This window comes from Methylocystis iwaonis, assembly GCF_027925385.1.
Lineage (GTDB): Bacteria > Pseudomonadota > Alphaproteobacteria > Rhizobiales > Beijerinckiaceae > Methylocystis > Methylocystis iwaonis.
This window is the reverse complement of the sequence record NZ_AP027142.1, coordinates 2,670,499-2,728,169: the sequence shown is the minus strand read 5'-3', so window position 1 is coordinate 2,728,169 and position 57,671 is coordinate 2,670,499. Positions and strand designations below refer to the sequence as shown.

At 62.0% G+C, this 57,671-nt stretch carries 47 protein-coding genes (2 of these 47 only partly in view); 32 read left to right on the top strand and 15 right to left on the bottom strand.

Annotated features, from left to right (window positions below; translation table 11 throughout):
- The 6 genes from fhcD to QMG84_RS13150 all read left to right on the top strand — a co-directional run.
- Window positions 1–311: the final stretch of a formylmethanofuran--tetrahydromethanopterin N-formyltransferase gene (gene fhcD, locus QMG84_RS13175; RefSeq protein WP_281928429.1), read on the top strand. It extends 598 nt beyond the left edge of the window; only the last 311 of its 909 coding nucleotides appear in the window; the start codon falls outside the window, past its left edge; the stop codon is at window positions 309–311.
- Entirely contained in the window at window positions 308–1,117 is an 810-nt protein-coding gene (locus QMG84_RS13170; protein ID WP_281928427.1) for a formylmethanofuran dehydrogenase subunit C, read from the top strand. The genes fhcD and QMG84_RS13170 overlap by 4 nt, the downstream gene beginning before the upstream one ends.
- A gap of 68 nt (window positions 1,118–1,185) precedes the next feature.
- Window positions 1,186–1,401, top strand: a complete 216-nt coding sequence (locus QMG84_RS13165; protein WP_281928426.1) for a hypothetical protein — start codon at window positions 1,186–1,188, stop codon at window positions 1,399–1,401.
- Between the two features lie 110 nt (window positions 1,402–1,511).
- Window positions 1,512–4,589 carry a bifunctional proline dehydrogenase/L-glutamate gamma-semialdehyde dehydrogenase PutA gene (gene putA, locus QMG84_RS13160; protein ID WP_281928424.1) on the top strand — a complete coding sequence of 1,026 codons (3,078 nt, stop codon included), beginning with the start codon at window positions 1,512–1,514 and terminating at the stop codon, window positions 4,587–4,589.
- Between the two features lie 180 nt (window positions 4,590–4,769).
- A complete protein-coding gene (locus QMG84_RS13155) occupies window positions 4,770–5,285 on the top strand; it encodes an Hsp20/alpha crystallin family protein (protein WP_281928423.1) in 516 nt (171 codons plus the stop codon).
- Between the two features lie 696 nt (window positions 5,286–5,981).
- Window positions 5,982–9,974 carry a Pls/PosA family non-ribosomal peptide synthetase gene (locus tag QMG84_RS13150; protein ID WP_281928422.1) on the top strand — a complete coding sequence of 1,331 codons (3,993 nt, stop codon included), beginning with the start codon at window positions 5,982–5,984 and terminating at the stop codon, window positions 9,972–9,974.
- Between the two features lie 22 nt (window positions 9,975–9,996).
- On the opposite strand, the gene QMG84_RS13145 is transcribed toward QMG84_RS13150, so the two are convergent.
- Window positions 9,997–10,602, bottom strand: a complete 606-nt coding sequence (locus QMG84_RS13145; protein WP_281928420.1) for a hypothetical protein — start codon at window positions 10,600–10,602, stop codon at window positions 9,997–9,999.
- 655 nt (window positions 10,603–11,257) lie between these two features.
- On the opposite strand from QMG84_RS13145, the gene QMG84_RS13140 reads away from it, so the two are divergent.
- The 7 genes from QMG84_RS13140 to QMG84_RS13110 all read left to right on the top strand — a co-directional run bounded on the left by QMG84_RS13140 (window position 11,258) and on the right by QMG84_RS13110 (window position 18,084).
- Window positions 11,258–12,928 (top strand): sensor domain-containing protein, encoded by a 1,671-nt coding sequence (locus QMG84_RS13140; RefSeq protein ID WP_281928418.1) that lies wholly within the window; start codon window positions 11,258–11,260, stop codon window positions 12,926–12,928.
- 331 nt (window positions 12,929–13,259) lie between these two features.
- Window positions 13,260–13,502 carry a hypothetical protein gene (locus QMG84_RS13135; protein WP_202073652.1) on the top strand — a complete coding sequence of 81 codons (243 nt, stop codon included), beginning with the start codon at window positions 13,260–13,262 and terminating at the stop codon, window positions 13,500–13,502.
- Between the two features lie 100 nt (window positions 13,503–13,602).
- Window positions 13,603–14,406, top strand: coding sequence for a cytochrome c oxidase subunit II (locus QMG84_RS13130; protein ID WP_281928415.1), 804 nt, complete (start codon window positions 13,603–13,605; stop codon window positions 14,404–14,406).
- Window positions 14,407–14,432: 26 nt separating this feature from the next.
- Complete coding sequence (locus tag QMG84_RS13125; RefSeq protein WP_281928414.1) at window positions 14,433–16,196, top strand: cytochrome c oxidase subunit I; 1,764 nt, start codon at window positions 14,433–14,435, stop codon at window positions 16,194–16,196.
- Window positions 16,193–16,897, top strand: a complete 705-nt coding sequence (locus QMG84_RS13120) for a cytochrome c oxidase subunit 3 (RefSeq protein ID WP_281928413.1) — start codon at window positions 16,193–16,195, stop codon at window positions 16,895–16,897. Before QMG84_RS13125 ends, QMG84_RS13120 begins: the two co-directional genes overlap by 4 nt.
- Window positions 16,898–16,912: 15 nt before the next feature.
- Window positions 16,913–17,638: a heme-copper oxidase subunit III family protein gene (locus QMG84_RS13115; protein WP_202073656.1), complete on the top strand. Its 726-nt coding sequence runs from the start codon at window positions 16,913–16,915 to the stop codon at window positions 17,636–17,638.
- A gap of 53 nt (window positions 17,639–17,691) precedes the next feature.
- The gene (locus tag QMG84_RS13110) at window positions 17,692–18,084 is read left to right on the top strand and encodes a cytochrome C oxidase subunit IV family protein (protein WP_281932002.1); all 393 of its coding nucleotides are present in this window, start codon (window positions 17,692–17,694) and stop codon (window positions 18,082–18,084) included.
- A gap of 59 nt (window positions 18,085–18,143) precedes the next feature.
- Here the strand turns inward: QMG84_RS13110 and QMG84_RS13105 are convergent, their stop codons facing one another.
- The 4 genes from QMG84_RS13105 to QMG84_RS13090 form a co-directional block, all read right to left on the bottom strand.
- Window positions 18,144–18,566 (bottom strand): universal stress protein, encoded by a 423-nt coding sequence (locus QMG84_RS13105; protein ID WP_281928411.1) that lies wholly within the window; start codon window positions 18,564–18,566, stop codon window positions 18,144–18,146.
- Between the two features lie 187 nt (window positions 18,567–18,753).
- On the bottom strand, window positions 18,754–19,671 hold the full coding sequence (locus tag QMG84_RS13100) for an efflux RND transporter periplasmic adaptor subunit (RefSeq protein ID WP_281928410.1): 918 nt from the start codon (window positions 19,669–19,671) through the stop codon (window positions 18,754–18,756).
- Window positions 19,668–19,877, bottom strand: a complete 210-nt coding sequence (locus QMG84_RS13095) for a DUF1656 domain-containing protein (protein WP_281928409.1) — start codon at window positions 19,875–19,877, stop codon at window positions 19,668–19,670. The genes QMG84_RS13100 and QMG84_RS13095 overlap by 4 nt, the downstream gene beginning before the upstream one ends.
- Window positions 19,874–21,871 carry an FUSC family protein gene (locus QMG84_RS13090; RefSeq protein ID WP_281928407.1) on the bottom strand — a complete coding sequence of 666 codons (1,998 nt, stop codon included), beginning with the start codon at window positions 21,869–21,871 and terminating at the stop codon, window positions 19,874–19,876. The genes QMG84_RS13095 and QMG84_RS13090 overlap by 4 nt, the downstream gene beginning before the upstream one ends.
- Window positions 21,872–21,981: 110 nt before the next feature.
- Between QMG84_RS13090 and QMG84_RS13085 the strand changes: the two genes are divergently transcribed.
- Together QMG84_RS13085 and QMG84_RS13080 are read left to right on the top strand one after the other, a co-directional pair.
- A complete protein-coding gene (locus tag QMG84_RS13085) occupies window positions 21,982–22,638 on the top strand; it encodes a TetR/AcrR family transcriptional regulator (RefSeq protein WP_281928406.1) in 657 nt (218 codons plus the stop codon).
- Window positions 22,639–22,715: 77 nt separating this feature from the next.
- Window positions 22,716–24,092, top strand: coding sequence for a TolC family outer membrane protein (locus QMG84_RS13080; protein ID WP_281928405.1), 1,377 nt, complete (start codon window positions 22,716–22,718; stop codon window positions 24,090–24,092).
- Window positions 24,093–24,319: 227 nt separating this feature from the next.
- Here QMG84_RS13080 and QMG84_RS13075 read toward each other — a convergent pair whose 3' ends face one another.
- Window positions 24,320–25,810: a S10 family peptidase gene (locus tag QMG84_RS13075; RefSeq protein ID WP_281928404.1), complete on the bottom strand. Its 1,491-nt coding sequence runs from the start codon at window positions 25,808–25,810 to the stop codon at window positions 24,320–24,322.
- A gap of 774 nt (window positions 25,811–26,584) precedes the next feature.
- Here QMG84_RS13075 and QMG84_RS13070 point away from each other — a divergent pair.
- Window positions 26,585–27,334: a WecB/TagA/CpsF family glycosyltransferase gene (locus QMG84_RS13070; RefSeq protein ID WP_281928402.1), complete on the top strand. Its 750-nt coding sequence runs from the start codon at window positions 26,585–26,587 to the stop codon at window positions 27,332–27,334.
- Here the strand turns inward: QMG84_RS13070 and QMG84_RS13065 are convergent.
- On the bottom strand, window positions 27,309–28,193 hold the full coding sequence (locus QMG84_RS13065; protein WP_281928401.1) for a glycosyltransferase family 2 protein: 885 nt from the start codon (window positions 28,191–28,193) through the stop codon (window positions 27,309–27,311). The genes QMG84_RS13070 and QMG84_RS13065 overlap by 26 nt on opposite strands.
- Before the next feature lie 101 nt (window positions 28,194–28,294).
- On the opposite strand from QMG84_RS13065, the gene QMG84_RS13060 reads away from it, so the two are divergent.
- Window positions 28,295–29,416, top strand: coding sequence for a glycosyltransferase family 4 protein (locus QMG84_RS13060; RefSeq protein ID WP_281928399.1), 1,122 nt, complete (start codon window positions 28,295–28,297; stop codon window positions 29,414–29,416).
- 60 nt (window positions 29,417–29,476) lie between these two features.
- On the opposite strand, the gene QMG84_RS13055 is transcribed toward QMG84_RS13060, so the two are convergent.
- Complete coding sequence (locus tag QMG84_RS13055) at window positions 29,477–30,478, bottom strand: glycoside hydrolase family 5 protein (RefSeq protein WP_281928398.1); 1,002 nt, start codon at window positions 30,476–30,478, stop codon at window positions 29,477–29,479.
- A gap of 519 nt (window positions 30,479–30,997) precedes the next feature.
- Here QMG84_RS13055 and QMG84_RS13050 point away from each other — a divergent pair.
- The 10 genes from QMG84_RS13050 to QMG84_RS13005 all read left to right on the top strand — a co-directional run bounded on the left by QMG84_RS13050 (window position 30,998) and on the right by QMG84_RS13005 (window position 44,463).
- Complete coding sequence (locus tag QMG84_RS13050) at window positions 30,998–32,524, top strand: lipopolysaccharide biosynthesis protein (RefSeq protein ID WP_281928396.1); 1,527 nt, start codon at window positions 30,998–31,000, stop codon at window positions 32,522–32,524.
- A gap of 101 nt (window positions 32,525–32,625) precedes the next feature.
- On the top strand, window positions 32,626–34,794 hold the full coding sequence (locus QMG84_RS13045; protein ID WP_281928394.1) for a GumC family protein: 2,169 nt from the start codon (window positions 32,626–32,628) through the stop codon (window positions 34,792–34,794).
- On the top strand, window positions 34,791–36,029 hold the full coding sequence (locus tag QMG84_RS13040) for a surface polysaccharide polymerase (protein WP_281928393.1): 1,239 nt from the start codon (window positions 34,791–34,793) through the stop codon (window positions 36,027–36,029). Before QMG84_RS13045 ends, QMG84_RS13040 begins: the two co-directional genes overlap by 4 nt.
- Window positions 36,026–37,801 (top strand): alpha/beta fold hydrolase, encoded by a 1,776-nt coding sequence (locus QMG84_RS13035; protein WP_281928392.1) that lies wholly within the window; start codon window positions 36,026–36,028, stop codon window positions 37,799–37,801. The genes QMG84_RS13040 and QMG84_RS13035 overlap by 4 nt, the downstream gene beginning before the upstream one ends.
- A 71-nt stretch (window positions 37,802–37,872) precedes the next feature.
- A complete protein-coding gene (locus tag QMG84_RS13030; RefSeq protein WP_202073671.1) occupies window positions 37,873–38,124 on the top strand; it encodes an acyl carrier protein in 252 nt (83 codons plus the stop codon).
- The gene (locus QMG84_RS13025; RefSeq protein WP_281928389.1) at window positions 38,121–39,275 is read left to right on the top strand and encodes an acyl-CoA dehydrogenase family protein; all 1,155 of its coding nucleotides are present in this window, start codon (window positions 38,121–38,123) and stop codon (window positions 39,273–39,275) included. Before QMG84_RS13030 ends, QMG84_RS13025 begins: the two co-directional genes overlap by 4 nt.
- Complete coding sequence (locus QMG84_RS13020) at window positions 39,276–40,187, top strand: amino acid--[acyl-carrier-protein] ligase (protein WP_281928387.1); 912 nt, start codon at window positions 39,276–39,278, stop codon at window positions 40,185–40,187. It begins immediately after the preceding gene.
- Entirely contained in the window at window positions 40,147–41,160 is a 1,014-nt protein-coding gene (locus QMG84_RS13015; protein WP_281928385.1) for a DUF1839 family protein, read from the top strand. The genes QMG84_RS13020 and QMG84_RS13015 overlap by 41 nt, the downstream gene beginning before the upstream one ends.
- A 3-nt stretch (window positions 41,161–41,163) precedes the next feature.
- Entirely contained in the window at window positions 41,164–43,635 is a 2,472-nt protein-coding gene (locus tag QMG84_RS13010; RefSeq protein WP_281928383.1) for a glycoside hydrolase family 2 protein, read from the top strand.
- A gap of 180 nt (window positions 43,636–43,815) precedes the next feature.
- Window positions 43,816–44,463 carry a dienelactone hydrolase family protein gene (locus tag QMG84_RS13005; protein ID WP_281928381.1) on the top strand — a complete coding sequence of 216 codons (648 nt, stop codon included), beginning with the start codon at window positions 43,816–43,818 and terminating at the stop codon, window positions 44,461–44,463.
- A 239-nt stretch (window positions 44,464–44,702) separates the two neighbouring features.
- Here QMG84_RS13005 and QMG84_RS13000 read toward each other — a convergent pair whose 3' ends face one another.
- Together QMG84_RS13000 and QMG84_RS12995 are read right to left on the bottom strand one after the other, a co-directional pair.
- The gene (locus tag QMG84_RS13000; protein ID WP_281928379.1) at window positions 44,703–45,122 is read right to left on the bottom strand and encodes a DUF3775 domain-containing protein; all 420 of its coding nucleotides are present in this window, start codon (window positions 45,120–45,122) and stop codon (window positions 44,703–44,705) included.
- A 35-nt stretch (window positions 45,123–45,157) separates the two neighbouring features.
- Complete coding sequence (locus tag QMG84_RS12995) at window positions 45,158–45,577, bottom strand: CBS domain-containing protein (protein WP_281928378.1); 420 nt, start codon at window positions 45,575–45,577, stop codon at window positions 45,158–45,160.
- Between the two features lie 204 nt (window positions 45,578–45,781).
- Here QMG84_RS12995 and QMG84_RS12990 point away from each other — a divergent pair, with 204 nt between their 5' ends.
- Complete coding sequence (locus QMG84_RS12990; protein ID WP_281928377.1) at window positions 45,782–46,540, top strand: MOSC domain-containing protein; 759 nt, start codon at window positions 45,782–45,784, stop codon at window positions 46,538–46,540.
- 250 nt (window positions 46,541–46,790) lie between these two features.
- Here the strand turns inward: QMG84_RS12990 and QMG84_RS12985 are convergent, their stop codons facing one another.
- From QMG84_RS12985 to htpG, 3 genes are all read right to left on the bottom strand, one after another.
- A complete protein-coding gene (locus tag QMG84_RS12985; protein ID WP_281928375.1) occupies window positions 46,791–47,744 on the bottom strand; it encodes a DUF4167 domain-containing protein in 954 nt (317 codons plus the stop codon).
- A 540-nt stretch (window positions 47,745–48,284) separates the two neighbouring features.
- Window positions 48,285–49,184, bottom strand: a complete 900-nt coding sequence (gene prmC / locus QMG84_RS12980; RefSeq protein ID WP_281928373.1) for a peptide chain release factor N(5)-glutamine methyltransferase — start codon at window positions 49,182–49,184, stop codon at window positions 48,285–48,287.
- 8 nt (window positions 49,185–49,192) lie between these two features.
- Window positions 49,193–51,091: a molecular chaperone HtpG gene (htpG, locus tag QMG84_RS12975; RefSeq protein WP_281928371.1), complete on the bottom strand. Its 1,899-nt coding sequence runs from the start codon at window positions 51,089–51,091 to the stop codon at window positions 49,193–49,195.
- A 441-nt stretch (window positions 51,092–51,532) separates the two neighbouring features.
- On the opposite strand from htpG, the gene QMG84_RS12970 reads away from it, so the two are divergent.
- Entirely contained in the window at window positions 51,533–51,952 is a 420-nt protein-coding gene (locus QMG84_RS12970) for a DUF2794 domain-containing protein (RefSeq protein WP_202073681.1), read from the top strand.
- A gap of 60 nt (window positions 51,953–52,012) precedes the next feature.
- On the opposite strand, the gene QMG84_RS12965 is transcribed toward QMG84_RS12970, so the two are convergent.
- Window positions 52,013–52,783 carry a Bax inhibitor-1/YccA family protein gene (locus QMG84_RS12965; protein ID WP_281928369.1) on the bottom strand — a complete coding sequence of 257 codons (771 nt, stop codon included), beginning with the start codon at window positions 52,781–52,783 and terminating at the stop codon, window positions 52,013–52,015.
- Between the two features lie 585 nt (window positions 52,784–53,368).
- Here QMG84_RS12965 and QMG84_RS12960 point away from each other — a divergent pair.
- Window positions 53,369–54,148 (top strand): hypothetical protein, encoded by a 780-nt coding sequence (locus QMG84_RS12960; RefSeq protein ID WP_281928368.1) that lies wholly within the window; start codon window positions 53,369–53,371, stop codon window positions 54,146–54,148.
- 53 nt (window positions 54,149–54,201) lie between these two features.
- Here the strand turns inward: QMG84_RS12960 and QMG84_RS12955 are convergent, their stop codons facing one another.
- On the bottom strand, window positions 54,202–55,014 hold the full coding sequence (locus tag QMG84_RS12955) for a lytic murein transglycosylase (RefSeq protein ID WP_202073684.1): 813 nt from the start codon (window positions 55,012–55,014) through the stop codon (window positions 54,202–54,204).
- Between the two features lie 170 nt (window positions 55,015–55,184).
- Between QMG84_RS12955 and QMG84_RS12950 the strand changes: the two genes are divergently transcribed.
- The gene (locus tag QMG84_RS12950) at window positions 55,185–56,723 is read left to right on the top strand and encodes a YifB family Mg chelatase-like AAA ATPase (RefSeq protein ID WP_281928365.1); all 1,539 of its coding nucleotides are present in this window, start codon (window positions 55,185–55,187) and stop codon (window positions 56,721–56,723) included.
- Window positions 56,720–57,671, top strand: partial view of an ATP-binding protein gene (locus QMG84_RS12945; RefSeq protein ID WP_281928363.1) — the 5' portion only. The gene runs 758 nt beyond the window's last position; the window shows 952 of its 1,710 coding nt (coding positions 1–952); the start codon lies at window positions 56,720–56,722; its stop codon lies off the right edge, out of view. Before QMG84_RS12950 ends, QMG84_RS12945 begins: the two co-directional genes overlap by 4 nt.

The following is a 57,671-nucleotide window of genomic DNA, read 5'->3' as shown; positions in this document are numbered from 1 at the left end:
TTCCGGGCGGCATCGTTCGTTCGGGCTCCAAGGTCGGTTCGCAATATAAGGGCATGGGCGCCTCCACCAATGACGCCTATTGCCCGACCCTGCGCGGCGTAACCAAGAGCGCGCTCGATCCCGACGTCGGCTGCGTGCTCGAGATCGTCATCGACGGCCTGACCGACGCGGCGGTTTCCGCCGCCATGCGCGCCGGGTTGAAAGCGATCATCGAGATGGGCCCGGAGAAGGGCGCCAAGCGCGTCGGCGCCGGCAACTATGGCGGCAAGCTCGGCCCGTTCCACTATCATTTGAAGGATTTGCTGCCGTGAAGCCCTTCACCTTCACGCTCCGCCAGGAGCCGCCGCAGCGCGTCGACCTTTCGGCGCTCACGCCCGACCGCCTCGCCGGCAAGTCGCTCGCCGACATCGAGAAGATCGAGATCGGCACGACCCGCGCCTCGACCAAGGTCGGCGACGTGTTCAAGCTCGCCGAGGGCGATCTCAAGAATGTCCGCTACGAGGGCGGCTCGGCGCGGTTCGATCTGATCGGCGCGAAGCTCCTGCCGGACTTCGCCATTCACGTCGAGGGCGACGTCGGCCTGCAGCTCGGCCGACTGGCCAAGGGCGGCACGATCACGGTTTCGGGCAGCGCCGGGGCCTATGCGGCCTCGGGCAATGAGGGCGCCCATATCGAGATCAAGGGCGATGCGGGCGAACTGCTTGCTGCGCCGCTGGCGGGCGAACTCGCCGGCATGTCCGGCGGCCGCGTCGTGGTGCGCGGCAAGGCCGGCGCGCGGGCGGGCGACCGCCTCCGCCGCGGCATTTTGATCATCGAAGGCGACGCTGGCGAGGATTTGGGCTCGCGCCTCATCGCCGGCACCATCGTGGCGCTGGGCAAGACCACCGGCCGCGTCGGCTATCTCAACAAGCGTGGCTCGCTGGTTCTGGCCAAGCGCCCCGAGATTGGCCCGACCTATATCGACTGCGGCGCGCATGTCCTTACGTTTGCGCGGCTTTTCGCCCGCGGGCTGAAGGCGGACAGCGAGGCGGCGGCGGCGGTTCTGTCGGCCAAGCTGCAGCGCTACGGCGGCGATACGGCCGTCTATGGCAAGGGCGAAATCTTGACCCCCGCCTGACCGGCATTACCCTTGCTTAGAGTTGTGCGCCGCCGGATTCGGCGGCGCTCACGCAAGGGGTGTTGCCGATGAATTTCGTCGAACTCATCCTCACTGTCTGCACGCTCGCGCAGCCGAACGCCTGCGACGAGCGCCGGCTCATGCTCGAATCCGCCACGGGCTCGACGAGCAATTGCATGATGCAGGCTATGCCATACATCGCTCAATGGTCGGGCGATCATCCCAATGTGCAGGTCACCCGCTGGCGCTGCGTCACGCCCGGCGCCGAGGGAAACAAGATTTAGGAGAGAGACCGTCATTGCGAGCGAAGCGAAGCAATCCAGGGCCGCTCCCGCTATCCTGGGGCCGCTTCTCGCAATGACGGCGGGAGACTCCCATATGCCCTGATAGAGGCATGAGGGAGTCGCCCATGGTCGAGCCGCCGCCTTTCTCCGCGCCCTATGCGCCGCCGGACGAAGCCTTCGCCGCCGCCTTTCTGGCAGACCGTCCGGACGTGGGGCTGGGCGCGGCAATCGACTCGGAGGCGCTTGCGCTCGTTCGCGGCATGCGCGCCGAGCACAGCGCGCTCGGCGGCGTCGAGGACTTTCTCCATGAGTTCTCACTGTCGTCGCGCGAGGGCCTCGCCGTCATGGCCCTTGCCGAGTCGCTCCTGCGCGTGCCCGACGACGCCACCGCCGACCAACTCCTTGCCGACAAGCTCGCCGCAGGCGATTTCTCGCATCACGAATCCGCTTCCGATACGCTGCTCGTGCAGGCCTGCGCCTTTGCGCTAGGCTTTTCGGCGCGGCTCGTGGGCCCAGGAAAAGACGAGAGCGCCGAGCCGCGCGGTCTCGTCGCCGATCTCGCGCGCCGCCTTGGTCTCCCCACTTTGCGCATCGCCGCGCGGCAGGCGATGCGGCTCATGGGCGCGCATTTCGTTTTCGGCGAGACAATCGACGACGCGCTGTCGCGCGCGAAGGGGCGGCGGGAGAGATTTTCCTTCGACATGCTCGGCGAAGGCGCGCGCAGCGCCAAGGACGCGGAGCGCTATTTCGACGCTTATGCCAGCGCGATAGAGGCGATCGGCGCGCGCGCGGGCGATCGGATTTTGCCTGACCGCCCTGGAATATCCGTCAAGCTCTCAGCGCTGCATCCGCGTTACGAAGCCATCTCACGCGATCGCGTCCTAAAGGAATTGCCGCAACGCGTGCTCTCCCTCGCGCGTCTCGCCAAAGCGCGCGACCTTGCTTTCACTATCGACGCCGAAGAAGCGGACCGCCTCGAACTGTCGCTGGATGTGATTGCGCGCGTCGTCGCCGATCCCTCGCTCGCCGGCTGGAATGGTTTCGGCCTTGCCGTGCAGGCCTATCAAAAGCGCGCCGACGCGGTGATCGATTACATTGCAGCGCTGGCGGAGAGCTACGACCGCCGCTTCATGCTGCGCCTGGTGAAGGGCGCCTATTGGGACAGTGAGATCAAACGCGCGCAGGAGCGGGGCCTCGCCGATTATCCGGTCTTCACCCGCAAGGCGATGACCGATCTCAACTACGACGCGCTCGCCGCGGCGCTGCTCTCCCAGCCGCGCCTCTATCCGCAATTCGCCACTCATAACGCTCGCAGTGTCGCGGCGATTCTCGCGCGCGCCGGCGCGCGCAAGGATTACGAGTTCCAACGCCTGCACGGCATGGGCGACGCGCTTTATGCGGCGCTGGCGCAAATGAGCGACGCGCCGGTGCGTATTTACGCGCCTGTCGGCCCGCATCGCGATCTGCTGGCCTACCTTGTGCGGCGATTGATCGAGAATGGCGCCAATTCGTCTTTCGTCGCGCGCGCGGCCGATCCGCAGACGCCGGAAGCCGCGCTCGTCGAAGATCCGCATGAAAGGATTGGCGACGCCGCGCAGGCGCGCCATCCGCGCTTGCCCTTGCCAGCGCAAATTTATGAGCCGCTTCGCGCCAATTCGAAGGGCGTTGAATTCGGCGACAAAGCGGCGCTCGCTGCTTTGCTTGGGGAGCGCGACGCCGCTCCACCTCCGGCGCCAGCGCGGCCGAGCGCCGTTGGGAAAAATGCGGCTCGGGATGTCTTATCTCCCATCGACGGCGCTGTGGTCGGGCAAGTGACCGAGACGGACCCCGACGGCGCGCGCGCAATGATGGCCAATGCCGCGAGCGCATTTCCGCACTGGAATGCGACGCCCGTGGAGACGCGCGCGCAAAAACTGGAGCGCGCGGCGGATTTGATCGAGGCGCGGCGCGGCGCCTTCATCGCGCTCTTGCAGAGTGAAGCGGGGAAGACGCTCGACGACGCGCTCGCCGAAGTCCGCGAAGCGGCGGATATGTGCCGCTACTATGCTTCCGAGGCGCGGCGCCTCATCCACGAGGTCAGGCTTCCCGGTCCGACCGGGGAAGATAATCGCCTGCGCTACTCAGGACGCGGCGTTTTCGTCTGCATCTCGCCGTGGAACTTTCCTTTGGCGATCTTCACGGGGCAGGTTGTGGCGGCGCTCGTCACGGGCAACGCCGCAGTCGCCAAGCCTGCCGAGCAAACGCCGCTGATCGCAGCTTTGGCCGTCTCGCTTCTTCACGAGGCGGGCGTTCCGCGCGCGGCCCTACAATTAGCGCCAGGCGCCGGAGACGTCGGCGCGGCGCTTGTCGCCGACCCGCGCACAGCAGGCGTCGTCTTCACCGGCTCCGTGGAGGTCGCGCGCCATATCAACCAATCGCTCGCCGCCCGCGCGGGCGCCATTGCGCCGCTGATCGCCGAGACCGGCGGCGTCAATGCGATGATCGTCGACTCGACGGCGCTGATCGAGCAGGTGGTCGACGATGTTCTCGCTTCCGCGTTTCGTTCGGCGGGGCAGCGCTGCTCGGCGCTCAGATTGCTGTGCCTTCAGGAGGAGATCGCGCCCTCGGCAATCGAGACGCTCATTGGCGCGACAAAGGAATTGCGCATTGGCGATCCGCGCCGGCTCGGCGTGCATGTCGGCCCGGTGATCGACGCCGACGCGAAGGCAAAGCTCGATCGCTATCTCGCGCTTCAAAGGGAGGCCGGGCGCCTGCTTTACGCGGGCGAGGCGCCGACGCCCGGATACTATGTGGCGCCGTATATTGTGCGGCTCGATCGAGTAGCGGATTTGCGCGAGGAGGTCTTCGGTCCGGTTCTGCATGTCGCCACTTGGCGCGCGCGCGATTTCGATGCGCTGCTGCGCGAGATCGAGGCGAGCGGCTATGGGCTGACCTTCGGATTGGAGACGCGCATCGAGGAGCGCATTCGCGATGTGGCCACGCGGGCGCCGGCAGGAAACGTCTATGTGAACCGCAATATGATCGGCGCCGTCGTCGGCAGTCAGCCTTTTGGCGGTTTTGGTCTTTCTGGCACGGGGCCGAAGGCTGGCGGGCCGGAATATCTGCGCCGCTTCCTGCGGGAGACGACGGTGACGATCAATACGGCGTCCTTCGGCGGCGATGCGGGTCTGCTGTCACTCGAAGAGTGAATGCGAGCCTGAAGGCTCGCGGTCCGGGGCGCGGGCCTTCAGGGCCCGCATCCTCCGCGACAATTTGTTCTCACGGCTTCGCTTGAAGATGACGCTGGCCCGGACGATTTTTTTGTCGTCGAGACGTGCGAACGTCGCTCAAAAAGGTTGGTATTGGTCATTTACCTTACGGAGGCAGTGATGGCTCAAGAGCAGAATGCGCCCGTGAAAAAAGATGTCGGATCTTCTCTCGTTACGCCCGATCTTTGGGATTGGCGCCCCTTCGAGGCGCTTCGTCGCCAACTCGACCGTTTTTTCGACGAGGCGCCCGTGGCGCGGCGGACAGGCGAGGTTGAGCCTTTCGACCGCTTCATGGGCTGGGGCTCGCCCCCCGTCGACTTCGTCGAGCACGACAATGAATATGAAATGACAGCCGAACTCCCCGGCCTCGACGAGAAGGACGTCGAAGTGAAGCTCGTCAACGGCGCCCTCGTCATGAGCGGCGAAAAGAAGGTGGAGCGCGAGGAGAAAGGCGAGGGCCGGTTCTTCTCGGAACGCCGTTACGGCGCCTTCAAGCGCAGCTTCCGCCTGCCGGACAATGTCGATCCCGATAAGATCTCCGCCAACTTCGAGAGGGGCGTGCTGAAGGTCACGCTGCCGAAAAGCGCGCAGCCGAAGGCCGAAGAGAAGAAGATCGACATCTCCGCGCAGAAATAGGCGGTAGGCGCAACTAACCCGATCGCGACACGGGGGGCTCTGGTTCTTGCGCCAGGCCCCGGTGATCTTGGTGCGATTGCGCCTCCGTTCGGCTATTGGGCGCCGATCTCATAATCTCTGGGCTCTACCGCAAGCCTCGTTTTCGATCTGAAAGACGTTCAAGGTTGGCTGCGTTTGCCGCTGCCGCGCTTCTCCAGAACGCAGCGCCTGATCGCCTCCTCCTTCTCGCGCCCGCGAAGAGTGGCGATCTTAGGCTCGCGCTTGCACTCGCCCCAGAGACGTCGTGCGGCGATATGTAGCTCGAAACAATGGCGTAGCTCTTTGCTCGCACTCGAGTCGGCGACCTGATCCCGGCAACGGCGGCGAATGCGTCGCGCCTCGAATTTGGACAAGGAAGGCCCAGACTGCTGGCGGTCCGCCTGCACGTCCCCGGGGCGTTCCGCTCGAACCTGCTCGGCCTGAGGCGCCGCCAGGCTCATTTGAGGCGCGCCAACAGCAAAGATGAAGGTCGCCAGAAGACAAGCTCGCGCCAGCCGATTCGCTCTTAAACGCTGTTCTGTTTCTGCATGCTCAAACGGTAGCTCTTGCATAGCGTCCCCGCTCGCCTTAGCAACGGATGATAGCGCGTCTGGGCCCCAAGGGCGCGCGAATGCTCCACGATAGGTTCCGCAAAGTATGAATGATAGGCCTTTCGTCTTGGGGACTGCCAGGACTGTTCAATCGGCCGCGCCAGGCTTTTCCGTCGCCCTGGGGACAAAAGCCGAATTCCTGCTTCGCGACGAGTTGCTCTGCGAAATTTTCGCGGAAACGGCGAAGCGCCAACCAAACGCCAATGCTCTGAAAAGCTTACGTCATTCCATCAGCTATCGGGAGCTTGACGCCCGATCGGACGCCCTCCGCAGAGGGCTGCTCGCCCTTGGCGTCGGTCCTGGCGGCGTCGTGGGTCTTTGGATGGCGCGCGGGATCGATGCCCTCGTCGCGCAGCTCGCCATCGCGAAGACTGGCGCCGCATGGCTGCCATTTGACGCCGAAGCGCCAGTCGACCGCATCGCGGCCTGCCTGGAGGACGCCGAAGCGCGCTTTCTGCTCACCAGCCAGGAATTTGCCGCCAAGGCTTCTGGACATCTGCCTGCTCAGCTCGTCATCGCCTCGGAGGCGAGCGTCGAAGGAGACGATCGGCTTCCAACAGCAAGAGAATTGGGCGCGACGCCAGAGCATCCCGCCTATTTTATTTACACGTCAGGGTCCACCGGAAAGCCGAAAGGCACGATAATTACCGGCAGGAATATTTGCCATTATCTGCGCTCCGCGAATGAAATCTATGGATTCTCCTCGTCCGACGTGACCTTTCAAGGCGCCTCGCTCGCCTTCGATCTGTCGATGGAGGAGATTTGGGTCAGCTATCTTTCGGGGGCGACGTTGTTTGTCGCGACCGCCGAGATTCTCGCTGACCTCGAAACTTTGCCGGCCGTTTTAGAGCAGGCGGGCGTCACCGTGCTCGATACGGTTCCGACTTTGCTGAATGCGCTCCCGCGCGACGTTGCGACGCTACGGACGATCATCCTCGGCGGCGAGGCGTGCCCTCCGAGCGTCGCGGAGCGCTGGTCGCGCGACGGCCGGGTTATCTACAATAGCTATGGCCCCACGGAAGCGACCGTCGTGGCGACGATCGCCGAGGTCCGCCGTGGCGAAGCCGTGACCATCGGCAAGCCCATCCCGAACTATTCCTGCTATGTGGTCGACGAGACGCTCGCTCTGCTGCCTCCCGGCGCAGAAGGCGAGCTTCTGATCGGCGGGCCGGGGGTCGCGAAGGGCTATCTGAAGCGAGATAGCCTCACGGCCGAGAAGTTCATCGACAATCCTCACTATGATGGCGGCCTCGATCCTATCCTGTATCGTTCCGGCGACGCCGTCATTCTGAATGAGTCCGGCGACCTCGTTTTTCGCGGGCGGGTCGACGATCAGGTCAAGATACGCGGTTTCCGCGTCGAGCTCGGGGAAATCGAAGCCGTCATTGCCTCGCACGTCGATGCGCGCCAGACGGCGGTCGTGCTGCGGAACGACACTGGCCTCGACGAGCTTGTCGCTTTCATCGTGACGGACGCGCCATTGCCGAGCGAACGGGAATTACGCGTCGCGCTGCGCAAGGCGTTGCCGTCCTATATGGTCCCGTCGCGGTTCGAGGCGATTGGGTCTTTGCCGACGCTGACGTCGGGCAAGGTCGATCGCAAGAGCCTCCAGGCCATGCCGCTGTCGCAGCAGTCGCCGCCGGACGACGAACAGGACGAGCCGCGCAACGACATCGAGGCGCGTCTCCTGGACGCGGCAAAACGGGCGCTATCGACTCCGACGGTTCCGCTCGAAGCGGATTTTTTCATGGATTTGGGCGGGCATTCGCTCCTTGCCGCGCGCTTTGTTTCGATCGTTCGAGAAACGCCGAGTCTGGCGTCGATCACTTTGCACGACTTGTACGCGCATCGGACGTTGCGCAATCTCTCCATCCATCTGAGGGAGAATGCAAAAGAGTCCGTTAAGGAGTTGGCCTTCGAGCCGCCGCCACTCAAACGGCGCGTTCTCTGCGCTTTGGCGCAGCTCTCGGTCCTGCCGTTTCTCTTGTCCATCTCGGCGGCCCAGTGGCTCGCCATCTTCATTTCTTACACGCTGATTACCCCCGTCAATGCAAGTTTCGTTGACGAGGCGCTGAGCCTTTTCGGCATCATTCTCTCCATCACTGTATCCACCTTAGTCATCTCAATTGCAGGAAAATGGCTGGTCATCGGGCGCACCAAGCCGGGCCGGTATCCCCTCTGGGGCTTCTATTTCTTTCGATGGTGGCTCTCCCAGCGACTGCTGGGGCTCAGCAACGCAAGGCTGCTGCAAAACTCGCCGCTGATGCCCTTGTACCTCGCTGCGATCGGCGCAAAGATCGGCCGTGACGCGCAGATCAGCGATATCGAGGCTGGCGCCATCGATCTCCTATCGATCGGTTCGGGCGCATCGCTGGGCTCCAAGCTCAAGATCGCCAACGCAAGGGTCGAAGGAAATGAGCTTGTCATCGGACCGGTCGAGATTGGCGCGGAAGCGTACATCGGCACAGGCTGCGTGATCGAGGAGGGCGTCTCCATCGGCGACGGCGCAGCGCTCGAAGATCTGACGTCCTTGCCCGCCGGATCGCGCGTCCAGGCGAATGAGATCTGGGACGGCTCGCCCGGCCGGCGCATCGGAGCCGTCGATCCTGAGGCGCTCGAAGCGCCAGCTCAGGCGACGATCGTCCGGCGCCTTGCGGTGACTCTGATTTCCGCGGCGTTGGCGCTTTTCCTGCCGATCATCGGACTGCTGCCGATTTTTCCGGCCTTCTGGGCGTTCGATACGATCGAAGCCGCCATGAAGTTCTCGGAGTCGGAGTACCATTATTACCTCGCGGCCATTCCCCTGCTTGCATGGCCGACCGCCTTCGTCCTGGTGTTGGCGACGATCGCTCTTGTCGCCATTTTCCGCTGGACGGTGCTGCCGCGCGCGGCGGCAGGAAGATATTCGGTTTGGTCGGCGTTCTATCTGCGCCGTTGGGCGGTTTCCCTGGCGACGGAGGTTGCCCTTGAAACGCTGTCGTCGCTTTACGCGACGCTTTACATGCGCACTTGGTACCGGCTCATGGGCGCCCGTATCGGCAAGGGTTCCGAAATCGCCACCAACCTTGCCGGCCGTTACGATGTCGTCTCTCTTGGCGAGAACTGCTTCATCGCCGATGAGGTCGCGATCGGGGACGAAGACATCCGCAGAGGTTGGATGCATCTTGAGCCCGTCGCGGCGGGCGATCGCGTGTTCGTCGGCAATGACGCTGTCGTGCCGCCCGGCGCCACACTGCCGTCGGACGTCCTTATCGGCGTCAAATCCAAGCCGCCGGCGGGACAAAAGGTCGAAAGCGGCGACACTTGGTTCGGCTCGCCGCCGATACTGATGCCGGCGCGCCAGAAACTGGATTCCGCCGATGCGACGCTCACCTTCAATCCGACGCGGCTGAGACGTTTTGGCAGGGCCGCCTACGAAGCGCTCAATATCTCCTTGCCGTCGATGCTTTACATCACGCTCGGCACCTGGGCCGTCGAAATCTTCGGCGATAAGCTGATCGCTAAGGACTACCTCGGCTTCGCCGGGCTCTTCATTCTTGCCTCGATGGTAATCCCCTTCGCGGTGATGCTCGTCGCCGCAGCAGTGAAATGGACCACCATGGGACGCTACAGGCCTCAAGTGCGGCCAATGTGGTCCTTCTGGGCGATCCGCAATGAGACCAGCACGGTTTTATATTGGGGAATGACCGGCCGCATTTTGCTCGACTATCTGCGCGGAACGCCGTTCCTACCCTGGGTTTTGCGGGTGTTCGGCGCAAAATTCGGCAAGGGCGTCTATATGGACATGACCGACCTCACCGAATTCGACTGCGTGAAAGTCGGCGATTACTGCGCGCTCAACATGGGCAGCGCGCTGCAAACGCATTTGTATGAAGATCGGCTGATGAAGATCGGGTCGATCGAGCTGGGTAAAGGCGTGACCTTGGGCTCAGGATCGACTGTCCTCTATGACACCCATGTCGGGGATTATGCACGCCTCGGTCCGCTGACGGTCGTTATGAAAGGCGAGACGATTCCGCGCGCCTCTGAGTGGGTCGGTTCTCCCGCCGAGCCTGCGTGATCGTCGTCGTCACAAGCCGCGCTCAATTTTCGACGATCCCCTTGGCCACGAGGAAGGCCGCCTGAAACGCGAGGACCGTATCGAGGCAGTCGAGGAATATCTGAGGGCCGCTCGCTGTCGGCGCGTGAAAGACGAGCGAGACAGCGGCGCCGGCAAGCGCAACCGCCGCAGAGTTCCGGGCGGAAAGCCAGGTCGCCATCATCAAGCACTCCCTCGACTTTCGAAATTTGAACAGCAAAGCCGCTTCCAGGATTGCGCCGGTCGCAAAGACCAGGGCGGAAAACGGCGTATCGACGGAAACGTCGTGGCCTCTGCGGGCAATTTCGCTCCAAACGTCGTAGGAGCCCTGACAGCCGGCGGCCGTAAGGACCAGCGAGAGCATAAAGGCCGCCGCTCGTTCGTAAAAGACGCTCCTTCCAAAAGAGATCGCGACCAAGCCGTAAATCGCGCAGTCGTAAATCCAGGAAGCTCCATCCTCGAAATACTTCCCTGAGGCGGAAAGCCAATCGAAGGCGACGCTCGAAACGCTCATCGCAAGCGCCAGGATGGAGATCAGTCGAAGCGCCTTCAGAAAGCGCTTGCCACTGTCTGACTCTCGAACGCTCGCCGTCTTCAAGGTTTCCGCCATCGGCAGCTTCCTCGGCTCTGCGCTATGGAGCGCCTCCAATCAGAGACAACGCGGACTCGTTCGGCTCGCGCAGAACGCGCCCTGGCTTTTGAAGCTGCGCGCTTTCTCCTCGCTTGGATGACTCCATGCGAGCGGAAAGCACGCTACACATACGCCTGCTTTCGCCTCAAGCAAGCCTGAGGCCATTATCCTTGCGCCGGACGCCCGGTCTGGCCATCACTGCCTCCAGTGACGGCCCCATGGCCGTGAAACTATCATAGAATGACAGTTGGGAAGCTGCGACCTTTTTGAAGACGACAAGATGCTTGGGACGTTTCGCAAAGTTCAAAGTCTGGCGATGCTGCGCATGCGTTGCACGCTCAAGTTGAAATTGGCCTGTGCCGTGTGCTTAATTGTATCATCGTGGCTGTATCTAATTTGGAGACAGCGTAAATGTTACGCTTTATTACCCTATCTGGCTGGATTCTTCTCTTCTGCGCTTGGTTGAAAGCACGTTTTTAAGCCTCGATTAAGTCATTCTGAAAATGATGCGCGCGTGTTTCGTCGACCTGGGCCAGGGTCGAGGATGAAGCCGCCATATCAATACCCGCGCTCGATCGAGCTATCTCGATCCAGGCGCCGCCATATTCGATAAAACTTGAGGAAACTATAGACGATGTCCCAGACCCAGGTTTTTCTCGACGCCATCATAAACAACCTTCCCATGATGGTCACAGTGGTCGACGCGAACACGCAGAAGTTTGTGCTGGCGAATAAAGCGACGGAAAAGGTATTTGGAACGCCGAGCGCCATCATCGGAAAAACGCTGCATGATTTGCTCCCGCGCGAGAGGGCGGACGAGTTTGCCTTAAGGGACCAGGCCGTTATCAAGTCTGGAAAAGCTGTAACTTTCGAATGTGAGTATGAAACAGAAACAAAATTGAGCCTGTTTGCGACATTGATTCCGCTGTTCGACGAAAAGCAAAATCCTCAATATCTTCTCAGCATTTATGAGGATGTGACCGAAAAGCGCAAGGCCGAAAATGATATCATATACCTTGCGCATCATGACTGTCTTACCGGGATCGGCAATCGCGCGACCTTCTACGCGAATTTGAAGGAATCATTTTCTTACTATCAACATGGCGGCATATTCGCGCTCGTGTATCTCGATCTCGACGACTTCAAATCGATCAACGACACTCTCGGGCATCCGGTGGGAGACCTCGTGCTCGTTTCTGTCGCCGAGCGGCTGCGAAAAATTATTCGCGAGCCGCACCACATCGCGCGCCTTGGCGGCGATGAATTCGCGATCATCTTCAACGGCGTTCCAAGCGTCGACGCGCTTCATGCAGCAATCGATCGAATTGTCTCGGCGATTGCGGCGCCTATCGAGACCTGCGGCAGTCAAGTCATTACGACGGCGTCGATCGGCGTCGCGATCGGGCCCGACGATGCGAGCGATCCCGACGCATTGCTCAGAAACGCGGACATCGCACTTTATTGCGCAAAAAAGGAAGGCGGCAATACGCAGCGCTATTTCGATGTGCAGATGCTGAAGGACTTCAACGCCCGCCACGCTCTCGAGAACGATCTACGGCATGCGCTCGAGAACAACGAGCTGAAGCTTTATTACCAGCCGCTCGTCGGTCTCTCGGACGGCCGGGTCAATGGTTTCGAAGCGCTGATGCGCTGGGACTCGCCCACGCGCGGACTCGTCTCTCCGGCGGATTTTATCCCGCTGGCGGAAGAGACAGGTTTGATCCGCAGCATCGGCGCATGGGCGCTCAAGCGCGCATGCCTCGATGCGGCCGATTGGCGCGAAGACGTCGGCGTTTCCGTGAATATTTCAGCCTGCCAGTTCCGCGATCAATCTATTCTGCTCGATGTCGCGGCGGCGCTGGGCGTTTCGAATTTGAGACCGAGCCGGCTCGAACTCGAAATCACCGAGAGCGTTATGCTCTATAATACAGAGGACACCATCGCTATTCTCGAAAAGCTGAGACATATCGGCGTGAAGATAGCCATGGATGATTTCGGGACCGGATATTCGTCTTTGGCCTACCTCACGAAATTCGCCTTCGACAAGGTGAAGATCGACCGCGCTTTCGTCAAGGGGGTTGCTGAAAATCCCGATTGCTTGGCGATTATACGCGCCATCACCGGCTTGTGCGAAAGCCTGAACATACCCACGACCGCCGAGGGCGTCGAAACCGAGGATCAGCTCCAATGGCTCCGCGCCGAGCGGTGTGACTCGGTGCAGGGCTATCTCCTGGGTCGTCCCAAGCCGCTAGAGGCGGTTGAAAAAATCCTGGCTTGCGACGGCAAGCGCGAGGCCGTCGCGTAAAGTAGGGCGCGACTTTTCATAGCCGGATCATACTATTTCCGGTTGAACAGCTTGCGGTAGCGCTTGTCATTCCCGGCGGACTGAAAGTCCGACCGGGAATCCAGAGCCACAAAAGCGCTGGTTTGCTCTGGATTCCGATCGCTCGCTCGAGCGAGCGTCGCCAATGACAGCGAACCACTCAAGCCGATTTTGCATCAGTCCGCAGGACCGACCCACCCGCATATTGGCCACGGGGCGCCAACAAGGAATTTAGCGCGACCACGGCAAGGACCTTTCATGCGCGCTCCCGCGTTACGCGGGGAGGCAAGCGTCAAAAAAGGGAGCTGCAGCCATGGTCGCGGTGGAAAGTCTCTATCTCCTCGCGCTTCTGAGCGCATTCGTCGGTTTGATTGCGCTCCTTGTCTTAGCCGGGCCAGAGATTGCGCGGCCCGCAAGCTCGAAAAACTTCCTGGCTGGCGTGATCCTCACCGCGGCGATCGTGTCTGTCGGATCGTTTTTTCTTTACGCCTTGAGCCCCCACGCTGGCGCACGCTCCGTCTACAGCGCGACTTTGGCGCGGCCGGCGCAGATTTAACGGAAGGGTTAGAAGGCAGGCGCGCGGCGCGCAAGCTCATTGCCGCAGCGCCTGTCGAACCTAATTGTTGCGAGTAGGCTCTCGTGAAAGGTCACGGCGGATGCTGGTCGCTTTGATTATGGCCCTTGTTGTCGTCGGCTCGCTTGTCTTTCATTTTCTAAGCCCCTGGCGACCAACTCAGATAGCCTCCAACTGGGGCTTCATCGACGATACTCTGTCGCTGACCTTCATCGTGACGACCATTGGCTTTGTCGCTGTCATCCTGTTCATGTCCTACTGCCTGTACAGGTTTCGCCACCAATCCGGGCGGCGCTCCACTTACGAGCCCGAAAACCGAAGGCTCGAGCTTTTGCTTGGCGGAATAACCACCCTCGCCGTGATCCTCTTGCTTGCGCCAGGGCTTTCGGTGTGGGGGAGTTTTATCACGCCGCCAGAGGGCGCGATGGAGGTAGAGGCGGTCGGCGCGCAATGGAGCTGGAGCTTCCGCCTGCCCGGGGCCGATAATCAATTCGGCGCGACCGACGTCCGCTTTATCGACGCGGCCAATGCTTTGGGGGTCAATCCCGCCGATCCGAAAGGACGCGACGACCTCATTATCAGCAATGGCGAGCTGCACCTGCCGGAAGGCAAGCCGGTCAAGGTGCTGCTGCGTTCGATCGACGTCTTGCACGACTTTTACGTGCCGGAGCTTCGCGCCAAAATGGATCTCGTGCCGGGGATGGAAACCTATTTCTGGTTCACGCCAACCAAAACCGGGCAGTTCGAAATCCTTTGCGTCGCCTATTGTGGCATTGGCCACGCGCAAATGCGCGGCGCGCTTTTTATCGATTCCGAGAGTGACTATCGCAATTGGCTGGCGGCGCAAAAGAGCTTTGCGCAGTTGCGCAAGGCAGAGGCTTTTTGAGACGCGTCGGGGGAGGGGGATCGACCATGACCGATGTCTCGATAGAGGACGACGGCGTTCCAACCCAGGAGGTCGAGGACGTCGAACTCTACCACGCGACGTCTTGGCTGACGAAATACGTCTTTTCACAAGACGCCAAGGTCATCGCCATTCAATATGCCTGCACGGCGATCGCGATCGGGCTTGTTGCGCTCGTGCTGTCGTGGCTGATCAGATTGCAACTGGCGTTTCCCGGCGCCATCCCCTTCATCGACGCCAATGTCTATTACCAGGCCGTGACCATGCATGGCATGATCATGGTGGTCTATATGCTTACCGCGATTTTTCTCGGCGGTTTCGGCAATTACCTCATTCCGCTCATGGTCGGCGCGAGGGACATGGTGTTTCCCTTCGTCAATATGCTGAGCTATTGGGTGTATCTGCTGGCGACGCTCGTTCTCGCGGCAAGCTATTTCGTTCCCGGCGGGCCGACCGGCGCGGGCTGGACGCTCTATCCGCCGCAAGCAATTCTTACCGGAACCCCTGGCCATGAGTGGGGCATCATATTGATGCTCTCGTCGCTCATTCTCTTCATCGTCGGCTTCACGATGGGTGGCCTCAATTACGTCGTGACGGTGCTGCAGGGCCGCACGCGCGGCATGACGCTCATGCGCATGCCGCTCACTGTTTGGGGCATCTTCACTGCGGCGGTAATGGCGCTTCTTGCCTTCCCGGGTCTGTTCGTCGCCTGCGTCATGTTGTTGCTCGATCGCACGCTCGGCACCAGCTTTTTCGTTCCGGCGATTGTGGAGATGGGCGAACGGCGCGACTACAGCGGCGGCAGCCCGATCCTTTTCCAACATCTGTTCTGGTTCTTCGGGCACCCTGAGGTCTATATCGTCGCGCTGCCGGCTTTCGGCATGGTTTCCGATCTTATCAGCGTCCATGCGCGCAAGAATATCTTCGGCTATCGCATGATGGTCTGGGCGATTCTGGCGATCGGCGTTCTGAGCATGGTGGTCTGGGGCCACCATATGTATGTGAGCGGCATGGACCCGATCTTCGGCTTCTTCTTTGCCGTCACCACGCTTGCCATCGCCGTTCCGACAGCGATGAAGGTCTATAATTGGGTGGTGACGCTCTGGCGCGCCGACATCCATTTTACAACGCCGATGCTCTTCGCGCTGGGTTTTCTCGTCACATTCGTGAATGGCGGAATCACTGGTCTTTATCTTGGCAATGTGATCGTCGATGTTCCGCTCTCGGCGACGCTGTTCGTCGTCGCGCATTTCCATATGGTGATGGGCGTCGCTCCCATCCTGGTGATCTTCGGCGCGATCTACCACTGGTATCCGAAGATCACAGGCAGATTGATGGACGAGCGCTTGGGCAAAGTCCATTTCTGGATCACCTTCCTCGGCGCCTATGCCGTGTTCTTCCCGATGCATTACCTCGGGCTTTCCGGCGTTCCGCGCCGTTTTTACGAGATGGGGGACGCCGCCTTTCTCCCGCACTCGATCGTCGGGCTGAATATCTTCATGACAATCATGGCGCTGATCGTGGGCTTTGCGCAGGCCATCTTCTTCTACAACGCTCTCAGCAGCCTCAAGCATGGCGCGCTCGCGGGGGGCAATCCCTGGCGCGCGGCGTCGCTGGAATGGCAGACGCCGGAAACCCCTCCGGGGCACGGCAATTGGGGCAAACAGCTCCCCATCGTTTATCGCTGGCCTTACGGCTACAGCATCCCCGGCGCTGCGGAAGATTTCGTGCCGCAGAATGCGCCGCCGCAGAGAGGAGAAGATGCGACATGAGCGTCATGGGGCTCTTTTTCATCTGCGTCTTTTCGGTGGCGCTCATCTATCTGTGGCGCGAGGGCGTGTTGGAGGCGTCTTGGCTGCAAGAAGGCGAGATAGCAGCCTATCGCGCCAATGGCGGCCGCCCGCCCAATGCGGCGAAGACCGGCCTCATCGTTTTTCTGGCCGTGGCTCTCTGCCTTTTCTCGTTGCTTTGCGCGGCCTTTTTCATGCGGATGGGCTCGTATGATTGGCTCTCGCCGCCTTTGCCCGGCATTCTTTGGTTCAACACAGCCGCTCTCATCGTCGCGAGCGGCGCCCTGCATGTCGCGAGCGCCGCGCGAAAGACAGCGGCTGGGGAGCGAATGAGATATGCGCTATCCGCCGGCGCCGTTGCGAGTCTGGTTTTCCTGTTCGGGCAGCTATGGGCCTGGCGCGACATGATCGCAGGCGGCTTCTATGCGTCGCAGAATCCAGCCAATGCTTTCTTCTTCCTGCTCACGGGCGCCCACGCGCTACATTTGCTGGGAGGGCTCGCCGTCCTGTTCTGGACGATCGCGCAAGCGTCGCGGCAGGAGGCGGAGAATGCTTTGGCGGGGACGGTCGAACTTTGCGCCATCTACTGGCATTTCCTGCTCGCCGTTTGGTTGCTCCTTTTCGCGCTGCTCGTCGGATGGGCGGACACGCTCGGCGTCGTGTGCCGCCGTCTTCTTTCGTGATCGAAGGATCGTCGCATGTCAGTCGAGTCTGTGGGGCAAAAGACGGCGGTGGAGGCTCAACGGCCAAGCGGCGTGAGCGGCGTCGTCGCGGATTGGTCCTCGGATCAGCGCTCCTTCAAGAGCGCGTCCTGGGGAAAGACGATGATGTGGATTTTCCTCGTCAGCGACACATTTATTTTTAGCTGTTTTCTCGTTTCCTACATGACCGTCCGCATGTCGACGACGGTTCCCTGGCCGAATCCCAGCGAAATCTTCGCGCTCGACATCGGCGGAAAGAAAATCCCGCTCATCCTCATCGCCATCATGACCTTCGACCTGATCACAAGCTCGGGCACAATGGCGATTGCCGTCAATTACGCCTATGCGCGGGAGCGTCGGAAGGCGGCGCTGATGATGCTGGCGACGGCTTTCTTCGGCGCGACCTTCGTCGGCATGCAGGCGTTCGAATGGACCAAGCTTATCCAGGAAGGGGTGCGCCCTTGGGGCAATCCTTTCGGAGCCGCGCAGTTCGGCTCCTGCTTTTTCATGATCACCGGCTTTCACGGCTTCCATGTTTCGATGGGCGTGATCTTCCTTCTGATTATCGCGAGATCCGTCTGGCGCGGCGACTATGATCGGGCGAAGCCCGGATTTTTTACGGGCCGCCGGGGCCGGTACGAGATCGTCGAGATCATGGGGCTTTATTGGCACTTTGTGGATCTGGTCTGGGTGTTCATTTTCGCCTTCTTCTATCTCTGGTGAGCGGCGACGACTCTTTCAGGAGGAGCAGGGAAATGGAAGCGGCTGGTGATAAAATGACAGCTCTCGCGCACGCCTCGTCCGCCAAATCGCGTAGCACGCCGGGCGCCGCCGTTCATGGCCAACAGCACCCGATCGCACTCTATCTACTGGTCTGGGTCTTGCTGTTTGTTTTGAGCGCCTGCTCCTATTTGGTCGATTATTTCAATTTCCACGGCGAGCTTCGTTGGGGATTGATCATTCTGTTCATGCTGCTCAAGGCAGGGCTGATCGTCGCGGTGTTCATGCATATGGCGTGGGAGCGCCTTGCGCTTGTCGCCGCCATTCTTGTTCCGCCGCTCGCCGTGCTCGTTTTTGTTGGAGCGATGGCGCTCGAAGGCGGTTACACGAATATTACGCGGCAGGTCTTTTTTGCGGCGGCAACGCAATCGCGCGCGGTCGAGCATTAACGCGCATTTCGCTCGCGTGGTATCATGCGAGCGAAAAGAGCGCAGAGTCGAAACGCGCTCTAGCGCAGCACGAGAACCGGGCAGGCCGCATGCCGCACGATCGCGCTGGCGTTCGAGCCGATCAGAAAGCGGTCCATGTCGGGGCGATGCGAACAGAGCAGGATAAGGTCGGCGCCCCAGCGCCCCGCCTCCGCCAGGACGGTTTGATACACCGGCCCGAATAGCAGCACTGTGGAAATGCGCTCAGCCGGGCGATCGATATTGGCCGCGACCTGCGCTAATTCGCTCTCGAAACCCCGCCTTATATTCTCGTCGAAATCACGAGGAAGATAATCGAGGAGCTTGATCGGCGTGAGCGATTGGACATTGATCAGACGAATTTCCGCGTCGAAAGCTTTGGCGAGCGTTTCGGCGTAATCCACGGCCAGCTTTGTCATCTGAGGCTCGGCAAGATCGAGCGGGACGAGGAGCCTTGTGAGCATCGCGAATGTTTCCCGATCAGAGCGCATTCCGCAAAAGGTGATAGACTTTTGCGATAAGAATGCGCTCCAGCTTTGTGACTCTGCGCGCTTTCTCATTGCTCGCATGATTCCATGCGAGCGGAAAGCGCGCTAGGCCGGATCGACTCTCATCACATATAGGGCCGAGCAGAGGCGCTGGCTCGTCGCCCTACCATCCCGGAAACAGCGAAAAGGCGCGCTTCGATTGGTCTTGCGGATCGACAAAGACGGTCGCGGTCCGGCCGGCCACGAGTCGGATGTTCGGTGGGGGCTGATCGAGAGCGATGCGCACGGGAATGCGCTGGGCCAGCCGCACCCAATTGAAGGTGGGGTTGACGTTCGCCAGAAGATTGGCGCCGCTGCTGCGGTCGCGATCCTCGATGCCGCTCGCAATCCCCTCGACATGGCCGAAGAGAGGCTGGCGCTCGCCCATCAGATGCACCGCGACGCGGTCGCCGACATGGATCATGGGGAGCTTGGTCTCCTCGAAATAGCCGTCCACGTGGAGGCTATCCTCGTCGACGAGCGCCGCGACGCTTTTGCCCGCCGTCACATAACTTCCCGGCCGCAGCTCGAAATTCGTCATCGCGCCATTGACGGAGGCGCGCACCTCGGAACGCTCGAGATTGAGGCGGGCGAGATCGCGGTCGGCGACCGCAAGGTCGTAAGCCGCGCGCGCCTGCTCGTGCTGCCCCGTCACATTCTCGAACTGTTGCTTGGAAACGGCGATGTTGTTTTTGGCGTCGAGCGTGCGGTAGCGCGTGAAGTCCTGCGCCGTGACTTCGAGCGCAGCGGTGCGGCCGGCGAGGGTCGCCTCCGCCTGGCGCAACGCCAGCTCGAAACGCTTTCGGTCGATGCGGAACAGGACATCGCCCTTCCGGACGCGTTGGTTGTCGTGCACGAGGACGTCGCTCACGAGGCCGGAGACGTCGGGCGCGACAGCGACGACCTCTGCGCGAACGCGGCCGTCGCGCGTCCATGGCTCTTCCTCATAATAAGACCACAGACGCCATCCCACGAAGACCGCAGCCAGCGTTATCGCCACAGTGATCGCGGCGCCGAGAGATTTCGCCAGTGCTTCCTTCATAGCGCGGTCCTCGAAAGCACGTGAAGGAGGGCGCCGAGGAAACAGACGAAGACGGCGGCGTTGAACAGACCCCGGTGCCAGAGAAACCGATAAAGGCCCAAGGCGCTCAGCGCCAATCGCAACAGGGAAGTGAGAAGGTAGGCGAGCGGCGCACACACCAGAAGTCCGGGCGCATAGAGTCCAAAGAAACTCACCTCCGCATTCATGGATGTCCTCCGAAATCTGCGAGTTGAAGCGGCTCCGCTTGCGGAAAGAGGCAACGACGCAGACCCGCGAGCGCAAGAAGCGCCTCCCTCTCCGCCGCCTCGCCGCCGCGCAGGGCCCGAATGGCGCGATCGAGCGCTGCGAGCGCGCGGCTGTCGAGCGGCGTATGCCGCCGATAGTTGCGTCGCAGGCGCAACAACGCGGCGTCGAGCCGTCGCCGCGCTCTTTGCGGAAGCTTCGCGCGCGCCTTGCGGGCCTCGACCATATTCAGCCCCGCCCGCAATTGCCGCATGGCGTCCGGCATGTCTTCATCGGCCGATTGCACGATGGGCGCGATCGTCGACAGCCTGTCGAACATGAGCCCCAGCAGATAGGCGTCATTGCGCCGGCTTCGAATATCGGCAACCTCCGCGAGGCTGCGGTTATTCGCGCGAACAAATTGCGCCGCGCGCCATTCCGCGCCGATGACGCGCACCACCGCGGTAGTTGCCGCCGCGATCGCCATGCCGGAGATCATCGCCATGCCGGTGTTCAAGAAGGCTTTGGCGTCTACCTCATAGGCGCTTTGGAGCGCCATGGTCGTCGGCATGAGGATGCCAAGAGCGACGCCGATCACAAAGGTCTTCGGCTCCGCAATGAGCAGGCCGAAGAGAAGCAATGCCGGCGCAAGCGCAAGCGCGAGAGTCTCGAAACTATGGACCTTGGGGAGAATGACGAAAACATAGAGGCCGGAGGTTGCGACGGCGACGGCGCTCCATATCCCGAACTTCCGGATAGAAGGCACGGGATCGTCCTGTGTGGCAAAGAGACTGCCCGCGACGGCCGCCATCATCGCTGCGGCGGCGCCTTCCTGCCAGCTCGTGAGAATCCAGAAGGCGCAGCAGAAGATGAGGGCGAGTGAGAGCGTCGCGGCGGCAATGAGCGCGCGGGCATGCTCGTCATGGCGAACGCGCGGCGCATCTGCGTCGATCGGAAAGGCGAGGGGCTTGTCGAGGCTCTGCGTGTTGGCGGCAAGGGCGCGCGCGAGGGCGTCATTGTCCGAAAAAAGAGCGACAAGGTCGCGTAGGCGAAGCGCGAGGGTGAGCTCGACGAACGCCCGCCAGCATGTGATGGGGCCGCGAGCGCGGGTAAAGGCGTCTATCCCTTCCAACATAGTAGCGTCCGCGCGAGGGGCGTGGGCCGTGAAGGCGGGATCGACGCGCAGGAGCAAAGACGCCATCTCGGGCGAGGGACCGCCGAGCGCGCCGAGTTCGCGCATCAGGTCCCCGACAGCCGAAATCATTGGCAGCGTCATGAGCATGCGCGGAACAAGGCTGTGCGCCAAAGGCGACACAGCCGGGTCTGTGGCTGCTTCGAAAGGCAGATGCTCGGCAAGCGCTTCGATCTTTGTCGTGTCGGCGGCAAGCTGCAGCCAATGCGCTTCTCGGGCGCCGGGATCGATTTTACGCAGCGCGTCGCGTCCGGCGGCCCGCGCGTCGCTCAGCCAAAGCGCAACGCGTTCCGCCACTGCCGGTCCGACGCTACGCGGGAAAAGCAGGCTCGACACCAAAGCGGCGCAAAAAATGCCGACGAGAATTTCTTCGGTGCGCGCCAAGGCGAGGTCGAAGATCTCGATGGGCGTATCGACCGCCGGGAATCCGATGATTGCTGTCGTATAGCCCGCGAGCATGAAGGCGTATCCACGCGGGCTCCGATCGAGAATCGACGCATAAAGGCACAGGCCCGACCAAATCGCGATGGCGAGGATGAGCACGGGCGGCGCATTCACGAGGTTGGGAACGAGCGCAATGGCCATAGCGGCTCCCGCTAATGTTCCAATCGCGCGATAGAAGGACTTCGAAAATGTTGCGCCCGTGAGCGGCTGTGCGGTGATGTAAACGGTTGCGAGCGCCCAATAGGGCCGCGGCAAGTCCAGCCAGAAGGCGACCGCCAGCGCGAGGACTCCGGCAAGGAACGCCTGAATGGAGAAAAGCCAATGCTCGGGGCGGGGCAGCACGTAGTTTCCTTCGTGAAACGAAGCCGCTCATCGGGCCGGCTTCGCCAACCCTCTTGATTTTATAAAAATGACCGGTTAGTCATTTTGTGTCAAGAGAGGGAGCATTCAAGATGGCGGCTGGCGCTCAGCGGCGAGGCGACGCTCCGCAGAAAGAGCTGCGGCAGCGGGCGAGGAGCCCGAGCGTAGAGAAAACGACTCAGACGCGGCGCGCGATCGTTTCAGCGGCGCTCGCGGAGTTTCTGGAGCGAGGCTTTGCATGCGCGACCATGGATGCGGTCGCGAGGCGGGCGGGCGTCGCAAAGGGCACGCCTTATCGTTATTTTCCGACGAAGGAAGCCTTGTTCGAGGGCGTGGTTCGGCAGGAGATCGCTGGCGCGGTCGTCGATGTGAACGCCGCCAACCGGGCGCCGGGCGAGAAGGTGGGCGCGTTTCTCAGGCGCACCATGTCGCCTGCAATGCAGGTGGTCGAGCGTCAGGGACGCGCGGCCCTGGCGCGGCTCGTCCTGACAGAGGGCGTGCGTTTTCCCGTGCTCGTCGAAATCTACCGCCGCGAGATGTTCGATCCTTTGCTGAACCAGCTTCGCAACCTTGTGCGATCGGCGCGCGAGGAAGGCGAATTGAAATCCGATGCGCTGGTGGACAATCCGGAGCTGCTGATTGCGCCGATCTGGTACGGGATCGTTCACAATGGCTTGCTCGACAGGTCACAGCCCCTCGATATCGGGGCGCTCTTCGACGCCAATCTCGATCTTCTCTTCGAGGAATAAGAAGAGCCGTGAAAAACAAGCGAGGAATCGCGCGCTCGGACAGCTTGGCGAGGCGCCGTCTCCTTGTTGGCGCGGTTTTGAGCGGCTCGATATTCGCCGGCGGAATCGAGGCTCATGCCGAGAGCCTGCGATCGGCTTTGGCGCGCGCCTATGTCGAAAACCCCGATTTGAACCAGAGCCGGGCGAGCGTTCGCGCGCAGGACGAAGAAGCGCCGAAAGCGCTTGCGGGCAAGCGCCCGAAAGCCAGCATTCAAGCGACGGCGGGGTGGCAGGTTGGGGCGATCAAAATCCCGGCGGGCCGATCTGCGAACGGACAACGCCAGTTTGTCGATGACGCCTTCTCGAGCTTTCCTCGCGGCGCGACGCTCGCTGTTTTGCAGACCCTTTTCGATGGGGGGCGCACCGAAAGCGCCTTCAGGCAGGCCGAGTCGAGTGTTTTCGCCGCGCGTTCGACCCTGCGTCTCACCGAACAGGCCGTCCTCCAGAACGGCGCCGCCGCTTATATGAACGTCCTGCGCGATACGGCGATAACGCGCCTGAGTCGGAATAATATCTCGGTGCTGGAGCAGCAGCTCAGAGTGACCGCCGACCGTTTCAGCGTGGGCGCGGTCACGCAGACCGATGTCGCGCAAGCGCAGGCATCATTGGCGCAGGCGCGCTCACAGCTTTACGCGGCTCAGGCGCAACTCAAGACCAGCATCGCCGGCTACCGCCAGATTATCGGCAACGAGCCAAGGCGCCTGGAGCCGAGCCCCTCGGTCGAGCCCTTGCTGCCAAAATCCCTGAACCAAGCGATTACCGTCGCGCTGGCCGAACATCCGGGCGTGACCGCGGCCCTGCATCAGGTCGATGCAGCGGAACAGGCTGTGAAGGCGGCCGAAAGCGTGCTTTCGCCAACTCTATCGGTTGGCGCGCAGCTCACGAACGAACGCGACGCGATTCTGGGCGTCCCAGGCACGCGCCAGTTTGCCGCCGCGGTCGTCGGGCAGCTCAATGTGCCGCTCTATCAGGGCGGCGGCGAATATGCGTCGATCCGCCAGGCCAAGGAGCGTCTCGGACAGGCGCGGCTGAATGCGGATCTGCAACGCGACAGCGTAAGGGCGAGCGTGGTATCGAGCTACGGGCTTCTCGAAACGGCGAAGGCGTCTCTGACGTCCTGGCGCGCCGCCGAAAAAGCGGCGGAGATTGCGCTCATTGGCGTGCGGGACGAGGCGAAAGTCGGAAGGCGCACGACGCTCGATGTCTTGAATGCTCAGCAGGCGCTCCTGAACACGCGCGTCGCGATCGTTGTCGCGCAACGCGATCTCGTCGTCGCGTCCTACGCCGTTCTCGGCTCCATCGGGCGGCTTTCAGCGGACACTCTGAATCTCGATGTCGCGATCTACGATCCGAGCGCCCATTATGATCAGGTCAAAGTCAAATGGTTCGGCGTCGAAACGCTGGGCGGTCCGTAATCGACGAGGGCGCTTTTTACTTCCGCTCGATTGGTTCGGCGCCATCACCGACGCTCGCGCCGTTTGGACACACAGGGAACACCGCCGTCATTGCGAGGAGGCGGAGCCGACGAAGCAATCCAGGGCCGCATCGCTGCGGGCAAAACCAGCGCTCTTGTGGCTGCCCGCCGGGAAAAACACGCGCCCGGTGCGAGCTGTTCAAACGAAAATGGAATGGCGCCTGATCTTCAGTGTTGGCCCTCGACCAGCTTTCGCGCTGCATCGCGCATGCCCGCGCGCGACTCATCATGCAGATAGGGCATGTGCCCGCCTTTCAGCACGATGAGGCGGACACGGTCGGCGTCCCCATAGGCGGGCAGTTGATCGAGCATCAGCTTGGTGGCGAAATAGGGCGTCACGAGATCGGCGACGCCATGGACGACAAACACCCGCAGTCTGGGATCGAGCGCCAAGGCGTCACGCAGATCGGAGACAACCTCGGCGTTCTCGCGTCCGCCATGACCGAAATCCCAGCGGCGTGCGATCCGTTCATTGAGGATGAAATAGCGTGCTTCGCCGATCGGCCAGGCGAGCTTTTCCTGGGTGAGGCGCATCATGGCTGCGCCGAGCGGCGTGCGCCATGTTTCGAGAACTGGATCGCTCCAGTCGCTCACCGGCGCAAAGGGCGTGGGATCGTAACCCTCCACGCCGCCGTCATAGGCGCTGGAGACGCGCTGCTTGTTGCGACCGCGTTCGCGGCTAAAGCTCTTCGCGTCGATACGGGCGCCGAGGCGCGAGACGAAATGGCTGTCGAGCAAGGTGAAGCGTGCGACGGACTGGTTCATGCGGGCGAGCGCTTGTCCATCCTTGGCGCCTTTGAGCAGGTCGACGACATAGTCGCCCGCAGCGTAGGTTTCGGCGTCCGCCAGCTCGGTCCGCCCGTTAGAGCCGCGCGCGACGGCGGTCATGGAGGGCAGCAGACCCGCGTAAGACAGAAGATTGCGCCCGCCCTGCAACCAAGTAAAATCAAGCGCGGGCGACACCAGATAAAGACCCTCGACGCCAATGTTCTCGCGCTCCCTCAAAGGCGCGAGCACTTTAATCGCGCGAAAAGCGCCGTAGCTTTCGCCGACAATATATTTTGGCGACAGAAGACGGCCCCTGGCGGCGAGCCATTTGCGCATGACGACGGCGAGCGCCTCGGCGTCGCCGTCGACGGAGAAAAAGCGCTTCTCGATGTCGTCGCTGTCGGACAACAATTTGCTGTAGCCCGTCCCAGGCGGATCGATCAGGACGAGATCGGCGAAGGCGAGCCATGTCTCCGCATTGTCGGCAAGCACGGGCGCTCGGGAAGGGGAGGGGGCGTCCGCCGGGAAGCGCAGCCGCCAGGGCGAAAGGGCGCCCAGCCCCAACCATGCAGAGGCGGCGCCTGGCCCGCCGTTGAAGACAAAAATGACCGGGCGCGCGGCGGCGTCGGCGCCGTTGCGCTCATAGGATACATAGGCGACGTCGGCCTGGGGCGCGTCGCTCTTGGCGTCGCGTAGCCGAATGGCTCCCGCACGCGCGGTGAACGCGACCTGCTCGCCTTGCAGAGAGATGATGTGAGATGTCACCGCCTCGGCCGGCAGCCCCCGCGCAACAACTTGTTCCTCCGGGTGTTTCTGGCTCTCGGCGCTGGCGAGCGGAGAAGCGCAGACAGCGAGCGCCGCCGCCAGCGCGATCGATGCAAATCTCATCATGCCGCATCCTCTCGTGAACTCGTCCAGAAAGCATATCGTCGCGGAGAAACGCCGCCGACTGCATTTTTTCGTCATTTTCCACGATCCGCGGCGCCTCCCCAATGTTCTATCTTCTATCTATCCGGCGGGCGGGCGATCCGGAGGCACAATGCGACCGATCCAAATCTTTTTCGTGCTCCTCGCGGCAACCCAATACGTTGGGGCGCTGGCTGCAGAGGAGGCCCAGCCAAAAAGAGAGCCGTCTGGCGCCGACGAAACCCTCAGCCAGCGCCTCGATAGGCAGAAAGGCGTCCTGAAACCGAAGCAGGACGTCGATCCCTCCTTTGTAAAACCAGCGCCGAAGATGGACCCTCGCTCGACGCCGGAGATCAAACCGCCGAGCCCCGAGGCGAAGTAGTTTGTAGAAGGGCCAATCAAACGGATCTCGCATCACTTTGTCGAGGGCGGGTATTTGATTGCGACCCGCCGAGGGGCGGAGCGGCGGTTGCCTCCCGGACGTCGACGCGCCGCTCTCGGGCTCATCAAGTGCGGCACGTTGCCTCGCAGCGGCAAAATTCCCCGGCTTCAAAACGGCCGGAGTTGGAGAAGTCGCCAAAAACGCGTCCAAAAAACATATTAAAAAACAATGTGTTCTGACGAGCGCTGTCTATCTGCCAACTGTTCGAATGGTTAAGAGAAAAATTTACCTAAAATTGTCCGTATTCTATTCAAATTCGAGCAAACGATCTATAGCTTAAATGTTTGCGGATTTCATTTGGCGTGTGAGTTTCCCTAATGCCCAACGAGCTCATCCTGGGGCCGATCAGAGTAGAGCACCTGACCGTCGATGCAGCACTGAAACAACTCGACGAGGCGCTGGAGAAGGACTCTCCGAAGCGCGTCGCATTTTGTAATGCGCACTGCGTCAGCCAAGCCCTTTTCGACCCAACCTATCGGGCGGCCCTATCACGCATGCTTCTTTTCAATGATGGGGTGGCGCTCGACATCGCGTCCAGGCTGATCACAGGCAAGCCTTTTCCCGCAAATTTGAATGGCACGGATTTCATTCCGGCCTTTCTCGCCAAATCGAAACACTCCCTGCGCATTGCTCTCCTTGGCGGAAAACCGGGAGTCGCGCATCGGGCGGCGAAGAGCCTGGCGGCGCGCTATCCGCGGCATCAGGTCGTCTTCGTGCGCAACGGCTATTTTTCGGCAGAGCAGGAACGGGAGATCGTCGCGTTGATCGCCAAAGAGGCGCCGGACGTGCTCCTCGTGGCCATGGGCAACCCGCTTCAGGAACTATTCATGCACAGAAATGCGCAGGCGCTGAATTGCAAGCTCGTCTTCGGCGTTGGCGCGCTGCTGGATTTCCTGTCCGAGAGCATGCCTCGCGCGCCTTTCTGGATGCGAAAAGCGCGTCTCGAATGGCTGTTTCGGCTGAAGAACGAGCCGCGTCGGCTGATGGCGCGTTACACCGTGGGGGCAATCACTTTTGCCTGGGCGGTGTTGGTGTTCCGGATCAAAGCGACGCTCGATAGCCCTTGATCGTTCCGCGCATCCATTCGAGCTTGTCTCGCGCTGTCGTAAAGTCGAGCGCAACGAGCGAGAGTGCGGCGCGCGCGAACATCCGCGCCAAACGCCAAAGAAAATAGCCCGCGCCGTAATGGAGCCGCAACACGCGGCCAAATCCGGGCGCATAGGCGCGTGCGCGTTCGAGGGAGGCGCCGGCTCCTCCGGCGCCAACCTGATCGTGATGAACGATCAGATCGCTTTGGAACCAGGCGACGGCGCCGAGGCTCAGTCCCCGAAGCACATAATCCGTCTCTTCGCCCGATTTGAAAGCCGTCGACGCGCCCACGCCGAGTTCTTCGTTGAACGGGCCGATTTTGCGAGCCAGTTCGGCGCGCAAGAAGATGGTGTTGGAGTTGCCGCAGAACCACACATTGTGGCGATCGACGGCAACTGTTTCCGTCAGAAAATTCCCGAGCGAGTCTTTGCCCGAGGCGTCGACGGTCCTGCCCATGATCAGCTCGATGTCAGGATTTCGCGTGAAGCGTTCTGTGACGTCGGCGATGAGCCCATCCGGATACCAGCAATCGTCGTCGGGAAAGCAAATCAGCGCTCCTCTCGCTTCCGCAAGGCCGACATTTCGGGCTCGGGAGAGACCGCGCGGCGAGGTCAAATGTGAGATTTTGAGCTTGCCTGCATAGTCGGCGAGGATGGGATCGAGTGCGCCCGGCGGATTTTGGTCGACCAAAATCACCTCGAAGTCGTGGCGCGTTTGCCGGGCAAGAGACTCCAGCAGCCGGCCGAGCGGCGCGGTGCGGCCGACCGTGCAAAGGATGAGTGATAGGCTCGGGCTCCCGGATGCGAGACTCTCTGCCGGCCCATTAGCGCTGCGCATGAATTCTGCCTTCTAGAAAGTAGTTAGGTCGATCTTTATCATTTTCCCCGTAAATCCTTCGCTAAATTCGGCGGAATGCCATGGGGAGACGGCGGGCGCTAATGAAGATCGTTCATGTCGTTCGTCAATTCTGGCCTTCGAATGGCGGGTTGGAAGAATTCGTGCGCAGGCTCGCGCTCGAGCAGATCGCCAAAGGCGACGATGTCCGCATCGTTACGCTGGACGAATTGTTTACGCGCCGGGGCGTGAAGCTCCCTGAGCGCGAGACGCGGGAAGGGATCGCCATCCAGCGCATCCCTTTTCGTGGGTCGTCACGTTACCCCTTGGCGCCGAGCGTACTCGGCTACATTGGCGACGCGGAGATCGTTCATGTGCATGCAATAGACTTTTTCTTCGATTTTCTTGCCCTGACTCTTGGTGTGCGTCGTCGGGCGCTTGTCGCGACCACGCATGGCGGCTTCTTCCATACGTCCAAAAACTCTTTGCTCAAGCAAATCTGGTTCAATACCGTGACGCGGCTGTCCTCTCGCTTTTATGGCGCCATCGCAGCTTGCAGCGAGAGCGACTATCAGATGTTTGCGGGTATATCGCCTGCTAATCTGCGTCTCGTCGAGAACGGGGTCGATATTGCAAAATTCGCAAATCTGGCCAGCGCCGAACCGGTCAAAGCGATGATAACGATCGGGCGGCTCTCCGATAACAAAAGGATCGACCGTCTTCTCGATATGATGTCGGCCTTGGCGGCCAAGGATGATGAGTGGCGGCTGCATATTGTCGGAACTCAGTCCGATTGGTCGGGCGAACGCTTACGCAAGGAGATTTCCGCGCGCGGCCTCGATGCCAAAGTGGAATGCTATCTGGGGCTCGACGACGCTGGCGTCGCAGAGGTGATCCGGCAATCCAGCATCTTCGTCAGCGCCTCCGAGCATGAAGGGTTTGGCATAGCGCTCGTCGAAGCGCTGAGCGCAGGTCTCCTTCCGGTCGTCCATGGCAACGCGGCCTACCGCGGTTTTGCTTCGAAGCACGGCGCCGTTCGCATCGTCGATTATGAAGACTCCCGATCAAGCGCGGCCGCCGTTCGAGGCGCATTCGCGGATCTTGCCGCATCTCCGAACTTGCGCGACGACGGGATCAAGGTTGCGGAAAAATTCACGTGGCCGCAGGTCGGGCAGAAATACCAAACGATTTATAGAGACGTTCTCGGGCGGCGCGCCAGTGGATGAGGCGGATCGGCGAGCGCGCCGCTGAGCGAATGTCGTTCTTGGGCAGTTCGCGCTTGCGCCTCAGCGACGGCGCGCGCGTCCGTAGGCGCTTAGTACGCTCATCTGCGGCCGATCGTGGCCGTCTTTTGGTTCAACCGAGAACATATAGTCGCCCCACCAGGCGCCCGCCGCCCAATAAGCCCAACCGATCCATACGTCGCGGTTCTGCGCCATAAAGTCGAGCATCGCACGACCTTCGGCCAACGCTTCCGGCGTCGCCGCGAATCCAAATTCCCCGAGAAACGCCTTGGCGTGGCGGGCGCGCGCCCATTCGGTAAACTCTTTCAAACGCGCCTTGCCGGCGCCCAAACTCGCCTGAGGCGATGTGCCGGAGCTATCGGCGTCGAGATATTGGTGCAGCTCATAGGCGAAGTTGTCTCCTGGGTCCATGACGCCCGTCATGACGACGCCATTGTCGGTTTTGGTCCAGGAATGCGCGCCGCTCCAATAGGAGCCAGGAACGAGGATAAGCTGACGGGCGCCGCTCTTCCGAATGGCGGCGATTGCAGCGTTGGCGCCGGTCAACCATTCGGCGGCCGATTGTTCGTGCGGCTCGTTCATCAAACCGAAAATGACGTTGGTACGGCCACGTAACCGCGCGGCGATCTCACCCCAAACGGCGGCGAACTCTTGTGTCGCTGAAGCGTCTCGGCCAATGAGCCGTGAGTCGATCGCGCCATACTGATGGAGATCGATGATGACGTCGGCGCCCTTGCGCGCCGCATAATCGATCAAACCGACAAGGGCGCGCCAATCCTCGGTCACGATCGATTTATCGCTGACGAACAGTCGGCTGCTCAGCACGGGAATCCGGAACGTGAGCAAACCTCGCGCGGTGAAATAGTCGATCTGTTGCGTCGTCGGCAGGACGTAATCGATGTTTGGGCGGTTGCGCCCTGGATTCAACTCCGCGCCAGACAGATTTACGCCCGTCCTCCACGCGTCCGAGCAGAGAGCGACGTCCGGCGCGAAGACGAGGCTTGCCGCGAGGGTGATGGCGGACAGTCTCGAGAAGAGCGCCAAAGCGCGCTTTCGCGTGGCGGACTCGAGACGAGACGGAATGGAAAAGTGGAGCTTTGATCGCAAGATTCTGTCGCTTTCCGGCAGGCGCACGCCGCAACGATTTTACGTTTTACGGCGTCCATTCGCGCTGCAACATGAACATTCTCTCGAAATTGCGTGGTTTCGTTAATGGCGGATTTGATCGCGCTCCATTTCTTACCTTCGTAAACAACCAGGTTTATGATGCGTTTCCTCAGCCGTCCGCCAACAAGATTCCGGAGTTTAGATTAAATATGTAACATAGCGTTCACGACTGCGCTGCAGGAAGAGAGCGGTGAGTGAATGGCGTGTCCCTTGATCTCTGATGACGGGTTCGATCATCGACGTCGGCCGCTCGATGAAATTTTTCGGCCGGCCTCGCAGTAAAGAGGTTACGCGTAGGGTGGGACGACTTGTTCGCCGAGCTTTCGGGCTATCTCGAGCTCGAGCTTGAGCGCGGCGTTCTAAGTGGATTCGAAACGAAAAGGTAAACGAAACTTTATGTCCTTCGACCGTTTCGCGCGAAATTCGATCTTCGGCACGATTGCCGGCCTCAGCTCGGCTCTGGGCAGCTTCCTTGGGATGGTCATCGTGGCGCGGACGCTTGGTCCCGTCGGTTCTGGCGTTGTCAGCATGGGAATCTGGCTTGCCGGGACGGCCGTGACTTTCGCCGATTTGGGACTGCCTCTCACAGTATCCCGTTTTGTTCCCGAGTTGAACGCGCGCGAACAAAACCTGGAGGCGCGCGCGTTTGCTCCTTATTTTTTGAAAATGGTGTTGCTGACGACGGCGATCGTCGTCGGCCTATGCGTCGCTCTGGGCGTCGGCGGCGCCGAATGGCTGCGCGGCCATGTGCGATTCAGCATTCTGTCCAGCTCTCCGGATTCGATCTGGCTCGTTGTGGGATTTGTCTTCGCGTGTCAGGCCATCGGCAATTTTGGCCTATCCACGCTCCGGGGAGAGCAGCGCTTCGATCGAGCCGCGAAGCTGACGACTTTTGGGGCCCCGATCCAACTGACCGCGATGGCGGCCGGCGCTCTTATGGGAGGCGCCGAGGGCGCGCTGCTCGGTTATGCGGTGGGCGGCATGGCGACGGCGAGCGTCGCTTTGCGGTTGATCGGCGCCAAGGTCGATTTGCCCGACGAGCTGAAACGCCGATCGTGGCGCTTCGCCGTCAATAGCTGGATCGTCGGCGTCATTTCGACCATCGTCTGGTCGCGGGTGGAGCTTGCCTTTCTGGATTATTGGCGTGGCGCGCGGGAGGCGGGACTCTACTCGGCCGCCTATACGCTATGCGCCCTGGCCGTGCAGGGTCCGATGCTCATGACCGGCGGCCTCCTCGCCTATTTCTCCGAACGCCACGCTGTTTCGGATCAGTCGGGCCTCAAAGAGGCCTATGCGCAGGCCGTGCGATTTATGAGTCTTCTTCTGCTTCCCGCCTGTTTCGGCATGGCGGCGATCACGCCCGTTATCTTGCCTCTGCTCTTCGGCGACGCATTTTCCGACGCTGCTCCGGCTGCGGCGATCCTTGTTGGCGCGCAGGCCCTCGGCGCTATTTCGACAGTAAGCTCGACGTTTCTCATGTCGGTCGAGCGCGGCGCTTTTCTGGTGCGTGTCGGCCTGCTCGGCGTCCTGTTCTCCCTCCTGGCCGGAATGACGGTCATTCCGTTTTTTGGTCTCGAGGGCGCGGTGATCTCGCGGGCCTTTGTGCAAGGACTATTAACCATCCTGGCTTTCATCTTCATCGAGAGAGGGCTGCAGTGCCCATTTCCCCTCGGCGCCGTCCTTCGAATTACCGCCGCGGCGCTGGGCTGCGCGATCGCCGCGCGCGCCATCATTGTTCTGTGGCCGCAGCCTGTTGCACTCTTTCTTGCTATTCCCGCGGGCGCAATTCTTTACGTTGCGGCGATCCTCGCTTTCCGCGCCCTGACGCCGAGCGACATCCAGGCGGTGAGCAAGGTCGCGAACAGGCTGGCTACACGAGCGGCGCCATTGCTCGGCGCCTTTCAGGCCAGGCGACGCGGGTGAGGTGCCCCGAATATGGTTAGCGGAATTTTAAGCCGGTGGTTCTTAAAATTGTGGCCAGCGACCGATGCCCGTTTTTATGGCGTCGCGTGGAAAGCGGGTTTATGAATCGCGTGTCGGCCAGAAGCGTCAAGCAGCTCGGGAGGTTCGGCGCTCGGCCGGAAATCCAGGCCGGGACGCGGTCGCTTCCGCAGGATCGCCTCGATTTGGCGCGATTGATTCAGTTTCTTCGGCGGCGTGCGCGATGGATCGGAGGGACGACGGCCCTCGCCTTGGCGCTCGGACTCGTCTTTTACGTCGTCGCGCCGGCGAAATACCGTTCGGCTGCGGAATTGCTGATCGATCCGCGTGGAATTGCGGTCTCCAAGACGGACTCGGCGTCGCAAACCCAGGGCGCCGACAGTAATCTGCTCGATCTCGAAACGTACCGCTATCTCATCCTGTCCAAGGCCGTCCTCGGCTCCGTCGTCGACAGCGAGCATCTCGCTGACGACCCGCGTTTTGCCGGGCCCGGCTTTTTCGGCAGGCTTTTCAAATTCGGCGCCAAGAGCGGCGACGCGCGCGAAGCCGCGTTAGCGAAGTTGATCGACAGCGTCGAGGTAGTGCGCGGCGAACGCGCCCTTATTCTGGACGTCGTCGTCACGACGTCGGACCCTCAGCTTTCGGCGCGCCTCGCGAACGCCATCAGCCGGGCGTTTTTCACGCAACAGGCCAATGCGCGCACTGAGGCGGCCAAGCGCGCCGGGCTGGCGTTACAGACACGCGCTGAACAATTGGCTCGGCAGGTCCAGGAAGCGGAAGTCAAGGTCGAACGCTACAAATCCGAACATGATCTCTCCGGCCAGGCGGGCAAGCTCACCGAGGAGCAGCAGCTCAACGATGTGAACTATCAACTCGGGCTGGCGCGCTCGCAGACGGCGACGCAGCATGCGCGCTACGAGGAGGCGTTGCGGCTGAGCCGCTCGCGCGCCGAGACGGACCAATTGAGCGAGGCCGAATCCTCGCAGGTGTTGATTGGATTGCGCGCGCAATACGCCGCTCTCATGCAACAGAAATCGGCGCTCGAAACTCAGTTCGGGGCTCAGTATCCCGCCGTCGTCGACGTGAACCGCCAGTTGCGCACGGTGAGCGGATTGATCAAGGACGAGCTGACGCGGCTCGTCGGCGCCGCGCTCAGCGATTACCGCCGCGCTCAGGCGAAGGAGGCGGCGCTGGAGAAAACCCTCACGGAGCTCAAGCAGAAGTCATACCGCCAGAATGAATCGGTAATCGGCTTGCGCGCCTTGGAGCGCGGCCTCGAGGCGACGCGGGCGCTATACCAATCCTCCTTGACGCGCGCCAAAGACCTCGAGGAAACGCAGGACGTCGACAGCTCGACGTCGCGCATCATTACAGAAGCCACGCCCGCGTCGAAACGCAGCGGCGCGCCCTTGCCGCTGATACTTGGAGGCGCGCTGATCTGCGGCCTGGGTCTGGGATCGGCGCTCGGCTATCTGCGCGATCTCTCCAGCAACAACGTGGATGCTGGCGCCGGCGCTTCGCTGGGAGACCGTCTTGGCCTGCCCGTCGTTGCGCAGGCGGTGTTTGCGCGCCGGGACGCGATGGGTAATGCTGCGGCTTCCCGGCGCGGCGATCCTCCTGCGATAGAGGTCCAATCAGAGCAGTTGCTCGATTGGATTCTCTCCATACCGCCACGATATGGCGCGCGCATCATATGTGTCGCCGGGCTAGACGGCGATTTACGGAAATCGAGGATATTGTTCGAGTTGGGCGTCGCTTGTCTTTTGGACAAGCGACGCGCCCTTGTCGTCGATACCGACCTCGACGGGAGCGCGGCGAGCAGCTTTTGGCGCAAAGCTGGCGAAGGCTTGGTGAGCGCGGAACGCCGTGTGCAGCCATTCGAATTGGCCACATTCGAATTGGCGCCGTTCGAAGAATTCGAAGCTTCTTTTGCAATCTACGGCCCTGGCCCCGGGGCGCTCGAATTCTTGTGGCTCGGCGACGTAACGGGCCGGAACAGGAATTCTTTGACGGCGGGACGCCTCGAACGAGCGCTTCAGCCTTGGACAGAGGACGCTGACATTGTCTTGATAGACGCAGGCCTGGACGAGAACCTGGACCGCGCCTGCAGGGAGATTTCCGACGGCCTGGTCGTGCTCGTCGACAGCGACCATATGTGTGCTTCCGACATGGCGAGCCTATCGGATCGGCTCGGGCCGAAATATCCGGATTCAACTTGCGTCATGCTCGTCAGCGAAAGGGCGGCGGCGTGAGCGCCGGCCACTCTGACGCGTTCGACTGGCTACGCACCGCCGAGACTCGTTATGGGGCGAGCTTCGCGGGATGGATTGTTTTCGGCGCGCTGACGTTCAATTTCATCCTGTGCTTCGTCAACACGAAGATTTTCGGGGTCAGCGCCGCAATTGTGATGGCGTCGGAGATGGCGCTTCTTGGCCTCGCCTTACTCCTGGTCCTCAGAGACAATCCGCCCTTATACGCGGTCCTCGCGGGCTATGTGTCCTTCGCGCTCTATTTGAGCAGCCTGCAAGGCGCGTTGGATATGAAGGCGATACGAGATATTCTCATCCCGATCGTTTTTTTGTTTCTCGGCCGCCGTCTCGGTTCGCCGGAAGCAGGCGACCGGCTTGTCGATATATGCGTCTGGACAGTGCTGGTCGTCGGAATCTGTGAATATTTGTTCCTGCCGTATTATCTGAAGTTCTTCGACATATTGGCCTATTACGTCGCGCGCGGGACGGTCGACGCCGCCGCGGCGGACACCACTGGAACAGGACTTTTCGCTAGCGGAATTCGGCCGGAAGGGCGAACGCTCCTGCCGTTCCTTGGCCCGCACCGTGTTTCGTCGATTTTCCTCGAGCCCGTTTCGGTCGGCAATTTTGGAGCGGTTGTCTTCTCGTGGATCATATTGCGCAATGTCGAGCGTCCGCTCGTCATGGCGATGAAGCTTCTACCCGCCACCGCCGTTTTCGTGCTCGCCGACGCGCGTTTCGGCCTGATGGTGTCACTGACGAGCTTCGTCTTGTTTCCGCTGGCGCGGTATATCGGACGGTTGCCGATCCTGCTGGCGCCCTTCTGCGTCCTTCTGCTTCTTGCCGTAAACGGCTTCCTCAACCCCGACAAGCCGTGGGACAATGGTTTCGCCGGTCGACTTCTTCTGACCGGTCAGATGCTTTCGCATCTCGATTTTTGGGAGGCCATGGGCTTCGTGCAGGTGACGCGTTTTGTCGCCGATTCAGGATATACCTACACGCTCACCAAATTCGGGCTGCTCGGCTGCATCGGCCTCTGGAGCTTATTCGTGCTGCGCCCCGTCTCGGATGAAGCGGCCTGGCGCTATCGGCTGTTTACCGCAATTTACATCATCGCATTGCTGATGATCAGCAATTCAATGTATTCGATTAAAACCGGGGCTCTGCTCTGGTATCTTCTCGGCTGTTTGGAGGCGCCCGCAGCGCTCGATGAATATTACGAAGGGGTTGAAAGTTGACCGCCACGATCCCCACCGCCTTCAGCGCCGCAACCGAGGGGGGAATTCCTGTCACCTTCTCTGGTTGCGCGGGCTTTTACCATCCGGGCGGGGGCGACGTCGCCGTGCTGATGTGCAGCGCCTGGGGCTATGAAGAATTATGCGTTCGCGCAAGCTGGCGGCAAATGGCCGATGAATTGGCCACGGCCGGCTTTCCAACGCTCCGCTTCGATTATCCGGGCGTCTGTGATTCACTCGGCGCCTCGACAGAGCCATGGCGCCTCGACGATTGGATCGACGCAGCCAAAGCGGCCGCCGCCTTGCTGCTGGATGTCTCGCAAGCGCGCCGGATCATCGTGCTTGGCCAGGGCCTCGGCGCGGGCGTCGCGATCCTTGTGGCGCAACAACTCTCGCGTGTCGAAGGCCTCGTTCTCCTTGCGTCATTTTCCAAGGGGCGTGCTTATGTTCGGGAACTGAGTGTTTCCGCCACTATGCTCGCAGATGCGGCTGGCGTTTCCATCGCCGCCCGCGCCGATGGGTCTTTGACCATGCTGGGCTTCGAGCTTCCGGCCTCGTTCGTCGGCGATCTCAAGAAACTCAATTTCCTCGAGTTGGAAAGCTTGCCGGCGCCTCGCGTTCTTTTGGTCGATCGCGTTCAAAGCCAGCAGGAACTCGCAAACCATTTCAACTTTCTTGGCGCGGCCGTCGAGCAGGTTCCCTACACTGGCTACGAGGAGCTCGTTTCCAATCCGACGATCACCGAGCATCCCCGCGAGGTCTTTTCCGGCATTGTCGGCCACATGGTCGCTTGGAGAGGCGATCGAACGCGCCCCTTTAATTCTACGCCGCGTGCGCCGCAACCCGCCAAGCCGCTCGTGGGCCCTTCGTGGCGGGAAACGCCGCTGCACATGGCGAACGGTCATGTGTTCGGCGTGTTCTGCGAACCGCTGGCTCCGCGCGTCGAGAGTGTTGCGCTGTTTCTCAACTGCGGCGCCAATCCGCACACGGGATGGCGGCGCATGACCGTCGACCATGCCCGCGTTCTGGCGGCGCATGGGATTGCGTCGCTTCGCATCGATACGACCGGGATTGGCGATTGCCCGGCGCCGATTGACTTTGGCGAAAGAATATACACGCAGGTGCAGACTGCGGATGTTCTCGCCGCCGTCGATTGGCTGGCGGGGCAAGGCAGGGGGAAAGTCTCCGTGATTGGCGTATGTTCGGGCGCCTATCAAGCCTTCCACGCCGCCATCCGCGAGCCGCGAATCGAACAAGCGATTATCATCAATCTCGTGGTCTTCGCCCGCGACCCCGCGCGCTCGGTCAGCGAATTGATAAAATATCACTCTCGCAGCAATACGGAATATTTCTCTCGCGTGCTCGATCGCGACGGGCTGATCAAGCTGCTCAAAGGCCAAGCGCCTATCCGCAAGCTGCTTTCGGTTGTTTTGGGGCGGATCGCGGATTCCGCCAAATACAAATTGATGTGGCTGATTCACTCGTTGGTCGGCAAAAAGCTCTTGAACGAACCGCAGAAGCGATTGGCGGAATTGGCTGCGCGCGGGACGCGGATCTCCTTCGTGACGAGCGCGGGAGATTTGGCGGAGGATGAGCTGACCAAATATTTCGGCAAAAATTGCGTCGGTCTGCGGGCATATGACAATGTCACTTGGTCGCGCATTCAAAACGCCGACCATAATCTGACGACGCAGGAAAGCGTCGATTGGCTGCGAGATCATCTTCTCGCCCGACTCGACGATCCGATAAAGAGTTCGTTCAGACAAGCGTCGTAACATCCTCGCCGGAAACGACGAGCAATCATTGCGACGCGGACTTGTGTGTCCGTATCGGCGGAGAAATGGAAATGAACGAGGCCATTCGGCAGGCTCTTGAGGAACATGGCCGCCTTGCTGTGTCAGTCGATACGCTCACCGGAGCGTCCGACCTCTACGCGGCCGGCCTGACCTCCTTCGCAGCCGTTCAACTTATGCTTGCGCTCGAGGAGAAATTCGACATCGAGTTTCCGGATAGAATGCTCAACAGGAAAAGCTGGGCGTCGATCGACATGATCGCGAGCTGCATCTCCGAGCTCAAAGGTAAAGGCGTCGCCGCATGAGCGCGCCGCTCGACCGTATTTCGAGCGTCGTCGCTGTCGCTGCGCGCCATGCGGAAGAAGTCGACAGAGAGGCGCGTTTTCCCTTTGAAGCCTTTGCGGCTCTCAAAGACGCGCGGCTGCTGTCTCTCCTCATCCCAGTAGAATTTGGTGGCGACGGCGCGCGGCTTGCCGAAGTCGCGGAAGTATGCTCCGCACTGGGACAGCATTGCGCGTCGACGGCCATGATCTTCGCCATGCATCAGATCAAGGTTTCCAGCCTCGTCTCTTATGGGGCGGAAACCGATTGGGGCAAGCGGTTCCTGCGCCGCATCAGCGACGAGCAACTGCTTCTTGCTTCGGCCACCACTGAAGGCGGCGTCGGCGGCAATATGCGCGCGAGCGTTTGCGCCTTCGAGCGCGAGGGAAGCGATTTTTGCGTCGAAAAGCGCGGCGCTTTGATCTCCTATGGCGCTCAAGCCGACGCCATCTTGGTCACGGCGCGGCGTGCGCCCGATGCGGCCGCCTCCGACCAGCTCATGGCCGCCATCACCAAAGATCAATACACGCTGTCGCGCACGGGCGTATGGGATACGCTCGGCATGCGCGGGACTTGTAGTGACAGCTTCATTCTGACAGCCAAGGCCCCGACCGAGCAGATTCTCGGCGCCGATTTCGCCGAAATCGCCGCGCAATCGATGCTGGCGACGGCCCACCTTCTGTGGGGTTCGGTGTGGTATGGCGTCGCCGTCGACGCGCTCGTGCGCGCTCAAAATTTCGTTCGCGCAGAAGCGCGCAAGGGCGGCGGCGGGCTGCCGCCCGGGGCTTTGCGATTGGCGGAGGCGTCCACGAAAGCCGAAGCGATGCGCGCAGCGCTCAAGGAAGGCCTCGCCCGCTTCGAGTGTGCGCAGGAGAATCACGAAGACCTCAATTCGATGAGTTTCGGCGTCCGATTCAACAATCTAAAGACTTTTGCCTCTGAAACGGCGATCGACATCATTAATCACGCGCTGTTGATCACCGGAATCTCGGGCTACCGGAACGACAGTCCGCACAGCGTGGGCCGCCATATGCGGGACGCGCTCTCGGCGCGGATCATGATCTCGAACGACCGGATCTATCAGAACCTGTCGAATATGCTGCTTGCCCATCGACTCGATCCAAGGCTTTCTTAAATGTGTGGCGCTTGTTCCAGTTTCCTCGACAATTTGTTCGCCAAAGGCATTCTTCATGCGACTGGCGTCGATGGGTTATATGCGCGTGGCGGACGCTTCGAGGCTGTCATCGAGGGGATCGACGCGCTTATCTCGAATTTCGGCGCTAAGGACGGCGCCGAGGTCATCCGCTTTCCGCCGGGGATGAATCTGTCGCTCTTTCAAAAGAGCGGCTACATGAAATCATTTCCCCAGCTCGCAGGGACAGTGCATAGTTTTGCAGGCTCCGAGCGCGACCACTTGCTGCTGCTCGATCGGATTCACAATGGCGAGAAATGGACCGATGGGCAGGAGGCGACAGAGATCGCGCTGACGCCCGCGGCTTGCTATCCGCTTTATCCGATCGTCGCCCAGCGCGGTAAACTGCCTTCAGGCGGACTGCTTTTCGACGTGCAATCCTATTGCTTCCGTCACGAGCCGTCGAAAGACCCGGCGCGGATGCAGATGTTCCGAATGCGGGAATTTGTGCGTATCGGCCCGCCGGAGACTGTCACGAGCTTTCGGCAGGATTGGCTGGATCGCGGCCGGGAATTCGCAGGCGCGCTCGGCCTGCCATTCGAAATCGACGTTGCGAACGATCCTTTCTTTGGTCGCAGCGGGCGCATGATGGCGTCCAGCCAGCGTGAGCTCGGACTGAAGTTCGAACTCCTTGTTCCGATCGAAGACGCCGACAAGCCGACGGCCTGCCAGAGCTTCAATTACCATCAGGACCACTTTGGTTCGCTCTGGGGCATCCAGACGGCTGCCGATGAAGTCGCGCATACGGCGTGCGTGGGTTTCGGAATGGAGCGCTTGGCGCTCGCCTTGTTCAAACACCATGGGCTCGACACCGATGGCTGGCCTTCTTCAGTTCGCGCCGCGCTCCAATTCTGAGGAAGCGCCGCGCGTCTCGCCTGCGAGCTATGTGTCGCACGCGTTGCATCGCCCGGAACGCGACTGGCCTCAGACCAATTGCTATGTCGATCTCTGGATCGAGGTGATTGCCACGCATGGCTTTGCGCCCGAGGCCATGCTCGGCTTCACGGTTCGTCAGGATTTCGAGGGCGATCAGTTCACTTTCTTCAAGCCTCCGCATGCCGATCTCGAATTTCTGTACGGCTTGCGGGTGGATGAGCTGGCTCTCTACGACAACCCCGAAAACCATATCGAGACGCAGTTGCATCGCGGGCGCATTGTCGTCATCGAGGTCGATAGCTTTTACCTGCCGGACACGCGAGGGATTTCCTACCGCAGCGAACATTCGAAAACGACGATCGGCATCGTCGGCTTCGATGTTACGCAATCGCAAATGCTCTATTTTCACAATGACGGCCTGTTCGCGCTCGAAAACGACGACTTCCTTGGCGTGCTCGGCCATGCGGCAGAGCAGAAGCGTGATGATGCGCTCTTTCCTTATGCCGAGTTTGCGCGTTTCGAGGTGATACGCGAGTCGGGGGTGGACGTTCGCAACAAAGCAGAGCAGCTTCTGCGCGCGCATTTGGCGCGTCGGCCGCAGCGTAATCCTGTGAGCGCGTTTTCGGCCGCGTTTCCGCAGCTCTGGCAAAACCTCGAACAGCGACCGCCTGCTTTTTTCAACGTCTTCGTCTTCAACACGCTTCGGCAATTTGGCGCGAATTTCGAGCTGCTCGGCAGTCATCTCGACTGGCTGAGGCCCGATGGCGCATTCGCGCGAGAAAGCGACGAGTGCCGCGCGCTTTCCTCGGCGGCAAAGGCGCTGCAATTCAATGTGGCGCGGGCGGCGACCCGGCGACGGGCGATCGATCCTACGCAGGCATTGAATGAGATGGCGGCTGCTTATGATCGCCTTTTCGCCGGTCTCCTTCCCACGCTCGACGGCGCGAGATAAGAGGTGGCGCGCGTTCTTTCGGTGCAAGGAGAACGCCGGCGCCCGCTCGAAGACGGTTGGTCATTTCTTATCGACGAAGGCGGCGACTGGTCGCATCCTGACGTAATTCCATCGGATGCTGTGTGGCGCGCCGCCAAGGTCCCCGGCACCGTCGCACAAGTTTTGATCGAGCAAGGCTGTCGTTACGAGGATCTGCCGCCGCTCGACGGGATCGACTGCTGGTACAAGCTCTCCTTTGAGAATGAACTCCAAGCCGATCTCGTGTTTCACGGGCTCGCGACGCTCGCGGAGATTTTCCTGGACGGAGCGCTGCTCCTTTCGAGCGACAATATGTTTGTTCGGGAGGAAATTGGTTCTCTCCAGCCGGGTCGACATGATCTGCACATTCGGTTTCGCTCGGTCCTGCGCGAGATAGACACGAAGAAGGGGCGCGCGCGTTGGCGCCCGCGCATGATCGTTCCCAGCGGGCTGAGGCACATTCGGACAACGGCGTTGGGACGGCTGCCTGGATTTGCGCCGCCGATGCCGCCGGTCGGGCCTTATCGGGCTGTCGAGTTGATCGAGCACGGTCCGTTGCGTTTGCGTGACGCGGCGGTTCGCGCCGAGGTCGATAGGAGGGGCGCAAGACTTGCGGTCACAGTGGATGTGGCCACGCCCGAAGTGGATTCGGGCGCGCTATTCTGTGGCGAGCGTCAACTAGCTTTTGAAAAGCAAGGGGAGGGACGTCTCGTCGCCGAACTCCGGCTGGATGCTTACGAGCCTTGGTTTCCTCACAGCATCGGCGCGCCGAAATTATACGATGTTCGCGCCGAGATCGGCGGCGTTAACGTCGATCTCGGGCGCACGGGCTTTCGCCGCGTCGACCTCTCGCGCGGCGAAGACGGCGCCGATTTCGCCCTCTCGGTGAATGGCGCCCCGCTCGTCTGTCTCGGCGCCGTCTGGACGGGAGCGGATCCACACAGTCTCGACGGCTCACGCCAGACGCTTGCGCCGCTCCTTGAAGTGGTGCGAGACGCGGGCATGAATATGCTGCGCGTTCCAGGAATACTCTACTACGAGAGCGACGACTTTTACGAGCTGTGCGACGAACTCGGGATCATGGTGTGGCAGGATTTCGCCTTCGCCAATTTCGATTACCCAATCGACGCGCCTGAATTTCGCGCGAGCGTTGCGCGTGAGGCCGCAGAGTTTCTTTCCCGCGTCGAGGCGTCGCCGTCTTTGGCGGTGACTTGTGGGGGCAGCGAGGTCTATCAGCAGGCCGCGATGATGGGGATCGCCGAGGCGAAATGGCGTTCGCCATTGTTCGAAGAGCTTTTGCCGGAAGCGGTACGACGTCGAAGGCCCGACGTGATCTACGTCGAGAACTCGCCTTCCGGCGGCGCCTTGCCCTTCCAATCCGATCATGGCGTTTCTCATTACTACGGCGTCGGCGCCTATCGCCGCCCGCTCGACGACGCTCGACGCGCCAATGTGCGTTTTGCAACCGAGTGCCTCGGCTTTTCCTGTCCGCCGGAGGCGGCGTCGATCCTGCGCAATTTCGGGTCGGCACAAATGGCGTCGCCGCTCTGGGAGCCTCGTATCCCGCGCGACATGGGCGCGCTGCAGGATTTCAGGGACGTCACCGAGCACTATATGCGGCTTCTCTATGGCTGCGAGCCAGAGCGGCTGCGGGCGTCCGACCCTGACCGCTATCTCGACCTCGCACGCGCTTGCGTCGCCGAAGCGATGACGTCGACCATCTCGGAGTGGCGGCGTTGCGGTTCGGGGGTGCGTGGCGCGCTTGTTTGGTTTTTAAAGGATCTTTGGCCGGGGCCGGGGTGGGGCGTTCTCGATTCGGAAGGATTGCCGAAATCCTCCTATTACGCGTTGAAGCGCGCTTTTGCGCCGGCGCAGACGTTCCTGATAGACGAAGGGGTGAATGGTCTTCATCTGCACCTCGTCAATGCCGGACCTGACCCGTTCGAAGGTGAGGCGTCGCTGACGTGCTACCGCGACGGAAGGACCATTGTCATGCACGCGACGCGCTCGATCAGAGTGGCGCCGCGAGAGGTGAGCGTCACGCGAGACGTTGCGTTTTGGGGCGGGTTCTTCGACACGGCGCTCGCCTATAATTTCGGACCGCCGTCGCATGACGTCACTGTCGCGGCGTTCCGGCCGAAAGACAATCCAGACCATGTGTTGGAAGCATTTCACTTCCCGCTTGGGTTCGGGATCGCGCGCGCCGAATGTGGCTTACGAGCGGGGGTTGTTTTCGACGGCGCGGGATTTGCCCTGATGTTGACCGCGGAGTCTTTCGCGCAGTCGGTCTGCATAGAGTGTGAAGAGTTTCTCCCGGAGGCCAATTGGTTTCATCTGGCGCCGGGGAAGCAAAGGCGCGTTGCGCTGCGCCCGCTCCGGCCATCGGCTACTCACCCGCGCGGTAGCGTGAGGGCGTTGAACGGTAAGCGAGTAGCTTACGAATGGCGGCCCGCGTAGCGGGGACGCCTGCGGCAAGAGACCAGATCAACGATAGCGCTCTTGTGGCTCTGGATTCCCGGTCGGGCTTCCAGCCCGCCGGGAATGACAAGGCCCCGTGCGAGCTGTTCATAGGGAATGGCGCCAGTCGCCCTTTGCGTCTTGCGCATTAATTGGCCCTTTCAACGCAGGAGGCGCGCCATGACCGAGAGCTTCATCAAGGAAGAGGTCATCGTCGGTCGCCAAGGTCTCGAAGGCGTTCTGCGTAAGCCGCGTGAACCGCGGGGTCTCGTCATTTTCGCCCATGGCAGCGGTTCGTCGAGGTTGAGCCCACGCAACAACTTTGTCGCGGGGGAGCTGTCCAAGCGCGGATTCGCAAGCTTGCTGTTCGATCTTCTTACCGAGCAAGAAGCGCAAGATCGCCGTAACGTCTTCGATATCGCTTTACTGGGCGAGCGTGTCGTCGAAGCGCTCGAATGGGCGACGCGCGAGCCGGCTTTGCACGGATTGCCGATCGGCCTCTTTGGAGCAAGCACCGGCGGCGCGGCGGCCTTGGTTGCTGCGGCAGCAAGGCCCGCCCTGGTTGGCGCGGTGGTCTCGCGTGGCGGTCGCCCTGATCTCGCCGAAAGAGCGCTACCGTTGGTGAAGGCGCCGACTCTGTTGATCGTTGGCGGCCTGGACGATCTGGTTATACAACTGAATCAGTCGGCGCTGCTCATGCTGCAATGCGCGAAGCGCCTCGATATCGTCCCGGGCGCCACCCATCTTTTTGAGGAGCCCGGAACGCTGGAGACGGTCGTCAGCCTGGCCATAGATTGGTTCGACCGCCATCTCAGGAATGCTGGTTGATACCATTTCGGTTTGAACAGCTCGCGTCGCGCGCGTGTCATTCCCCCGACCGGGAATCCAGAGCCACGAGAGCGCGGGTTTTGCTCAGAGCCGTCATTGCGAGCGAAGCAATCCAGGGCGGCGATGCGGCCCTGGGTTGCTTCGTCGGCTCCGCCTCCTCGCAATGACGGCGGTGATTTCCTGTGTTCAAACGGCGCGAGCGTCGGGAATGGCGCCGAACCAATCGATGAGATGCCATATCACGAGAGGTCGGCTTCGTAGAGCGCCTTTGTAATGTGGTCGTGTAGATCGGCGTCCTCCATCATCGAGGCGCTGATCGTCTCATCGCCGAGCCTCTCGGCCTCCGCTGCGCCCTCGCGCAAATCCTTGGCGGCGAGATGCCCCTGGCCGATGCGCATCAGGGCGTAAAGCTCGAAGCGCGCTGCTGGAGAGAGAGCCGCGATCGCGTCGCGCAGCGCAGCAATCTGCGGGGCGCCGGGAGGCAGGGGCTCGAAGCCAAGAGCCCCCGTTGGGTTATGTTCGCCGCGCGCTGGCGGCGCTTCGCCGAGATCCTCCTCGGCGACATTGCCGAGCAATTCATCGCGGCGCGTGCGCGCGGCCTTTGCAAGGGTTGCGATGGATTGCGCCTGGCGGACGTCGATATCTTCGAGCGTGATCATATCTGCCTCTCTCGCCGCAGATGCGCGATCGAGCGTCAGCGATGATGCGCCGAAACGGCTTTCATTACTTCCGCCGCGAGATCGCGCGAGCCGCCGTGGGAGATGTCGCCCAAAGCGACGATTCCGACCATACGTTTGTTTTCGTCGATCACAGGAAGGCGTCGGATTTGCTTGGTTTCCATGATCCTTATCGCGTCGCCGACATCCTCCGTATCGCGGCAATAGATGATGCCGCTCGTCATGACCTCGCGTACGGAGAGCTTGGAAATGTCCTTGTCTTCGGCGACGGCTCTGATTGTGATGTCGCGGTCGGTGACCATGCCGACGAGGCGATCGTTTTCACCCACCGGGATTGCGCCGACGTCGTGCTCGCGCATCTTTTTCGCCACTTCTGCGACCGGCGTGTCGGGCGAAACCCATTCGACGCCCTGGTGCATCACGTCCTTCACCTTCATGGCAAGCTCCAATGCAGAGGCGGAGTTTCGCGCAGGGCCTTCACGCATCCGTCCCTACGCTCGCTCGATGCTATCTGGTTCGCCCGTTCGAGAGCGCAATCCCGCTGCCGGAGCTGGAGATTGTCGCCCCGACGCCGCGGGCTCGCTTGACAACGGCGCCTCTTCGCCGTGACTTGCGGCCGGTTTTCATGCGCCGGAGTCGTCATGCGCCTCGCCCAACTCTACCGCTATCCAGTCAAGGGCCTCTCGCCGGAGCCACTGCGCGCCGCCGATCTCCAGACGGACGGTTATTTCCCCTGCGACCGGCTCTTCGCGTTGGAGAACGGGCCTTCGGGTTTTGATCCGGCCGCGCCGGAGCATCAGCCCAAGATCAAGTTTCTTATGCTCATGAAGAATGGCGCCCTCGCCGGGCTTGCCACCCGTTACGACGAAGAGAGCGGAACGCTCGCAATCTCGGAGGGCGGCCGTGAGGCGGTGCGCGCCAATCTGCGCACGTCAGAGGGGCGCGCCGCAATCGAGGCGTTTCTGAGCGCATATGTCGATGAGGCACAAATCCGCGGGCCGGTGAAGCTGCTCGAGGCGCCCGACGGTTTTCGGTTCACCGATTCCAAATCGGGCTTCGTCTCGCTTATCAATCTCGCAAGCGTTGCAGAGATCGAGAAGGCGCAAGGGACCCGCGTCGATCCGCTGCGCTTTCGCGGCAATCTCTATATCGAGGGCGCAGACGCTTGGGCGGAAGCCGCTTGGCCGGGGCGCACGCTGAAGATCGGCGACGCGACGCTTTCAGTGCTGAAGATGACCGACCGTTGCGCGGCGACGGGTGTCGAGCCCGGCACGGGGCGGCGGGACATGGATGTCGTCCAGACGCTGAGAAAGAATTTTGGCCACGTCGACTGCGGCGTCTACGCCCGCGTCGAAAAGGGCGGACGCGTGGCGGTCGGCGATGCTCTGACGCTCCTCTGATACCGTTTCCGTTTGAATAGCTCGCATTGGCGCTTGTCATTCCCGACGGACCAAAGGCCCGATCGGGAATCCAGAGCCACAAAAGCGACGCAGGTTTTGCTCTGGATTCCCGATCACTCGCTCACTCGCTGCGCGAGCGTCGGGAATGACACCGAACCGATCTCGATTTCGTATGAAAAAGAGCTGACGCGCCTTCGAAAAAGAAAAGAGCCGCCTCGGTCTGAGGCGGCTCTTTTGGTTTCGATGAAGCTCAGAGACGGTCCGGCTCGAGCGGGAGCTCGGTCGGCTGCGCCGCTTCCTCGCGAGCTTCGCTGGCCGCTTCGTCGAGCTGCGCGCGCGGACGGCGGCGGCGGCGCGGATTGAGGTGGAAATTCACCCCCTCGTGCTCGCGCGCCTGCGGGCGCTCGGCAGGCGCGAAGCCGGCTTCGGGCGCCTCGCCCTCGGCGGCGACAGGCGCGCGCGCGGGCGGCGCGGTGATGAAGGAGGGCAGGCCGGGCGGCGGTTCGTCACTAGCCTCGGGCCGCTGGAAGCGGCGGTCGCGGCCGCGTTCGAAGCGGCGCGGCTCGCCTTCGGCGCTGCGCTCGCGGAAGGGCGGGCGCTCCGGCCGCGGCGGTCGCTCGCCGCGCTCTGGCCGCTCCATCCGCTCTGGCCGCTCCATGCGTTCTTGCCGCTCCATGCGTTCTTGCCGATCCGCACGCTCGGGCCGTTCGGGCCGCTCCGCGCGTTCCGGCCGCTCAGCGCGCATTTCTCCGATCGGCCGCTCCTCATAGGGCTGCGGCTGGGGTTGCTGCTGCGCGTAATGGGGTTGCGGCTGCGGCTGCTGCGGCGCGAAAGGCTGCTGCTGCGGCTGCCCTTGATAAACCGGCTGCGGCAAGCGCTCGGAGAGCGGCGCGAAGCGATCGGGCAGGGCGGCGAAATCGTCGTCGTCCTCCAGCTCGACTTCCGCCTCCATTGGCGGGCGGCCGTAGCCGCTTGCCTGCTGCTGCGCGAGCTGCGCGGCGGCGATGAGGCGGAAATAATGCTCGGCGTGCTGCAACAGGCTCTCGGCCATGATCGTGTCGCCAGAGGACTGCGCGTCGCGCGCGAGCTGCAAATATTTCTCGGCGATATGCTGGGCGGTGCCGCGGATTTTGACGTCTGGACCGTTCGACTCGTAAGAGCGCGTCAGTGGGTTCGGCCCTTTCCGGCCGCTGCGCCCCCGCATTCTCTTGTTTTGTCCTGGTCTCATAATTCCCCCGAAAGCTTCGCGCAATTCATGCGCAAATGATGCAAATGGCAGGTCGCGCCATGCCGTTCCTTCCGCCGAAGGAAGTTCGTTTGGATCGCTCCGCAGGCGCTGCGTATCGACGGATCGGAGGCCGGCCATTGGCCGCGCCGTCATCGATCCTGTTGCTGCCGCTTGGCCCTGCGCGATTCCCTGTATCGCTCGGCGACTCGCCTGGCCTCTCGGCGCGGTCGCCTAACATGTCAACCAAGCGGACATCGATGGCCGCGCATCTTCAAAGGAGGCGCGCCGTGACGATCAGCGTGGTCTTACTCCGCCGGGATCATGCAGCTTACACGCCAGCCTTTGCCGGCCTGTCCTGAGGCGTCGCTCGCGAGGCGGGCCCGGAATTGTCGAGATCCCCATCTCGATTTCGTTTAGCTGATATAGTTCAGACTATAGAGACTGCATCCCCCCGAGCCAAGTGCGGCGTCGCGTTCTACGGTTAAAATCGAGTGCACTGTAGCGAATATGTCACGTCTACGGCTGAGCCGGACGCGCAGCCACGACGCGCTCGTGGCCGCCCGCGTCTCTCCCCACCCGCGCAATGGCGAAACCCTTCGCGCCAAGGAGGGAAGCAACGCTCACCGCCTGATCCGAGCCGACCTCGAATGCGACAAGTCCGTCGGATTTCAGCAATCGCGCAACATCTGCGACAATCTCGCGGTAGCAATCGAGTCCATCCCGCCCGCCGTCGAGCGCGAGCGCAGGATCATAGAGTCTGACCTCCGGATCGAGGGTGGGAATATCGCCGGCGCGCACATAGGGCGGATTGGAGACGATGACGTCGAAGGGACCGGCGAGCGATTCAGCCCATCTTCCCCGCACCACGACGGCGCGGTCCGTGAAGCCGCAACGCGCGAGATTTTCGGCCGTCGCCGCGCAAGCATAAGGCGAGAGATCGACCGCCACAGCGTGCGCCGCCGGCAATTCGCTCAACAAAGCGCAGGCAATCGCCCCCGACCCTGCGCCGAGATCGAGAATAGAAAGCGGCGCGTCGCGCTTGTCGAGGAGCGCAAGAACGGTTTCGACGAGCGTCTCCGTATCGGGGCGCGGGTCGAGAACTTGAGGAGAGACGACGAGGTCGAGCGTCCAGAAGCCGCGCTCCCCGAGAATGCGCGAGACCGGTTCGCGCGCCGCGCGGCGCGCCGCCAGTCGCGAAAGCCGGTCGGCTTCGTCGTCGGTAATCGGCGCCTGGGGAGACATCGCCAGCTCCAGGCGCGAAAGCCCCGCCGCCGCGCGCAGCAAGGCCCGCGCGTCGTCCTGGGCTTGCGCGGCCTCCACGCCGCTATCGCTCAGATAGGCCGCGACCTGCGCAATGGCCTCCGCGCGCGAGGGTTGCCTCTCGATCGCGGAGAATGGCGCTGGGTCGCGGCGCATGTCCATGTCTATGCGACCTTGGCGATCAGCGCCGACAGACGCTTGGCGAAGGCCGCCGGATCGACAGGCGCCTCGCCGTCGGCGACGCGCGCGAGATCGAGCAGGAGATGCAGCCCATCGGCCGCGCCCTCTCGACCCTTCTCACGCAGGCTCGCCGCCAACGCCGCGACGGCGGGATGCTTGGCGTTGATCTCCAGCACGGGCTTGCCGAAAAGCCCCTTCTGTCCGGTTTCGGCGAGAATGCGCGCAAGCTGCCGGTCGAGGCCCTTTTCGGACGCAACGAGACAGGCGGCGCTTTCGGTCAGCCGCGTCGAGACGCGCACGTCCTCGACGGCGTCCGACAAGGTCTCCTTGAGCGCGGCGACGAGATCGCCCACATCGGCGGCCGGCGGGGTTTCCTCCTTGCTATCGTCGAGCAGGGCAATGGCGTCGATGTCCGCCGCGCCCTGGGTCACGGATTTGAATGGCTTGCCGTCGAATCCAAGCGCGTTCGTCACCCAGAAGGCGTCCACGGCGTCGTCGAGCAGCAGAACCTCGACGCCTCTCGCGCGGAAGCCTTCGAGCTGGGGACTCGTCGCCAGACGCGTCGCATCGTCGCCGGTGATGTAATAAATCGCGGTCTGATTTTCGCGCAGATCTGCGACGTAATCTTTCAGCGTGCGCGTCTCGCCGTCGGATTTCGTCGAGGTGAACCGTGCAATCGCGAAGAGATCGTCGCGGCGGCTCGGGTCTTCGTGCAGGCCTTCTTTCAGCACAGAGCCGAAGTTTTCCCACACTGTCGCGAATTTCTCGGGCTCGTTCTCAGCGAGCTTTTTGAGTTCCTGGAGGAGACGCGTCGCGACCGCCTTGCCGATCGAGGCGATGACGGGGCTCTTTTGCACCATCTCGCGCGAGACATTGAGGGGAATGTCCGCGCTGTCGACCACGAGCCGCACGAAACGCAGCCAGGCTGGCAGAAGCTCGACGTCGCGCGAGATGAGCACGCGGCGCACGTAAAGCTTCGACTTGCTCTTGCGGGAGGGCTCGAAGAGGTCGAACGGACGCGAGCCAGGCACGAAGGCGAGCACCGTATATTCGGTGCGGCCCTCCGCGCGCCAATGCACCGTCAGCGCCGGCTCGTCGAACGAGCCCGAGAGCTGTCGGTAGAAGTCCGTGTACTGCTCCTCGGTGATCTCCGACTTCGGCTTGGTCCAGAGCGCTTGACCGTCGGCGATTCGACGCGGCTCCTTGCCAGGCTCCTCGATGAGGTCGATCGGCGTCGAGACAGCGCCAGAATGTTCGCGCACGATGTTCTCGATGCGCCAGGGCTCGAGAAATTCGTCGGATTCGGCGTTGAGATGCAGCGTCACGCGCGCGCCGACCTTTGGCGCGTCGTCGAGCGCGAGCGGCGCAATCGAATAGGTTCCCTTGCCTTGCGACGACCAGAGCCAGGCTTGGTCATCGCCCGCGCGCCGCGTGGCGACCTCGACCAGATCGGCGACCATGAAGACGGAATAGAAGCCGACGCCGAACCGGCCGATCAGCGACGCGCCTTCCCCGGCGCCCTCCTGGCCGAGCTTATCCAGAAAAGCGCGCGTGCCGGAATTGGCGATGGCGCCGAGCGCGCTGATAAGCTCGTCATGCGACATGCCGACGCCATTGTCGGCGACGGTGAGCTGGCGCTTTTCCTTATCGAGCGCGATGGTGACCAGCGGCGCGCCGGCCTCGGCCGCGAGCCTCTCGTCGGAGAGTGATTCGTAGCGCAGCTTTTCGCAGGCGTCGGCGGCGTTCGAAATAAGCTCGCGAAGGAAAACCTCGCGCTCCGAATAGACGGAATGCGTCATCAGCTCGAGAAGCTGCGCGACATCCGCTTCGAAGCCGAACTGAGCGGCTTGCGGCGCTTCGGCAGTGACAGCGTCTTTGGTCATGAGTGCTCCAAATCGGTCAGGCTCCGGCGCGGGAGTCCTGATTAAAAAGGCAAAATGGGCGGCCTTGCGGCGCGCTGCTTGAGTTTGGCATTTGTCCAAAAATTGCAAGGGGACAGCGGTCAAAAGACAGGGCCGGCGCGGGATTTCTCCCGGCCGGCCCGTCATCACCGGACCTGTTGCGACTTGAGAACGCGCGATCCCGGGGGGCTGGGGGGCTGACGAAAACCGGAAAAGCGCGCCGAAGCCGGTCGCGGCAATGAGAAGAAATATTGGGCTAGCCGTTTGACGCGCAAGGGGCCCAATGCAGGCTAAATTGTGATTAATGACTGTAGGTGCTGAGGTTAAGGCGCGGAAGCCCTTTAATATGTCGCGTCGATGACAAACAACGCTTGCCCCGCAGCCCGCATCGCGCGAACATAATGGCAAGCTTGGAGAACATGCATGGCGGAGTCGGAGACGACGGAGCCCAGCCGTTCCCGCCCAGCCTTTGTGGTGGTGGGCGGCTCCGGACGCTCGGGGCAGGGGGACCACGCGAAGGGGGCGGAGAACCGGGCGGCGGCGCAGGTCTCGTTCGACCGGCGCGAGCTCAACGCCCTGTTCAATCTCTACGGCGCCAAGGTCGCCGCCGGCGAGTGGCGGGATTACGCGCTGGACTTCACGCCCGCCAAGGCGGTTTTCTCGATTTTCCGGCGGACCAGCGAAGCGCCGCTATATCGAATCGAAAAAAATCCTGAGCTGGCGCGCAAGCAGGGGGCCTATGCGGTGATCGCCGCCGGCGGGCTCGTCATGCGGCGCGGGCACGACCTCGCGCGCGTTTTGCGCGTGCTCGACAAGGGGCTTCGCATCGTCGGCGCGGAATAGGCAAAAAAAGCCCCGCTTACGCGGGGCTTCTCCGGATCGGGCTTAGGCCGCCTCAAAGCGTCAGTCGTTGCGCTGACCGAAGAGATACAGCAGCGACTGGAACATGTTGATGAAGTCGAGGTAGAGCGACAGCGCGCCGAAGACGCTCTTTTTCTGCGCCACTTCGTAACCATCGCCCTCGTAATACATGTCCTTGATGTTCTGCGTGTCCCAGGCGGTGAGGCCCGAGAAGATCAGCACCGACAGGATCGACAGCGCGAACTGAAGGCCGCTGGAGTGCAGGAACAAATTGACGAGGCCGGCGATAACGAGCCCCCACACGCCCATGACCAGGAAGGAGCCGAAGGCCGAGAGGTCGCGCTTCGTCATATAGCCGTAGATGCTGAGGCCGCCGAAGGCCGCCGCGGTGATGAAGAACACGCGGGCGACCGATACGCCGGTGTAGACCAGCAGGATCGACGACATCGACAGGCCCATCAACGCCGAGAAGGCGAGGAACAGGTTACGCGCCGTCGCCGCCGACATGGTCTGGGCGCGCGCGCCGATCAGGAAGACGAAAGCGAGCGGCGACAGCATCACCACCCAGCGCAGCGGCGAGAGATAGAGCGCCTGGCCGAAGGACGATAGAGCCACCAGCTTGCCGCCGACGAATTGCGGCTCCGCGAGCATATAGGTGCCCAGCGCCACGAGGCCGGTCACGGCGAGGCCCAGCGTCATGTAATTGTAGACGCCCAGCATATAGCCGCGCAGGCCTTCGTCGATCTCGGCCGTGGTCGACCGGGCGACCCCGCGGCCGTAGCCGAAGTTCGAGTTGCGGTCGTAATATGACATAGCGATCCTCTCGATCTCCCAAGGCCGGCGCGGACGGATTTCCGACCATCGCTCGTAGCCTCAACCATTATGGCTGAGTGCAATATGGCTTGGCCCGATTTGGGTGGCAAGGCGCGCCTGGATGAACTCTTGTTAAGGTGGCGCGAGGATTAATGGAAAGTAGAGAACAGGCTTGGCGTCGCGCCGCTCGCCAGGAAACGCCCCGGATCCGTCATTGCGAGCGGAGCGATCAGGGCCGCATCGCAACTCCAGATCGCTTCGTCGCTTTGCCGCGCAATGACGGCTGCGCCGCCGGTTCGGGCTTTTTTTGTGCGGTTGCGAAAAGCGCAAGCGCCGTGCCAGGAGCCCTCAACTTCCCCTGCGCGCCCGGGCGTCCAGGCCGTTTCGAGGGGAAAAATGCGCGGCCAGCCATGGTGCGAAGCCGCATAGATGACTGATTGTCGCACCCTTGCCGTTCAAACGGATTACGCTAACATCGAGGGAAGGGCGTCGCCCGGCTTCCCGCCGGAGCGGCGGGATTGCGCGGCGCAATGCGGATGTCCCGGGAGTCGCGTGTCCTTGCCGCACGAGGACCAGGAGGAGAAGATGAGTGATGACGCGCCGACGTCGTTTCATAGCTACATGAGGCTGCTCCGAACTTTTGCGGCCGCCGGCGCTCTGGCTTTCACAGGGCTCTTCGCCGCGCCGGCGGAGGCGCATGGGCGCCTGGGCGCCGCCGAAGGCCGCTGCCGGCTCTACATCGGCCCCGACGTCATGAACTTCACGGGCTATTTGCCCGAGGCCTCGAAAAACGAGTTCTGCGAGGACATCCCCGCGACCGGCCCGATCATCATGGTGCTCGACGCGGAGCAGCAAGAGCTCCGCGACATGAAGATCGAGATACGTATCGTCAAGGACGTGGGCGGTCCGGAAAAGGAGAACGAGAATCTCGAGGCGGCGACCGTCGCCTACCAGCCGCCCAAGCTCTATCCAACCGGTACCGTGAATTTCGAGCACACCTTCAAGGAGGGCGGCTATTTCGTCGGCATCGTGACCGTGACCGGCGACCACGGCGAGCAATGGGTGTCGCGCTTTCCTTTCTCGGTCGATCGCACCTTCATGCGCGATCTGCCGATCTATCTGACGCTTGGCCTTGGCGTCGTCGCCGCTTTCCTCATTTATCTCGTGCATCGCGGCCGCATGCCGCCGCCGCAGATCGCCACCGCCGCCGCGGCTTTCAAGACGCCGCCGCTGCCGCCGATCGACGGCCCCGACCCGGACGCGGACCCGTCCCGAGAGACGGTTGAAGAAGAGGCGGCCGAGACCGATGGAGAAAAAGCCGAGGAACGGGACGAGACCGACAGATACAGCACCGCCGCAGAATAGGTCGTCATCATGTAAGTCCGCCGTTTTCCAAGCGGCGGACTTAGCAAATCGAGCTATTCGCCGCCGCCGTCGATTTGGCGGCCGATGATGGCGATGGCTCTTTCATAAACCGAGGCGGCGTTCCATGCCTGGATCGCCTCGAAATTGGGCTCTCCCGGCTGATAGCCCGCCCCCGCGCGCCAGCCATGCGCGTGCAGGAAATTCGCCGTGGACATCAGCGCCGCCGAGGCGTTGTCCAAATTGCCGACGCCATATTGCAGAATGTTCTTGGGCAGAAACTGCGTCTGGCCAATCTCGCCATGCATGGAGCCGCGGGCGCTGGCGGACAGTCTCCCATTGTCGATCAGCTCGAGGGCGGCGTAGAGCTGATCTGTGAAATAGTCCGACCGTCGGCAGTCATAGGCGAGCGTCGCCACGGCGGACAGCGCGTGCTGATTGCCATGCACCGCGCCGAAACCCGTCTCCATGCCCCAGATCGCCAAAAGCGGGCCCGGCGGCACGCCATAGCGGCTCTGGATCGAGGAGAAGAGCGCGGCCTGCGAATGTTTGAGCTGGCGTCCGCGCGCGACGATGGCCGAGGCGCCGCGCTTCGTCATGAAGGCTTCCAGAGAGAGATGAAAGCTCTTCTGGCCGCGATCCGCGCCGATCGTCGGGGAGTTGTAATGGGTGTCCATGAGGGCGTCGATGCCTGCGGCGCCGACGCGCCCGCGCGCTTCCTCGGCAAACGCCTGTTTCCACGCCTCGAAGCCGCCCGCGCCATTGCCGCATCGCGCCGCCTGAGCCGGCGCCGCCGCGCCGAGCGCTCCGATAACAAGCGTCGCCGCCAAAAACTTAGCGGCGGCGCGGCTTGTCGATAATCTCTTCATCGGCCTCCTCCTCGGGCTCTCCGAAACGCCAGGGAGCCTAAACATATTTGACAATGCGGCAAGCTTACGAGCGAGCGCTCGAATGTTCGTATATTGTTCTTGCGCGATCAAGCCCCGAAAGTTAATTTAGCTCTGTTTCAGGCGGCCGGTGGTTTTCTGGGAGCATTGCTATGGCGGTCAGGGTGGCGACGGTCGCTTTCGAAGGCGTCGAAGCGCGCCCGGTGGACGTCCAGGTCCAGATTGCGCCCGGCTCGGTCGTCTTCAATGTCGTTGGCCTCGGCGACAAGGCTGTCGCCGAATCGCGTGAGCGGGTGCGGGCGGCGCTCATCGCCTCCGGCCTCGCTCTGCCCGCCAGGCGCATCACCGTAAATCTCGCTCCCGCCGACATGCCGAAGGAGGGCAGCCATTATGATCTGCCCATCGCGCTGGGGGTGATGGCGGCCATTGGCGCGATCCCGGCCGATGCGCTGGAAGGCTTTGTCGTCCTCGGCGAGCTCGCGCTCGACGGGACGCTGACGCCTGTCGCCGGCGTGCTCCCGGCGGCGGTGGCGGCCAATGCGCGCGGGCAGGGGCTGATTTGCCCCAGGGAATGCGGGCCGGAGGCGGCCTGGGCGTCGGGAGAGATGGAGGTGCTCGCGCCGCGCTCGCTCATTCAGCTCGTCAATCATGTCAAAGGAACGCAGGTCTTGGCTCGGCCCGAGCCGGCGGTGCGCGCGCGGGCCGCCGATCTTCCCGATCTCGCTGACATCAAAGGGCAGGAGAGCGCCAAGCGGGCGTTGGAGATCGCCGCGGCGGGAGGCCACAATCTGCTGATGAGCGGACCGCCGGGCGCGGGCAAATCCATGCTCGCCGCAAGGCTCCCGTCGATCCTGCCGCCGCTGACGCCGCGCGAGCTGCTCGAAGTTTCCATGATCCATTCGGTGGCGGGGCAGATCGCCGGGGGCGAGCTGACCGACCGGCGGCCGTTTCGCGCGCCGCATCATTCCGCTTCCATGGCCGCTCTCGTCGGCGGCGGAACCCACGCGAAGCCCGGCGAAATTTCGCTTGCCCACAATGGCGTGCTCTTCCTCGACGAATTGCCGGAGTTCCAGCCGCAAGTTCTCGACAGTCTGCGCCAGCCGCTCGAAACCGGCGAGGTCGCCATCGCGCGCGCCAATCATCGGGCGGTTTATCCCGCGCGTTTCCAGCTTGTCGCGGCGATGAACCCCTGCCGTTGCGGCCACGCGCTCGATCCCGGCTTCGCCTGCCGCCGGCAGCCCAATGAACGGTGCGTGGCGCAATATCAGGCGCGTCTGTCCGGGCCGCTGCTCGACCGTTTCGATCTCCAGATCGAGGCGCCCGCTGTCAGCGCCGCCGATCTTGTCCTGCCGCCGCCGGCCGAAGGCTCGCGCGAGGTTGCAGCGCGCGTCGCCCGCGCCCGCGCCTTGCAGCGGGAGCGTTACGAGGCGTTGGGACTGCCGGGCGTCCTCGCCAACGCCGCTGCGCCTGCGTCGGTCATCGAGCGGGTGGCGCAGCTCGACGGCCCGGGGACTGCGCTGATCCGGGACGCGTCGGATCGTTTCGCCCTGAGCGCGCGCGGCTTCCATCGCGTATTGAAACTTGCCCGCACCATCGCCGATCTCGATGGCGCCGAACGGATTGCGCGCGCGCATCTTGCCGAGGCGCTCTCCTATCGTGCGGGTCTGGCGGCGCGGCGGGTCGCGGCATGAGCGCTGTGGAGCTTATGGCGATCATCGCCGCTTTGGCGCTGTTCGGGGGCGCGGTTTTCGTCGCCTTGCGCAGGAGCCAGCGCGGCGCGCGCGAGGCGGAGCTCGAAAAGCTGCGGGATGAAATCTGGGAGCTGCGCGCCGCGGCGGCCGAGCGCGATAAGGCCGAGGCCGCGAGTCTGGCCAAATCCCGCTTTCTTGCGACCGTCAGCCACGAAATTCGCACGCCCCTCAATGGGGTGATGGGGCTCGCGCAGCTTCTTGCGATGACGCGGCTCGACGCGGAGCAGGCGAGCTACGTCGAGGCGATCGGCGATTCCAGCCGGTCGCTTGCTCAGCTCATCGACGACATTCTCGACTTCTCCAAGATCGAAGCCGGCAAATTGGACTTGCGCCGCGAGACCTTTGCATTGGCGCCGCTCGTCGAGGGCGTCGTCGAGCTGCTGGCGCCGCGCGCTTTCGCCAAAGGGTTGGAGATCGCAAGCGTTGTCGAGCAGGATGCGCCGCGAATGATCGAGGGCGATCCCTCGCGGCTGCGACAGGTGCTGGTCAATCTTATCGGCAACGCCATCAACTTCACCGTGCGCGGCGGCGTCGGCGTGCGGGTTGCCCGTGACGGCGCCTTATTGCGAATCGACGTGCGCGATACGGGGCCCGGCGTTCCCGAGTCCGCGCGCGAGGCGATCTTCGAGGAATTCGAGCAGGGCGACGCCTCCGCGACGCGGCGCCAGGGCGGGACGGGATTGGGGCTCGCCATTTCCCGGCGTCTCGTAAGCCTGATGGGCGGCGCGCTGTCGCTCGCGCAGACGTCGAGCGATGGGTCGACCTTCGCCTTCACGCTGCCGGTCTCCACAAGCGCTCCGGAAACATCGTCGAAGCCGCTTGCCGGTCTGCGGGTTCTGATCGTCGACGACAGCTCGTTCGAGGCGCCGTTTCTCGCCGAGAGCCTGA

Coding starts and splice junctions, on each gene's coding strand:
- QMG84_RS13165 (WP_281928426.1), top strand. CDS start 1,186: ATGAATTTCGTCGAACTCATCCTCACTGTCTGCACGCTCGCGCAGCCG.
- putA (WP_281928424.1), top strand. CDS start 1,512: ATGAGGGAGTCGCCCATGGTCGAGCCGCCGCCTTTCTCCGCGCCCTAT.
- QMG84_RS13155 (WP_281928423.1), top strand. CDS start 4,770: ATGGCTCAAGAGCAGAATGCGCCCGTGAAAAAAGATGTCGGATCTTCT.
- QMG84_RS13145 (WP_281928420.1), bottom strand. CDS start 10,602: ATGGCGGAAACCTTGAAGACGGCGAGCGTTCGAGAGTCAGACAGTGGC.
- QMG84_RS13140 (WP_281928418.1), top strand. CDS start 11,258: ATGTCCCAGACCCAGGTTTTTCTCGACGCCATCATAAACAACCTTCCC.
- QMG84_RS13135 (WP_202073652.1), top strand. CDS start 13,260: ATGGTCGCGGTGGAAAGTCTCTATCTCCTCGCGCTTCTGAGCGCATTC.
- QMG84_RS13130 (WP_281928415.1), top strand. CDS start 13,603: ATGCTGGTCGCTTTGATTATGGCCCTTGTTGTCGTCGGCTCGCTTGTC.
- QMG84_RS13125 (WP_281928414.1), top strand. CDS start 14,433: ATGACCGATGTCTCGATAGAGGACGACGGCGTTCCAACCCAGGAGGTC.
- QMG84_RS13120 (WP_281928413.1), top strand. CDS start 16,193: ATGAGCGTCATGGGGCTCTTTTTCATCTGCGTCTTTTCGGTGGCGCTC.
- QMG84_RS13115 (WP_202073656.1), top strand. CDS start 16,913: ATGTCAGTCGAGTCTGTGGGGCAAAAGACGGCGGTGGAGGCTCAACGG.
- QMG84_RS13110 (WP_281932002.1), top strand. CDS start 17,692: ATGACAGCTCTCGCGCACGCCTCGTCCGCCAAATCGCGTAGCACGCCG.
- QMG84_RS13105 (WP_281928411.1), bottom strand. CDS start 18,566: ATGCTCACAAGGCTCCTCGTCCCGCTCGATCTTGCCGAGCCTCAGATG.
- QMG84_RS13100 (WP_281928410.1), bottom strand. CDS start 19,671: ATGAAGGAAGCACTGGCGAAATCTCTCGGCGCCGCGATCACTGTGGCG.
- QMG84_RS13095 (WP_281928409.1), bottom strand. CDS start 19,877: ATGAATGCGGAGGTGAGTTTCTTTGGACTCTATGCGCCCGGACTTCTG.
- QMG84_RS13085 (WP_281928406.1), top strand. CDS start 21,982: ATGGCGGCTGGCGCTCAGCGGCGAGGCGACGCTCCGCAGAAAGAGCTG.
- QMG84_RS13075 (WP_281928404.1), bottom strand. CDS start 25,810: ATGATGAGATTTGCATCGATCGCGCTGGCGGCGGCGCTCGCTGTCTGC.
- QMG84_RS13070 (WP_281928402.1), top strand. CDS start 26,585: ATGCCCAACGAGCTCATCCTGGGGCCGATCAGAGTAGAGCACCTGACC.
- QMG84_RS13065 (WP_281928401.1), bottom strand. CDS start 28,193: ATGCGCAGCGCTAATGGGCCGGCAGAGAGTCTCGCATCCGGGAGCCCG.
- QMG84_RS13060 (WP_281928399.1), top strand. CDS start 28,295: ATGAAGATCGTTCATGTCGTTCGTCAATTCTGGCCTTCGAATGGCGGG.
- QMG84_RS13050 (WP_281928396.1), top strand. CDS start 30,998: ATGTCCTTCGACCGTTTCGCGCGAAATTCGATCTTCGGCACGATTGCC.
- QMG84_RS13045 (WP_281928394.1), top strand. CDS start 32,626: ATGAATCGCGTGTCGGCCAGAAGCGTCAAGCAGCTCGGGAGGTTCGGC.
- QMG84_RS13030 (WP_202073671.1), top strand. CDS start 37,873: ATGAACGAGGCCATTCGGCAGGCTCTTGAGGAACATGGCCGCCTTGCT.
- QMG84_RS13025 (WP_281928389.1), top strand. CDS start 38,121: ATGAGCGCGCCGCTCGACCGTATTTCGAGCGTCGTCGCTGTCGCTGCG.
- QMG84_RS13020 (WP_281928387.1), top strand. CDS start 39,276: ATGTGTGGCGCTTGTTCCAGTTTCCTCGACAATTTGTTCGCCAAAGGC.
- QMG84_RS13015 (WP_281928385.1), top strand. CDS start 40,147: ATGGCTGGCCTTCTTCAGTTCGCGCCGCGCTCCAATTCTGAGGAAGCG.
- QMG84_RS13005 (WP_281928381.1), top strand. CDS start 43,816: ATGACCGAGAGCTTCATCAAGGAAGAGGTCATCGTCGGTCGCCAAGGT.
- QMG84_RS13000 (WP_281928379.1), bottom strand. CDS start 45,122: ATGATCACGCTCGAAGATATCGACGTCCGCCAGGCGCAATCCATCGCA.
- QMG84_RS12995 (WP_281928378.1), bottom strand. CDS start 45,577: ATGAAGGTGAAGGACGTGATGCACCAGGGCGTCGAATGGGTTTCGCCC.
- QMG84_RS12990 (WP_281928377.1), top strand. CDS start 45,782: ATGCGCCTCGCCCAACTCTACCGCTATCCAGTCAAGGGCCTCTCGCCG.
- QMG84_RS12985 (WP_281928375.1), bottom strand. CDS start 47,744: ATGCGGGGGCGCAGCGGCCGGAAAGGGCCGAACCCACTGACGCGCTCT.
- prmC (WP_281928373.1), bottom strand. CDS start 49,184: ATGCGCCGCGACCCAGCGCCATTCTCCGCGATCGAGAGGCAACCCTCG.
- htpG (WP_281928371.1), bottom strand. CDS start 51,091: ATGACCAAAGACGCTGTCACTGCCGAAGCGCCGCAAGCCGCTCAGTTC.
- QMG84_RS12970 (WP_202073681.1), top strand. CDS start 51,533: ATGGCGGAGTCGGAGACGACGGAGCCCAGCCGTTCCCGCCCAGCCTTT.
- QMG84_RS12965 (WP_281928369.1), bottom strand. CDS start 52,783: ATGTCATATTACGACCGCAACTCGAACTTCGGCTACGGCCGCGGGGTC.
- QMG84_RS12960 (WP_281928368.1), top strand. CDS start 53,369: ATGAGTGATGACGCGCCGACGTCGTTTCATAGCTACATGAGGCTGCTC.
- QMG84_RS12955 (WP_202073684.1), bottom strand. CDS start 55,014: ATGAAGAGATTATCGACAAGCCGCGCCGCCGCTAAGTTTTTGGCGGCG.
- QMG84_RS12950 (WP_281928365.1), top strand. CDS start 55,185: ATGGCGGTCAGGGTGGCGACGGTCGCTTTCGAAGGCGTCGAAGCGCGC.